The following is a 57,671-nucleotide window of genomic DNA, read 5'->3' as shown; positions in this document are numbered from 1 at the left end:
TTCGCCAGGCTCCAGAGATTCATCCAGCATGATGTCGCCAATACGTTCACGATGCAGGCCGACGACGTGATTACCCACCGCCGCGAACATGCGTTTCACCTGATGGTAGCGCCCTTCGCTTATCGTTAAGCGCACTTCCGTTGGCGTCAGCACTTCCAGACGCGCAGGTTTCGTCAGATCCTTTTCATTGTGCAGCTGAACGCCTTTCGCAAACTGTTCAGCCGTTTGCTCATCCACCGGGTTTTCCAGCGTCACCAGATAGGTTTTCTCACAGTGATGGCGCGGAGAAGTGATGCGGTGCGACCACTGCCCGTCATCGGTCATCAGCACCAGTCCGGTGGTGTCGATATCCAGTCGACCTGCGGCATGCAGCTTATGCGCGACCGGGACATCCAGGAAATAGAGAATCGTTGGATGATCCGGATCGTCCGTGGAGCAGACGTACCCCTGCGGCTTGTTGAGCATAAAGTAGCGCGGGCCGTTCTGCTGAGTCAGCGTATTGCCGTCATACTCCACGTCGTGCTCTGGCTGGAGCTTAAACGACGCATCTTTGACGATTTCGCCGTCTACGAGAACGCGGCTGCTGCGGATTTCACGCCCGGCAATAGCCCGACTGACGCCAAGTTGCTGAGCGATAAACTTATCAAGTCGCATGAGATTTTTTTAGCCTGTAATAATGCTGGAGCGGGCAAACGCCCGAAAAAGAAGAAGTTCGCTGGCTAGTATAACGGGCTCTTAACGCCACTCAAGGGAAAAGATTCGTGGCATACTATTTGCGAGTTAATTAACGCCAGTATAGCCATGACTTTTACATTACGTCCCTACCAAAAAGAGGCCGTCGACGCCACGCTCGCCTGGTTTCGTCGCCATCATGAACCGGCCGCCATCGTCCTGCCAACCGGCGCAGGTAAAAGCCTGGTCATCGCCGAACTGGCGCGTCTGGCGCGCGGCCGCGTTCTGGTGCTGGCGCACGTCAAGGAGCTGGTCGCGCAAAACCACGCCAAGTATTGTGCGCTTGGGCTGGAGGCGGATATTTTTGCTGCCGGCCTGAAACGCAAAGAGAGCCACGGCAAGGTGGTTTTCGGCAGCGTGCAATCGGTAGCCCGTAACCTTGAACAGTTTCAGGCCGAGTTTTCACTGCTGATCGTCGATGAATGCCACCGCATCAGCGACGATGATGACAGCCAGTACCAGCAAATTATCAGCCATTTGCAGCAGGTCAATCCGCAGCTGCGTCTGCTCGGGTTGACCGCCACGCCGTTCCGCCTCGGCAAGGGCTGGATCTACCAGTTTCATTATCATGGTATGGTTCGCGGTGATGAGAAGGCGTTGTTCCGCGACTGTATTTACGAGCTGCCGCTGCGCTATATGATCAAGCACGGGTATCTGACGCCTCCGGAGCGGCTGGATATGCCGGTCGTACAGTACGATTTCAGCCGCCTTCAGCCGCAGAGCAACGGGTTGTTTAGCGAAGCGGACCTGAACCTTGAGCTAAAAAAGCAGCAGCGCATTACGCCGCATATCGTCAGCCAGATCGTCGAATTTGCCCAGACGCGCAAGGGAGTGATGATTTTCGCCTCCACGGTAGAACACGCGCGGGAAATTACCGGCCTGCTGCCCGCCGGCGAGGCGGAGCTGATTACCGGTGACACGCCCGGTCCGCAGCGCGATCGCATCATCGAAGCATTTAAGGCGCAGCAGTATCGTTATCTGGTGAACGTGGCGGTGCTCACCACCGGGTTTGATGCCCCGCATGTCGATCTGATCGCCATCCTGCGCCCCACGGAGTCGGTCAGCCTGTATCAGCAAATTGTCGGCCGCGGCCTGCGTCTGGCGCCGGGGAAAACCGACTGCCTGATTCTCGACTATGCCGGAAATCCTCACGATCTCTATGCGCCAGAGGTGGGCTCGCCGAAGGGCAAGAGCGATAACGTCCCCGTACAGGTATTCTGTCCGGCCTGTGGCTTTGCCAATACCTTCTGGGGAAAGACCACCGCCGACGGTACGCTGATTGAACACTTTGGCCGCCGCTGCCAGGGCTGGTTTGAAGATGACGACGGTCATCGTGAACAGTGCGATTTTCGTTTTCGTTTTAAAAACTGTCCGCAGTGCAATGCGGAAAATGATATTGCCGCCCGCCGCTGCCGCGAGTGCGACACGATTCTGGTCGACCCCGACGATATGCTGAAGGCCGCGCTGAAGCTCAAAGACGCGCTGGTGCTGCGCTGCAGCGGTATGGACCTGCAGCACGGTGGCGACGATAAAGGCCCGTGGCTGAAAATCACCTATTACGATGAGGACGGCGCCGATGTCAGCGAGCGCTTCCGCCTGCAGACGCCGGCCCAGCGGACCGCGTTTGAGCAGCTGTTTATCCGCCCGCATACCCGCACGCCGGGCGTGCCGCTGCGCTGGATAACCCCTGCCGACATTGTTGCCCAGCAGCCTCTGTTGCGTCATCCGGACTTTGTCGTCGCGCGCATGAAAGGCCAGTACTGGCAGGTCAGGGAAAAAGTCTTCGACTATCAAGGCCGCTTCCGTCGGGCAAACGAACTGCGTTAATCAGCGCCGCGCCTGAGGTTTTCATTGCCGTCAACGCCATAGGTGGATATAATGCCGCCCGCTTTTGCATTCGCAAAGCAGATCATCTGCCTGCTGCTGGGTCGCCTGTAGCAGGATTTAAATATAGAGAGACATCAATGTTTACTATCAACGCAGAAGTACGTAAAGAGCAGGGTAAGGGTGCGAGCCGCCGCCTGCGTGCAGCTAACAAATTCCCGGCCATCATTTATGGCGGTGAAGCTACTCCGGTAGCAATCGAGCTGGACCAGGACAAACTGTGGAACATTCAGAGCAAAGCTGAGTTCTACGGTGAAGTTCTGACCATCGTTATCGATGGCAAAGAAGAAAAAGTAAAAGTTCAGGCTGTTCAGCGTCACGCGTTCAAGCCAAAACTGACTCACATCGACTTCGTTCGCGCTTAATCGCGATAGCAAGTTGAGTGGCAAACGCCCCGGCCCGCAAGGTCCGGGGCGTTTTGTTATGCGTCTTGTTTCCATAGCAAAGGCGCAAAATCAACCACCTCTCCCAGCGTCGGATGCTTGTTCATTCCCGGCTGCCACAGCATTACCATCGTGACATTCAGCCCCTGGGTACCGACTTCGGTGTCGATCTCCTCCACCCCTTGCCAGTCGACCGCCTGAAAATGGTCAGGTAAGAATCCCCACCCCTGCCCCTGCTGCAGCGCATGGCGCAATAACGCTTTCTCATTCATGTACAGCGTGTGTCCCGAGATTTGCACCCGGCGGGCAATTTGCTCGTCTGCACGGCGATGCATCACCAGCTGTGGCACCAGCGACAGATTGAGCAGAGTCAGCGGACGCGCGCAGTCAGCAAACAGGCGCTCCGTCGCATAAAAGCGCAGATCGACGGTTCCCAACGCTCGCCATTCCATTTCGCTACCGAGAGTCCGGTTATTGGCCTGGCAAATAGCCAGATCGGCCTGCCCGTCGGCCAGCGCCTGCTCCGCCTCGCGACGCGATGCGCTCCAGCAGCTCATTCGCAGCTGACGTCGGGCAAGGTGGTCTGCCAGCGCGCAGAGAAAGGGTCGCGGGACAAACGGATCGTACACCACCCGCAGCTCCTGCCCCGCCGTGCGCGGCAGCGTCTGCGCAAACGACTCAAAGGCCTGCGCCTGGCGCAGGAGTAGATGCGCCTGGCGAAACAGTTGTTCCCCTTCGGCGGTTAACGCCAGGCTCCGCCCTTCGCGCAGGAACAGCGCATATCCCAGCGCATCTTCCAGATAATCCAGCAGATCGCGCAGCGTGGTACGGTCCTTTCCGAGCCGAATCGCCGCCCGTGAGAGACTCCCGGTTTCCGCGATGGTGGCAAAGGCTTCAATCTGGGCAAATGAGTAATGCAGCGTTTTCATCCCGAGGTTTCCTTTGGGGGAAAATCCCCCATCGGCTGATTTTAGCCTGCCGAAGGCGATTTATATACTGCAGGCCTGGTTGTTATGGCTAATAAGGAATCTCTGATGACAAAGATAAAAAAAACCACACCGCTTGCCCTGGCGCTGATGTTCGCGCTTTGCCCTACCGTCAGCATGGCGCAAACCCCGTCACCGCAGTCCTGCGGCGGAGTGATGCTGGATGTCTGCCCGACGCCTTTTGATCCCGTGCTGCCCGCCACAAAAGATATGCTCAACTGGGATCAATCTGCCCGGGTTATCGGCTTTCGCAACGACTACCGTAACTATGCCGGCGATGTCTTCCGTCACGGTAGCGCCACGCCGCTGTCGCCATCAGATAAGCCGCTGACCGACGTCAGCTACACGGTAAACGGCCAGACATGGAACCTGCAGGATTACCTGAAGCGCCAGAACGTTACCGGTTTTCTGGTACTCAAAGAGGGTAAAATTGCCTACAAATATCTCGGCGCAGGCAACACCGACACCACGCTGTGGACCTCCCGCTCGGTAGGTAAAGCGGTGGTCTCCACCTTAGTCGGTATGGCGATTCAGCAAGGTAAAATCCATTCGCTTAATGACCGGGTCACCGATTACGAGCCCGACCTGAAAGGCACCGCCTGGGATGATGTCACCCTTAAGCAGCTGATTCAGCACACCTCCGGCGTCGAGTGGAATGAAGATTACACCAATCCACAATCCCATTTCGCCCGCCTGACCCAGTGTGAGGCCCATCCGGGCGCCTACGCATGCGTGCGCAAGATCGTGGCTTCCCTGAAGCGTACGCATCCCGCCGGCGAGCAGTGGTCCTACTCATCAGGGGGCGCATGGCTATTGGGGGATGTGGTGGAGCGGGCCACCGGAATGCCGCTTGCCGCATGGCTGGAGCAGGCCCTGTGGCAACCCGCCGGAATGGCGCATGACGGCGTCTGGCACGCTTATCAGCAGGGTAAACATGACGTCGGGGCGCATGGCTTTAACGCCACGCTGGAAGACTGGGGTCGTTTCGGCGAGTTTGTCGCCCGGGATGGACGCCTGGCCAACGGCCAACGACGGGTGCCTGAAGGCTGGTTTGACCAATCCTCCGCCTGGACTCAGGCGCAGAAATCAGTCTCCCCGGCACACCCGGAAGGCATTTACGGCTATCAATGGTGGAATAACGCGATTCCGGCCAACGCGCAGCACGTCGACCCTACCGCTCGCCAGGGGCTGAAAGGTTCGCTGTGGGCGCTGGGTATCTATGGCCAGGTGATTATGGTCAACCGCGCGGAACATCTGGTGATCGTGCAGTGGTCAACCTGGCCGCAGGCCGAACCTTCGTTTAACGCCCAACCGCTGGAAGCCGCGCTGATGTACAGCGCTATCGCTCGCAAGCTGCGTTAAGGGTTATCGCGCCTTGTTTCACCCGGAGCAAGGCGTGATGAAACCGTGAGGGCCAGGTGTTGCAGGAGCATAATGGTTTTGGCATCCACAATTTCCCCCTCGCGTATCGCTTGTAACGCCCGGGCCAGTGGCCACTCCAGCACTTCAATATCCTCCCCTTCCGCCGCCAGCCCGCCGCCTTCGCTGCGGCGATCGTCCGCCGAATATTCGGCAATGAAAAAGTAGAGCTTTTCGGTAACCGACCCCGGACTCATGTAGGCAGTAAAAACCGGTTCAATACCGGTGACGCGAAAGCCGGTCTCCTCTTCCGCCTCGGCGATAATGCGCTCTTCCGGCGACGCATTATCCAGCAGTCCGGCAGCCGCCTCGATCAAAAAACCATCATGACCGTTAATCCACACCGGAAAACGAAACTGGCGAATAAGCACGACGGTTTGCTTTACCCGGTTATAGAGCAGAATCACCGCGCCGTTGCCGCGATCGTAGGCCTCACGGCTCTGCTCCTGCCAACGGCCGTCCCGTCGCAGCAATTCAAAAGTGTATTTTTTTAACGTATACCAGTTGTCGGACAGCAGCGTTTCACGCACGTGGCGAACGCGGGATGTATCGCAGGACATATTTTTCTCCTGATAAGATGACAGCGGCCACGATAACATGCAAAATAACGCACAAACAAGATCAAACGTGAAGGAAAAAATATGTTTGCCAGCCAACGAAAACAGCAAATACTGCAGATTCTGGCCGTCGAAAAACAGGTAATGTCCGGAGAGCTTAGCCAGCGGTTTAACGTCTCTGAAGACTCTATCCGCCGGGATTTACGCGAGCTGGCGGGGGAAGGAAAGCTACAGCGGGTCCACGGCGGGGCGCTACCGGTTTCGGCAGCCATCGCGCCGATCGAAACAAGAAAAAACGTGCAAATCGCCTCAAAGCAGGCCATTGCCCGCCGGGCGGCGGCCCTGATCCAGCCGGGTCAGGTGGTGATTATCGATGGCGGGACCACCACAGAAGAAATGGTCCGCTGTCTGCCGGCTGATTTAGCCTGCACCATCGTGACCCATAGCCCCGGTATTGCCGTCGCGCTGGTGGAGCGGCCGTTGATTGAGGTCATTCTTATCGGCGGGCGGCTGTTTAAACATTCGGTGGTCACCGTCGGCGCCAGCGCGCTGGAAGGTATTGCGCGGATCAATGCCGATCTGTTTTTTATGGGCGTGACCGGGGTGCATGACCGCGCTGGTTTCACTACCGGCGATTATGAAGAGGCGGCTATCAAGCGGGCGCTCGCCGCGCGGGCAGCGGAAACCATTGTGATGGCGTCGCAAGAAAAACTGAACTCGGCATCGGCGTTTGCCATCGGCGAGTTAAGCCTTGCCAGTACCCTGATTATCGATGGTTTGCTGGATGAGGCCCTGCAGGCGAAGCTGACCCAGCACGGGATCGAGACGATCCGCGCCGATGCAGAGTAAGAACGCCGCGGGCCGACGATGGCCCGGGCAGCAGCCCCGGCCTTCACCGGGGCTGGCGGAGAATCAGCTACCGCCGGAAGTCCGACGCTGCAGCTGATCGCGCAGGTTAGGCGGCGTACCTTTGATGGTCAGCGTATCCGTTGCCGGATCCCAGAACACCCGCTCGCCCAGCAGCATGGCATCAAAGTTGATCGTTAACCCGCCGCCGCTGCCGGCAAACTTGGTCAACTGACGCAGCGTGCTGCGATCCGCCGGGAAGCTCTCTTCCAGCTCATACCCCTGTTCCGCGGTAAATTGCTGGAAGCTCTTCTCGCTGACGCCGGCCAGCTCTTTGGATAAAGATTCCAGCTCAATCTCTTCTCCCGCCTGCAGCTGCTCGTTGCAATAAGCATAGACCTGCTGACGAACGTTCTGCCGTTCGGACTTATCGAGCTGAGCATCGGAGGCGAAATCATCGACCGCCTGGAGCAGGCCACGGTTCTGCGCTTTCGCGTTCAGCCCTTCGCTGGCGCCGAGAAAGTCCATAAAGAAATCAGCCACTTTACGCCCGACCCGGCCTTTGAGGAAGGTCAGGTAGCGGGTCGACTCCGGATTGGTTTCCCATTCAGTTAAGTCAATGCGCGCCACAATATCGGCATGATTGATATCCAGATAGTGGGTCGAGCTGATATCCAGATCTTCATTAACGCGCATACTGCTCAGGTTGTTCAGCACCGCCACCAGCAGGTACTCTACCGCCAGATACCGATACTGACAGAACAGCACGATACCGCCTTCTGCGAAAGGATACTTCGCCAGTTCGTCACGCAGACGGCCGGTTGCCGCCCGGCTGAACGGGAGAAAGTCTTCCTCGCCCTGACGCTGCAGGCGAAGGGCCTGCGCCAGCTCGCTCTCCTGGTTAAACAGACCGTAGGCCTTGTTTTTAGCGCTGTAGACACGATGCAGCTCGGCCATCATTTCCACGACCGTCGCATTCGGCTCCAGTAAGGAATCGCGCAGCACCAGTTCGAGGTTTTGTTCATCACGTTTAATTAACTGATGCAGGGCAATCTGGTCGATATCCAGACTCATGTTAAACTCTCCTTTTAGACCGGCCGGTATTCAACCACCGCCGGGACGGCGACGCAACCGCCGCGTGACTCTTCGACGACCTGAGACTCGCGATCCTGCGCGCTTTTGCGCCGTGGCGAAAAAATGCGGAAAAAAAGCTGCTGCTACGGTAATATGTTGCCCTTTCACGAACAAACAGATTTTGAGTTTATGCCGCAATTATCCCGCTATAGTGATGAACACGTCGAACAGCTGCTTAGCGAGCTGAGCAACGTGCTGGAAACACACAAAGCCCCCGTTGACCTTTCACTGATGGTGCTAGGCAATATGGTGACTAACCTGATCAATAGTAGCGTCGCGCCGGCGCAGCGTCAGGCGATCGCCCGTTCTTTTGCCCAGGCTCTGCAGTCTTCAATCAACGACGACCCGGCGCACTAAGGATAACCAACAACTGTATATGGTGACTCTTCGTCAGCCCTACCGAGAAAAAATCTCCCAGATGGTCAGCTGGGGGCACTGGTTCGCCCTGTTCAACATGTTGTTGGCCATGGTGCTCGGCAGCCGCTATCTTTTTGTCGCCGACTGGCCCACGACTCTGGGCGGACGTATTTTCTCGTATGTCAGCCTCGTGGGTCACTTCAGTTTTCTGGTATTTACCAGCTATGTCCTGATTCTCTTTCCGCTGACCTTTATCGTCATATCGCAGCGATTGATGCGCTTCCTGTCGGTCATTCTGGCGACCGCGGGCATGACGCTTCTGCTGATCGATAGCGAAGTCTTTACCCGTTTCCACCTGCATCTTAACCCGATTGTCTGGGAACTGGTCATCAACCCTGACCAGAATGAGATGGCGCGCGACTGGCAGCTGATGTTTATCAGCGTGCCGATTATCTTCCTGCTGGAAATGCTGTTTGCGACCTGGAGCTGGCAGAAGCTGCGCAGCCTGACGCGTCGCCGCCACTACGCCCGGCCTGTCGCCTGGTTTTTCTTTCTCTCTTTTATCAGCAGCCACCTGATTTATATCTGGGCGGATGCGAATTTCTATCGCCCAATCACCATGCAACGGGCGAATCTGCCGCTCTCCTATCCGATGACGGCCCGCCGTTTCCTTGAGAAACATGGCCTGCTCGATGCCCAGGATTACCAGCGTCGGCTGGTAGAACAGGGGGCGCCGGAAGCCGTCTCCGTTGAGTATCCGCTGAGCAACCTGCGCTATCGCGATCTGGGGGCTGGCTACAACGTTCTGCTCATTACCGTCGATAACCTGAACTATTCACGGTTTGAGAAAAATATGCCGGAACTGGCCCGTTTCGCACAAGAGAATGTCAACTTTACCCAGCATATGAGCTCCGGCAACACTACCGATAGCGGTATGTTTGGCCTGTTCTACGGGATTTCGCCGGGCTATATGGATGGCGTGCTGTCGGCCCGCATTCCGGCCGCGTTGATTACGGCCTTTAACCAGCAGGGATATCAGCTGGGGCTGTTCTCCTCCGATGGCTTCAGCAGCCCGCTCTATCGCCAGGCGCTGCTGTCCGATTTCTCGCTGCCAAATGAGAAAACGCAAAGCGATGAGCAAACGGCGGACCAGTGGATTGGCTGGCTCAATCGCTATGCGCAGGATGAAAACCGCTGGTTCTCATGGATTTCGTTGAACGGCACCACGCTGGACAACAGTCAGCAGCAAAACTTCGCGCGTCGCTACAGTCGTGCGGCGGGAGATGTTGATAGCCAAATCAGCCGGGTACTGAGCGCCCTGAGCGATGCCGGAAAACTGGATAACACCGTGGTGATTATCACCGCCGCTCACGGTATGCCGTTGAATCCGCAGCGCGGTAAGTTTGACTGGTCCCGGGAGCAGCTGCAGGTGCCGCTGGTTATTCACTGGCCAGGAATTCCGGCGCAGAACATCGCGACGCTGACCAGCAACAAAGATGTGATGACCACGCTGATGCAGCGCCTGCTGCACGTCTCCACGCCTGCTAACGAATATTCACAGGGTGAAGACCTGTTCAGCCCCGCGCGTCGCCGGGCCTGGGTGACGGCAGCCAACGGCGATACGCTGGCGGTCACGTCGCCAGAGGTGACCGTGGTGCTGAACCACAACGGTACCTACAGCACCTGGAACAGCGATGGCAAAAAGATTGATAACCGCAAACCTCAGCTCAGCCTGCTGCTGCAGATCCTGACTGACGAAAAACGCTTTATCGCTAACTGATTGATTAATTATGAATCAATCAGCCGTTCCCCGGCTTGCATTCGGTCGGGGAACGGGTAATATTGTCCTCCATACGTCGGCACGTAGCGCAGCCTGGTAGCGCACCGTCATGGGGTGTCGGGGGTCGGAGGTTCAAATCCTCTCGTGCCGACCAAATCATTCACCGGTAGGTTATCTTAACCACCGGTAACCCCTTAAGAACCCGCATCCTCTCTGAGCCTGCGGGTTTTTTAATGCCCGAATCCGCCCCACCGACACGGTCGCGGTCCGCGCTCGAATCCATCCCCGTTTCCGTGCTGCCGATGAACAAACTCCGACCTTACTGATTGTAAAACGAAGAATAGCTTCTATTATTCGTCGTACTTGCCTGACACCGGAACAATTAATATGAGAGTTAATGGACTTACGAAGGGATTTTTTATCCTGATTTTGCTGATGGTCAGCCTCGCCTTTTTTAATGTTCTTTCGCCTTATTATTCAGCCATACTGTGGGCCGCGATTCTGTCGGTCATCTTCAACCCGGTAAAGAACAAATTGCGGGCTCGCCTCGGTGAGCGCAATGACCTGGCATCGTTGTTGACCGTGGTGATTATCTGCCTGATTGTTTTCACGCCGCTGGCGATCATCATTTCATCGCTGGCGTTCGAGCTAAACCTGGTTTACACCCGGCTTCAGCATAATGACACCCAGTTTCCGGTGGTGGTGGCAAACCTGTTTGCCCATCTGCCCGAGTGGGCCAGAAGCTTTCTCTCCGAACATAACCTTGACAGCGCAGAGCAGATTCAGAAACAGCTCTCTGACGCCGCCCTGAAAGGCGGGCAATATCTGGCCGGTAGCGCGTTCCTGATTGGTAAAGGGACATTCGGCTTTACCGTGAGCTTCGGCATCATGCTGTATCTGCTGTTTTTCCTGCTCAAAGATGGCCCCTATCTGGTCATGCTCATCCTTGAGTCCCTGCCGCTGTCTAACTACGTTAAGCAGCATCTGTTTGCCAAATTTGCCGCCGTATCACGGGCAACCGTAAAAGGTACCGTCGCCGTCGCCCTCGCCCAGGGGATACTTGGCGGTATCGCATTTTCTATCGCCGGCCTCGACGGCAGCATTTTGTGGGGCGCCATCATGGCGTTTCTGTCGCTGATTCCGGCGATCGGTTCCGCCATAGTCTGGGTACCGGCGGCTATCTTCCTGTTTGCCACCGATCAGCTATGGCAAGGGGCGTTTATCGTGGGCTTCTTCGTGATTGTGATAGGCCTGGTGGATAATATTCTGCGCCCGCTGCTGGTGGGCAAAGACACCAAAATGCCAGACTATCTGATTTTGATTGCCACCCTCGGCGGCATGGAGATTTACGGTATTAATGGCTTTGTCATCGGGCCGCTGATCGCCGCCCTGTTTATCGCCTGCTGGAATCTGTTATCGGGGCGCGAACACGCGGGCAACACCGACGAAATAGATGAAGAGTTCATCGAGGAAGGGAAAGTCAGTCGCGATGAGTAAGCATCGGGGGGAGCATTTCGCTTCCCCCTTCTGTTTCCATTCATGTCCCTGATAACGCCTCCTCATTCGTGGATATGGGCCGGTCAGAGTGGAATCATTGCACCTGAAAGCGTCTTCGCTTGCTGATGATTATTAACGCCGGATTATCGGCCGCAGTTGGCGGCAATATCCCGTCAAGGATACCGCAAGAACCTTTCGCTCAGAGCGTGGAAATGGGTAGTGAATACTTGCACACCACCAAGAAAAGCCAGTCAATAAGACCAGAATATATGAAAATAATGGTAAATTATTCTTACCATTACGCAAAAGAGTGCTAGTCTTTTGCCGTTAAAGATCGATAACAAAGGATGATGAATCGTGAATAAAATCTCTACGCTTGCTGTTTCTCTGCTGGCCGTTGCCTGTGTTTCCACCAGCGCGCTGGCCGCTGAACAGCCTCTGGAAAAGGTCGCCCCCTATCCGAAGGCGGAAAAAGGCATGAAGCGTCAGGTGATTCAGCTGCCGCAGCAGCAGGACGAATCCGCATTTAAAGTCGAACTGATGATCGGCCAGACCCTTGAGGTTGACTGCAACCGCCATCGCCTCGGCGGCCAACTGGAAAGCAAAACGCTGGAAGGCTGGGGCTACGATTACTACGTTTTTGATAAAGTAACCGGACCGGTTTCAACCATGATGGCCTGCCCGGACGGCAAAAAAGAGCGTAAATTTGTGCTGGCAGGGTTAGGTGATGATGCGATGCTGCGCTACAACAGCAAGCTGCCAATCGTGGTCTACACGCCAGATAACGTCGAAGTGAAATACCGAATCTGGAAAGCAGACGAAACCATCGGTAATGCCGTTGTACGCTAACGCGAAGCGATAAACAGTCACTCTCCGGCGGTATCAGCCGCCGGATGTCGTTCTATAGCGCAATATCCGCCATAGGTTTGTCACCGGACAGCGGCTTCAGCTCCGCAAGCGGGACCTGATCAACCACCGCGACTGGCTCGTAATGCAGCTGCAGCACTTCACTGGTCCACGCCAGCGCCTGTTCAATCGCCGCCGGATTACCGTCCAGACGCAGACCGTAGGACGGAACGATCTCTTTCAGTTTCGCCTGCCAGGCGGCCGACTGCACCTTCTCTTTAAAGACCTTCTCCATCAGCTGTAGCATGATAGGCGCCGCCGTCGATGCTCCCGGAGAGGCTCCCAGCAGCGCTGCAACGGTACCTTCGTCATCGCTGACCACTTCCGTGCCCAGACGGAGTACACCCTTCTTGCCGTTGCGTTTGATAATCTGTACGCGCTGGCCAGCCTGCCACAAGCGCCAGTCCTCTTTATTCGCTTCCGGATAGTATTCGCGCAGCGCCTCGTGACGATCGTTATCTTTCTGCATCACCTGGCTAATCAGGTATTTCACCAGATCGAAGTTATCCAGACCAACATTGAGCATCGGCAGAATATTCGAGGTGTTGGTTGATGCCAGCAGATCCCACAGCGAGCCGTTTTTCAGGAAGCGGGTCGAGAAAGTCGCGAACGGTCCGAACAGCACCACGCGCTTACCATCGATAATCCGCGTATCGATATGCGGGACCGACATCGGCGGCGCGCCCACTTCGGCCTGGCCATACACTTTCGCCAGATGATGGTTCACCACCTCCGGGTTTTCGCACACCAGGAACTGACCGCCCACCGGGAAGCCCGCGTACTCTTTCGCCTGAGGAATGCCGGTTTCCTGAAGCAGCGTCAGCGCGGCGCCGCCGGCGCCAATAAAGATAAATTTGGCTTTAATAACGCGCTTCTGGCGACGATTATCGGCATCGGCCAGGGTCACCGTCCAGTTCTTGTCCGCGTTGCGCTTAAAGCGACGCACAACGGTGCCAAGCTGCAAAGAGAAGTTATCATGGGTCTGCAGTCCGGCAATCAGCTGGCGGGTGATTTCCCCGTAGTTGACGTCGGTTCCGACTTCGGTGCGGGTCGCGGCCACTTTTTGCTGCGGATCGCGCCCTTCCATCACCAGCGGCGCCCACTCTTTGATCTGCTGATGATCTTCAGAATAGCGAATCCCGCGGAACAACTCACTCTGCTGCAGCGCCGCGTAACGTGCGCGCAGGAAATTCACATTGTCTTCGCCCCACACAAAGCTCATGTGCGGCACGCTGTTAATAAATGATTTCGGCTTACTGAGTATGCCGCGTGTCACCTGGTGAGCCCAAAATTGCCGGGAGATATGGAAGGATTCATTGATATCGACCGCTTTGTCGATATTAATCCCGCTGGCGGTTTGTGGCGTGTAGTTCAGCTCCATCAAAGCCGCATGGCCGGTACCCGCATTGTTCCAGCCGTTCGAGCTCTCTTCAGCCACGCTGGACATCTGCTCGACCATGGTAATAGACCAGTCCGGCTCAAGTTCCTGAAGCCAGGTTCCCAACGTGGCGCTCATGATGCCGCCGCCAATCAACAATACATCCGTCTCTTGCTCATGGCGGGTGTTGGTCCGAGGTGTATTTGAACCAACAGCCGGTGAGCTGGGTACGGCCATCTTTTTCTTCATCGGATTTGAGCCTTACTTTACTCGCTTTTGGATTTAGCGCAGGTGAAACGATTATCGGGAATCAAGGTAACACCGAAGATCAAAAAATTAAATATTGTTTAAAATTTAAGTTGAGTTTTGAGATCTGTTATAAAAATGTTTAATAAATGTGTACGCTAAATCATATTTTGTACTGGTATATGTCACGTCCACGCGCTATCATCCCCTGTTTTGTGACAGACCGCACACAAGCTCAGGCTCGTGGCTCCGGTTTATCTACCAGCGAAACGCTTATGCATCAGGCCACCAACCACGTACCACCCTCTTCGAACGGCGCTCTTCGCCATGTATTACGCTCGCCCTCGCTGCTGACCCGCGAAGCGCTGGCTGGCGTACTCACCGCGCTGGCCCTGATTCCAGAGGTTATCTCCTTCTCCGTGATTGCCGGGGTTGACCCGAAAGTCAGCCTGATTGCGTCCGTTGTGCTCTGCCTGGCGATGTCGGTTCTTGGCGGCAGACCGGCTATGGTCACCGCTGCGGCGGGGTCGGTGGCGCTGGTGATTGGCCCTATGGTGCATCAGCACGGCGTCGGCTATATCCTGCCTGCTGTCATTTTGGCTGGTATTATTCAAATTTTGTTTGGGTTGTGCGGCATGGCCCGGCTGATGCGGTTTATTCCGCAATCGGTGATGACCGGTTTTGTGAATGCGCTGGGAATACTGATCTTCTTTGCCCAGCTGCCGCATTTCTGGAGCACACGGCCACTGATCATCGGCCTGTTCGTGCTGACGCTGCTGATTGTGCTGTGGGCGCCGCGCTATATCAAAGCCATCCCTTCGCCGCTAATCGCTATCATCCTGCTGACCTTGTTTACCGTCACCACCGGCCAGCTGCTGCCCACCGTCGGTGATGAAGGCAGCATGAGCGGCGGACTGCCCGGATTTACCGCTCTGCGGGTACCGCTCGATCTGCACACGCTGAACATTATCTGGCCCTGCGCATTGAGTATCGCCTTCGTTGGGCTGCTGGAGTCGCTGCTGACGGCTAAACTCGTGGATGATCTGACCCACACGCCATCCAGCAAAGCGCGCGAGAGTACCGGGCTGGGCATCGCCAATATTCTCGCCGGACTCTACGGCGGTATCGCCGGCTGCGCCATGATCGGGCAGACCATCGTTAACGTCGAAATGGGCAAGGGCCGAAGCCGCGTCTCAACCGTTGCGGCAGGCCTTGTACTGCTGCTGCTGGTGACCGCGCTGAGTGAAGTGATGGCTAAAATTCCGATGGTGGTGTTGGCCGGAGTGATGGTGATTGTGGCGGCAAAAACCTTCAGCTGGCATAGCATTCGTCCGGCGGAAGTGGCGCGTCATCCGTGGCCGGAGACGCTGGTCATGCTGGCGACCGTCGGCGCGACGGTCGGAACCAGCAATCTGGCCATTGGCGTTCTGGCCGGACTGGCAGTGATGGCGCTGATTCCCCGTCGCCTGCGCAGCAGGCCGGCGCTTACATCAGAAATATCGTCGCCAGACCGAGAAAAATAAAGAAGCCGCCGGTGTCGGTAATCGCGGTGATCATCACGCTGGAGCCGACCGCCGGATCGCGCCCCAGCTTGACCATCACCATCGGGATAATCACCCCCATCATCGCGGCCATCAGCAGATTCAGCATCATCGCCAGCGTCATCACGCCGCCCAGCTGCGGGTCCTGATACAGCCACCAAGTGATCGCTCCCATGATCCCGCCCCACACCAGGCCGTTAATCAGCGCGACGCCCATCTCGCGCATGATCAGAAACGAAAAGCTGCCGGGCTGGATGTGCTGTAACGCCATAGCGCGCACGATCATGGTGATCGTCTGATTACCGGTATTGCCGCCGATCCCGGCGACGATCGGCATCAGCGAGGCAAGCGCCACCAGCTGTGAAATAGTGTGTTCAAACCCGTCAATCACCCGCGAGGCGATAAAGGCGGTGCACAGATTAACCGCCAGCCACGCCCAGCGGGTCTTCACCGCTTTACTGACCGGCGCAAAGACATCCTCTTCGCTGCTCAGGCCGCCCATGCCGCGCAGATCGCTGTCCGTCTCTTCATAGACGACGTCAACGATCTCATCGATGGTCAGACGCCCCATCAGCTTCCCTTCCGCATCAATCACCGCGGCGCTGATCAAGTCGTCACGTTCAAAAGTACGCGCCACCTTTTCAGCCTCTTCATGCGGCTGGAAGGTAACCGGGTCCCCTTCCATGACGTCGCCGACCCGTTTTTGCGCATCATTGAGCAGAATCGTTTGCAGCTGAAGCTCACCCAGCAGAAGCTTATTGCGGGTGGTCACAAACAGCTTATCGGTGTTCTCCGGCATTTTGCCCAGCCGCCGCAGGTAGCGCTGTACCGCCGCCAGCGTCATTTCCGGACGCACGACAATCACTTCGAACTCCATGATTGCCCCGACGGTATTGTCGGCGTAGCGCATAATCTGGCGGACACGCGCGCGCTTTTCCGGCGGCATCGTCGCCAGTAAGCGGCCGGTCAGGTTACGCGGCAGGTGCTGAACCAGATAGACCTGTTCGTCGATATCCAGGGTTTGCAGCGCGTCGAGCAGCTCGTGGTCGCTCATCTTATCGATGAGATCGCCCCAGACGTTTTCCGATGCCTCGAGCAGCACCTCGCCGCGTTTGTCGTTGCTGACCAGCTGCCAGAGCGCATTACGCCCGTCGTACGGCAGCGCTTCGAGGGCATCGGCAAGGTCCGGCGGCGGCAGGTGAGAAACCAGCACCTCGACCTCCGCCAGATCGTCTGCCAGCGTACCGTCGTCATAGCGTTCAGCGAGAGTGAGTTTTCCCAGCAGCGCCGAGGTCACGGCTTTATCGGTGGTCAGCAGCCAGATAAGACGGGCACGCTCTTCATCACGTAATCTGGCACTTTTTTTATGCGAAACGGACATCGGTCAGGCAATCCTTTTGAGAACATGTGGCAGGCCAGGAGCCATAAGCATAGCGCGGGGAGGGAGAAAAAATAACCGTCGCCCCGTTCAGGCGGCGGAAAAATCAACAACCGCGCCGCCGGCGAGCCGGGCGACGCGGTCAGTCAGGCGGTGCGAGCCACCGCATCCCGGGTAGCCAGCTCGCGCTCTTCTCCCGTCAGCTCTGTCAGCTGGCCGCCTCGCATCTCCAGCAGGCGGTCGGCATGCTGGAAGTAGTGATCGTCGTGGCTAATGGCGAAAACGGTTTTCCCCATCTGCTGCATCAACGGCAGCAGCAGCTGGTAAAACTCGCGACGGAAATGCGGGTCCTGATCCGCCGCCCACTCATCAAGCAGGATGATATCCCGCTCCTCCGCCAGCGCCAGCAACAGCGCCACGCGTTTTTTCTGCCCTTTCGACAGCTTCAAATCGACAATCCTGCCGTTATCCAGCTGCAGTTTGTGCGTCATTTTCAGGTACTCCATCCACTGGCCGACCAGCGCAGGGTTCGCCGCTTTCCCGCCAGGCCCCAGCAGCCGATCGAACAGCCAGACATCGGTAAAGACCGCCGAAAAAAGCTTGCGGTAATCTTCGGGCTTGTCCGCCGCAAGGGGCTGGCCATCCAGCAGAATCTGCCCGGAAGCCGGTTGATACAACCCGGTCAGCAGCATCGCCAGCGTGGATTTCCCGCTACCGTTGCCGCCAATTAAAAACACCAGCTCGCCACGCTGCAGGGTCAGGTTAATCGGCCCGACGGCAAAGCTGTTATCCGGATAGTGGAAGCAGACGTCGCGCAGCTCCAGAGTCTGCCAGTGCGGGTGCGGTTCCGGCTGCGGGAAGTCGGCGCGATACGGTGTCAGCGAGAAGGTATTCAGCTTGTTGAACGCGACCTGGGCGCTGAGCAACGTCGGCAGCGCTCCGACCGCCGAGAGCAGCGGCGTGCGCAGGAACAGCAGCGTCAGCGAGTAGGTCGCCGCCACCGCGGTATTCGCCCAGCCGAGGCTGTTTGCCATCCAGAACACCAGTCCGATGGCCCCCAGCATCATAATATTCGACCAGTTCACCGCGCTGAGATGGAACGTATCGGCGCGGATAATATGGTGACGATATTCGCGGGCATCCGGCAGATACAGTTGATTAAACACGTATTCCGCGCGTTCCCGGTTGAGGGTTAGCTCTTTGCGCCCTTCCAGCACCGTCTGGTAGTCGTGGTACAGCTTGTCTTCGGTTTCCCGCAGCGTCGCCATATGCCGGTAGACGCGAGCCACCAGCACAAACCCGCCCCAGATGGTCAGCGCCATCCACAGCGCGGTGACCATCATCATTTTGCCCGACAGCCACGCCAGGTAGGCGGCGGAACCAACGGTCAGGATAATCCCCTGCACCAGCTCCGGCAGGCGAACAAAAGCGATGGTGATATTACGAATGTCGCTGGTTAAACCGGCGAGCAGCGAAGCGCTACCGATCTTCTCGACCTTTTCGATTTGGCTATCAAGGATGCGCTTGATAAATTCGCCGCGCAGGCGGAAGACAAAATGGTGTCCCAGGGTGGTCAGAGCCAGCTGGGAACCCAGCGTCACGACCATCAGCAACAGCAATAAACCGAGAAATTCCGGCAGCACCGCCAGCGAGGTATCGACCACGGTCATCAGGCGCAGATTAATAAAGGCAATAAGCCCGAGTCCCAGCGCCGCGCTGAGCAGACTCAGGGCAATGACGGAGATAAACGGCCAGCGATACTGGCGCCAGACAAGCAGCAGAAGTTCCATAACTCACAATCCGGGCAAGCAAAACAGCCAGCAGTTTAAACTGCTCGCCAATGACATCAAGAATAATTCTTATTTTTGTTCTTTCGCGCCGGCCAGACGGAAGGTGAGATTATAACGGCAGACGCCGGTCTGCGGATGGTTGCCCTCTTTCAGCGGCTGGATACCGTGGTAAAACAGGCGCGATTCTCCGCCCCAGACCACCACATCGCCATGCTCCAGCAGCACGCGCTGCAGCGGATCGCTGCGCCGCAGACCGCCAAACTGAAACACGGCGGGCAACCCCAGTGACACCGACACAATAGGCGCCCGCAGATCGCGTTCATCTTTATCCTGATGCAGAGACAGCTTTGCCCCGGGCTGATAGCGGTTAATCAGACAGGCATCAGGAGCAAAACGGAGATAGCCGCAGGCAAGCGCCGCCTCCGCAGCCAGTTCGCGAAAGATCGTCGGCATCGACGGCCAGCGCTGACCGGTTAACGGATCGTCGGGGGCATAGAGGTAGCCGTGCATATCGGTGGTCCAGCCAACTCTGCCACAGTTGGTCATCGCCACCGACATGGTATAGCCTCCCGGCGTCACCATTTGACGAAACGGCGACCGGCTGGCGACCTGCATTATCGCCTGGAGCAACGCCGCCGCACGCGGGTGGGCGAAGCGCCGCAGAATGGCGGCCCCCGGCGCCAGCGGCTCCTGCCAGGGAGGCGTATCGGCGAATAAATCGAGCATCACTTCTCCTCGGTTTGTGCTTCCCGGGCCAACAATTGCGCTTTGCGGGCCGTTCCCCAGCGGTAGCCTGAGAGCGCCCCGCCCTCACGGACCACCCGATGACACGGGATAACAATGGCCAGTTTATTGGCCGCGCAGGCGCCTGCTACGGCTCTCACCGCACGGGGTTGGCCAATGCTCTGCGCGACCTGACGATAGCTGCGGGTCTCTCCTGCCGGGATCTGGCGCAGCGCCTGCCAGACGCGCTGCTGAAACGCGGTGCCGCGCAGATCCAGCGGTAGATTAACCGCCTGGTGAGGATCGTCCAGATGGGCGAAAACCTGGGCTACCCGCTGGCAAAAATGCGCATCTCCCGGCAGAAGCCGGGCGTGAGGAAAGAGGCAGGATAACGCATCAAGCAGCGCCGCGTCCTCTTCCCCCGGTAAAACGGCGCACACGCCCCGGTCACTTTCTGCGACCAGGCAGCGACCGACCGCACAGTCGCCGACAGTATAGACAATGTCGGTATCCTCACCGCCGCGGCGAAACTGACGGGCGGTCATACCTAGCGCGGCATCCGCCTGACGATAATAGCTGCTGCCTCCGGGAAAGCCTGCCGCTAACACGGCGGGCGTCACTTTTTCACCCTGCCCCAGCGCTTCGCGCAAACGTCGTGCACGCCATGCCTGCTGCCAGGCTTTCGGCGTCATTCCGGTGACGGATTTGAATAAACGATGAAAATGAAAGGGGCTGACCGCCAGCTCCTGTGCCAGTGTCTCAAGGGTCACCGGCGCTTCCTGTTCCAGCAGGCGACAGGCCCGGGTAACTTTGTCCACCTTCTGTTGCTGCGGATCGCTTCTATCCGGCTGGCAGCGCTTACAGGGACGAAAGCCATCGGCGATAGCCGCCTCAACACCGGGGTAAAAGCGCACATTCTCCCGCAGCGCTCGCCGCGAACGGCAGGACGGGCGGCAACAGATACCGGTGGTCAGTACGGCAAAGACAAACTGACCATCGGCTCGCACATCACGATCGCACACCGCCTGCCAGCGGCGATCGTCGGTATCAGCAATTATCGGTTTCATAACGGACTCCTGCTTTAAGTGTATCGTCAGTCTGAATCAGCGCCCGATGAAAAAAACCCGAAATCTTGCTGTTTAATTCTTTTCGCCAACCAGGAAAGTGCGGAACTGCGGCGACATCCAGGTTTTAAACCCGTCGCCCTCTTTGATGATCATGTAGACCGCCAGCCCCTGCTGGCGCACCACTTCCTGCGCCCTTTCCGGCCCCAGCACCATCAGGCCGGTATCCCAGCCGTCCGCTTCCAGCGCCGTCGGAGCGATAACCGTGACCGAGACCAGTTTATGATCGATCGGCCGGCCGGTTTGCGGATCGATAACGTGGGAAATACGTTTACCGTCCAGCTCATAGTAGTTGCGGTAGCTGCCGGAGGTGCTGATCCCATGTCCGTTGATATCAACAATCGCCTGTACGGCATTCTCGCGATCGGTGGGTTTCTGGATGGCCACCCGCCACGGCTGCCCGTCGCCGTTCATCCCCCGGCTGACCAACGCCCCGCCGACCGAAACCAGGTACCGGGAAATGCCCTCCTGCTCCATCAGGCGAGCCAGATGATCGGCGGCATAGCCTTCGCCAACGGTGGAGAGATCGACAAACAGATCCGGGATGTCTTTTTGCAGATATTGCCGATCCGCGTGGTTAATGACCGTCAGATGCTGGAGCCCCGTGCGCGCTTTCGCGGCGGCGATCTGCTGAGGATCCGGCGTTTTAACCGGTTGCTTGTCGGGGCCAAACCCCCAGAGGTTCACCAGCGGCCCCACCGTAATATCCATGGCGCCCGCGGTTTTTGCGCCGATGCGCAGCGAGAGGGTAACAATATCAGCCATCGCTTCGCTGACCGGCCACGGATCGGTCGTGGTGGCATGGTTAAAGCGCATCAGCGCAGAATCGTTTTTCCAGGTGGAGAGCAGGCGATCGTCGGCATCGAGCTGCGCCTGGACCTTCTGTCGCAGCGCCTCGGCTTTGGCTTCATCAACGCCAATGACGCTGACCCGCCAGAATGTGCCCATCGTCTTACCATCCAGCACGGTCGCGGCACTTTTTGGCGCAGTGGGGGTGGTGGCTGAATCGCAGCCGGAAAGCAGTACGCAGACGCTGAACAGTGCGCTACGGAAAAAAGTGATATCCATAAAATCAGGTTCCTCTTGCTAAGGCAGCAAGATTACACCAGCGAGGTTAAACCGGGCATAAAAAAAGGCGCCAGAGGCGCCTTTTTTCGTCACTTCAACGTGCTTAGAACTGGTAAACCAGGCCCAGAGCAACCACGTCGTCGGTAGAGATACCGGCGTTACGGGTGAAGCTGTTGTCGTCCAGCAAGTTGATTTTGTAGTCAACGTAGGTGGACATGTTTTTGTTGAAGTAGTAGGTCGCGCCTACGTCAACATATTTCAGGATATCCTGGTCGCCGTAGCCTTCCAGATCCTTACCTTTAGACTGCAGGTAAGCAACGGACGGACGCAGACCGAAGTCGAACTGGTACTGAGCAACCACTTCGAAGTTCTGTGCTTTGTTAGCAAAGCCCAGGGAACCAGCGCGAGTTGCGTTGTAGGTCTGGGTGTACTGAGTTGCCAGGTAGATGTTGTTCGCGTCGTATTTCAGGCCGCCGGTGTAGGTTTCAGCGTGGTCGCCTTCACCCAGAACCAGTGCGTTCTGATCGTCGGTACGCTTGGAGTTAGCGTAAGCGAAACCAGCGCTGATGCCGTCCCAGATGTCATAAGTTACGGAAGTACCGAAACCGTCGCCGTTCTGTTTCAGAGCGCCACGACCGTTGTTGGTTGCGCCTTCGCCGCTAACGCTGCCGTTTTTACCCTGGTACTGCAGAGCAAAGTTCAGGCCGTCAACCAGACCGAAGAAGTCAGAGTTACGGTAGGTTGCAACGCCGTTAGCACGGGACTGCAGGAAGTTGTCAGAACCGTAGGTGTCGCCGCCGAATTCCGGCAGAACGTCGGTCCAGGAAGTTACGTCGTAAACAACGCCGTAGTTACGACCGTAGTCGAAAGAGCCCGCGTCGCCAAATTTCAGACCAGCAAACGCCAGACGAGTCCATGCCTGATCGCTGGAGCTTTCAGTGTTGTTCGCCTGAACGTTGTATTCCCACTGGCCGTAACCGGTCAGCTGGTCATTGATCTGAGTTTCGCCTTTAACGCCTACACGCATGTAGGTCTGGTCGCCGTCAACGCTCTTGTCGTCAGAGAAATAGTGCAGACCGTCGATTTTACCGTACAGGTCTAATTTGTTGCCGTCTTTGTTATAAATTTCAGCCGCATTCGCTGCGCCTGCTACCAGCAGAGCCGGTACCAGGAGGGACAGTACTTTAACTTTCATGTTATTAACCCTCTGTTTGTTATATGCCTTTTATTATTGCCACTGCTTACTGATTACCCTTCTAATCAGTCGGCTATATTCATTGTGCTGTAAAATGCAGAATAATCCAACAAGAATATGATACGAAAACTTCTAAGGTGTTTCAAAATGCGCACAAGATGTTTCAAATTGTAAACGCAGGGGAACTTTTCTTCATCGCTAAAAAGCACTAAAATAAGCACCAATAATCAAGAAAATAAATTTTCTCAATGAAGTTCATGCAGTTACACGTTGTTTCATGTATAGCACTGAATGACAAAACAAAATCCACCCCGGCGACTAGAATAACTCTCGCTATCATCATTAACTTTATTTATTACCGTCATTCAGTTCTGAATGTCTGTTTACCCCTATTTCAACCGGATGCCTCGCATTCGGTTTTTTTTTACCCTTCTTTACATAACTTTAATTACCCTGCGATATCCATGGAAAAAAATAACGGTTATTAATCAATCACCTCGCAAGTGAGTAAAGTCTTATCGAGATAATTTCTTGTTATTTAGTGCTATTTATTGCGTAAAACAGGTAAATAATTGTACAAGGTTCGCCTTGTTGTACATCTCATTGCGCCCGCTCTTTTTAAGATAATTCTCAGGATTAAAAAAAATTGCAGAACCGCAATCTGTAGTATGGATTTGATAAATTAGCCTTTATACTGCTTAGCGTATTCACTCTGCTAGCAGCTACCTGGGGCGATGCCCTGCTTACAAACCTTGATGAGTCGCTCCGTCACACGATGACCCAGAAAAAATTTTCCCTGATGCCAGGCAGCATCACCCGCTTCTTCGTTTTAATGGTCATCGTCCTGCTGGCGACGATGGGTGTTATGATCCAAAGCGCGGTCAATACCTGGCTGAAAGATAAAAGTTATCAGGTCATTGATGTCAGCCACGCGCTGCATAAACGCATCGATACCTGGCGCTACGCAACCTGGCAGATTTACGACAATATCGCCGCCACTCCGTCCAGCACCGTCAGCGATGGCCTGCAAGAAACGCGGTTGAAGCAGGATGTTTACTACCTGGAAAAACCGCGGCGCAAAACCGAAGCGCTGATCTTCGGATCCCACGACAGCTCCACCCTGGAGATGACGCAGAAAATGTCCAGCTACCTCGACATCCTGTGGGGAGCGGAAACCATCCCCTGGTCGATGTACTATCTGAATGGTCTGGATAACAGTCTGATCCTCGTATCGACGCTGCCGCTGAAAGACCTGTCATCCAGCTTTAAAGAGTCAACGATTACCAGCGTGGTTGAATCCCGTCGCGCAGAAATGTTGCTGCAGGCGAACACCCTGGACGAGAGGGAGACCTTTTCCTCCCTGCGCCGCCTCTCCTGGCAAAATGGCCACTATTTCACCCTGCGCACCACCTTTAACCAGCCGGGCCACCTGGCGACGGTTGTCGCCTTTGACCTGCCGATTAACGACCTGATTCCGCCCGGCATGTCGCTGGATAATTTCCGTATTGAACCCGACCCGGCGCAAAGCGCGGTCAGCAACCCGGAAAAAGAGACCGCCGATAGCGTCAATATCGACTTTAACGGTGCGCGGATTGAGATCATCACCAGCATTAGCACCACCGGTATGCGCCTGATCTGGGTGGTTCCCTTCGGTTCACTGCTGCTGGAGTCCCTGCAGAATATTCTCCTGCCGCTGCTGCTGATTATCGGCCTGCTGGCGTTAACGCTGTTCGGTTTCACGACGTTTCGTCATTTCAACGGCCGCGGCCGTCAGACCGGTACCGCCGTCTCTTCCGCGGCCAATAGCGAATTGCGCACCCTGCGCGCCATTAACGAAGAGATCGTCTCGCTGCTGCCGCTGGGGCTGCTGGTCCACGATCAGGAAGCCAACCGCACAATTATCAGTAACCCGATAGCCGATCATCTCCTGCCGCACCTCAATCTGCAAAACATCACCAACATGGCCGATCAGCATCAGGGGGTTATTCAGGCGACGATCAATAACGAGCTGTATGAAATACGCCAGTATCGCAGCCAGGTTGCGCCGCGGACGCAGATCTTCATTATTCGCGATCAGGACCGGGAGGTTCTGGTCAATAAGAAACTGAAACAGGCCCAGCGTCTGTATGAGAAAAATCAGCAGGGGCGCGTTGCATTTATGCAGCATATCGGCAGCGCCTTAAAACAGCCGGCGCAAAGCCTGGCCGAAGAAGCGGCAGCCATTGGCATTGCCCAAAGCCTGCAGCTTGCGCAGCATGCGGATCAGCTGGTACAGCTGGTTGATGAAATTCAGCTGGCAAATCTTCTGGAGAGCGACAGCTGGAAAAGTAATCCTGGACTGTTCTCCATTCAGGAGCTGATCGATGAAGTGGTGCCTGAGGTGCTGCCGGCCATTAAACGTAAAGGTCTGCAGCTGTTGATTAACAATGCGCTGCCGGCCAACGAACAACGCTATGGCGATCGCGATGCGCTACGCCGCACGCTGCTGTTGCTCATTCAATACTCGGTGACCACGACGCAAATTGGCAAAATCACGCTCGAAGTGAGTAAAGATGAATCCGCAGACGACCGGCTGACCTTCCGTATTCTGGATACCGGCAACGGCGTTTCCGGCAACGAAATCGACAATATGCACTTCCCGTTCCTGAACGAGACCCAGTCCGACCTGTATGGTAAAGCCAACGCCCTCACCTTCTGGCTCTGCGATCGTCTGACGCGCAGGCTTGGCGGTCAGATGAATATCAAGGCGCGTGAGTCGCTGGGAACGCGTTATTCTCTCCATCTCAAAATGGCGGCCAGCGAAGAAGAGAGCGACTCCGGCGAGCATCTGCTGGATGATGTCGTGGTGATGCTGGATATTACCGCCAATGAGGTTCGCCGGATTGTGGTGCGCCAGCTCGAAAGCTGGGGAGCCACCTGCATCACGCCGGATGAAAGGCTGACAAGTCAAGAATACGATCTCTTTTTAACGGATAATCCGTCTAATCTTACTGCTTCGGGCTTGCTTTTAAGCGATGATGAGGTCGGGATACGCAAAATTGGCCCAGGCCAGCTGCGTGTCAATTTTAATATCAGCACGGCAATGCAGGAAGCGATTCTGCAACTGATTGAACAGCAGCTGGCGCAGGAAGAGGGACAATCCACCTCTGCGGGAAGCGAGAGTAACGCCGAACTCCATGCCAGCGGCTATTACGCACTGTTTGCCGACACAGTTCCGGATGATGTTAAGAGGCTGTATACTGAACTGGCAACGAGCGACTTAGCTGCGCTGGCGCAGACAGCGCACCGCCTCAAAGGGGCGTTTGCTATGCTTAATCTGATACCCGGCAAACAGTTATGTGAAACGCTTGAGCATCTGATTCGCGAGAAAGATGCGCAAGGCATAGAAAAATATATCAGCGACATTGACGTTTACGTCAAGAGCTTGCTGTAGCAAGGTAGCCTAATACATGAACACTATGAACGTAATTATTGCCGATGACCACCCGATCGTACTGTTCGGTATTCGTAAATCCCTTGAGCAAATCGAATGGGTCAACGTAGTCGGCGAATTTGAAGATTCAACGGCACTTATCAATAATCTTCCTAAGTTAGACGCACACGTTTTGATTACCGACCTGTCGATGCCTGGCGATAAATACGGCGACGGGATCACGTTGATCAAATACATCAAACGCCATTTCCCGGATCTGTCTATCATCGTTCTGACGATGAATAACAACCCGGCGATCCTTAGCGCTGTGCTGGATCTGGATATCGAAGGGATCGTGCTGAAACAAGGCGCCCCGACCGATCTGCCTAAAGCGCTGGCGGCGCTGCAGAAAGGCAAAAAATTCACTCCGGAAAGCGTTTCGCGCCTGCTGGAAAAAATCAGCGCCAGCGGTTACGGCGACAAGCGCCTGTCGCCGAAAGAGAGCGAAGTGCTGCGCCTGTTCGCCGAAGGGTTTCTCGTGACCGAGATTGCCAAAAAGCTGAACCGCAGCATTAAAACCATCAGCAGCCAGAAGAAATCGGCGATGATGAAGCTGGGCGTGGAAAACGATATCGCGCTGCTGAACTATCTGTCTTCCGTTTCTCTGAGCGCCACCGACAAAGAGTAACGCTGCCTGCCCGGATAACGGCGTCGCGCTTTATCCGGGCAAGTACACAATCGGTTCCCTGCCCTACTCCCTTTCCTGACGTTCTTTACGCACCCGCGCGGCGTAGACCGCCAGCGTCTGCTTGATAATATCGAGCGTCACCGGTTTAGACAGACAGTTATCCATACCAGACTCCAGACAGCGCTGTTTCTCCTCAGCCAGTGCGTTGGCGGTCACCCCGATTACCGGCAGGGTCATTCCCAGCTCGCGGATACGTTGCGTCAGGCGATAGCCATCCATATTCGGCATGTTGACATCGCTCAGCACGATATCGATATGCTGTTTGCTCAGCACGCCCAGCGCATCGACCCCATCGTTTGCCGTCACGCACTGATATCCCAGCGAGCCAAGCTGGTCGGCCAACAGCCGACGGTTAATCGGATGATCGTCCACCACCAGGATCATCATATCGTCATTGCTGGCGACCTGCGTTTCCGGAGCAGCGAGCGCCGGACCGTGTTCGGTGGTCGTCACCGCAATCCGGAAGATACGTCCCAGTAGCGGCAGCAGCTCGTGCGGTGTCGTCACGCTGTGTATCCACTCGCCGGGCGCGCGTTCCAGCGGAATACCGATATGGCGGCGACAGAAAATCACCGCCGCACTCCCCTGCCAGCGAGCATCCGGCTCATCATCCGTCAGCAAAATATCATCTGCACCGGGCTGCTGCCCGTCATAGATTTGGGCGTGAAGACCGTGATGGGTAAGCAGCGACTCGACAAACAGCGCCAGGGAGGTATTGCGGATAGCCAGCCAGCAGCATTTACCCACCAGACCATCAATCACCAGCGGCGAGCGGTTTTGCACGCCGTACAGCGGAATACGAATGGTAAAGCGGCTGCCCATTCCCGGTTCGGTTTCGACGGCAATATCGCCGTCCATCATGCTGATGAGCTTTTCACATATCGCCAGCCCCAGACCGGTCCCCTGGAAGTTGCGCTGCACGCCGGTCCCCACCTGGAAGAACGGGTCAAACAGGCGCACCACCTCTTTTGCCGGGATCCCTTCGCCCGTATCGCGCACGCTAATTTGCAGGTAATCCCCGGCACACTGCACGTGCAGGACGATGCAGCCGGTGTCGGTAAACTTAATGGCGTTGCTCAGCAGGTTAGAAATGACCTGCTGCAAACGCATCGGATCGCCGGACATCAGCTGCGGAACGTCAGGCTCGATAAAGCAGTAGAGCCCCAGCTGTTTACGTACCACCAGCGGTAAATAGTTGGCCGAGATATGGTTCATCACCTCACGCGGCGAAAATTCGCCGGGTTCGATTTTCAGCTGCTCGGATTCAATTTTCGAGAAGTCGAGGATATCGCTGATGATTTTCAGCAGCAGGCTCGAGGAGTTATTCATCGCCGTGACCAGCCTGTCGACGCCCTTCGGCAGCTCTTTGGTTTGCAACAGGTCAAGGTTACCGATAATTCCATATAGCGGCGTACGCAGCTCATGGCTGACGGTGGCGAGGAACATCGATTTCGACTGGCTGGCCTGCTCCGCGGCCTGCGCCATCTCCTGCAACGACTCTTCCATCTTGACGCGGGCGCTGACGTCCACCAGCACGCAAATCGCGACGTTTTCATTGCGATAGCGCGAATGCACGAAGCTAATCTGCAGGTTGGTGTTGTTACTGGTCAACACATCCACGAAGTTGACCTGCTGGCCGCAAATAATCTGCGTTAACCGCTGCCGATCCTCATGGGTTAACATATTGAGGTAGTTGTGCGCCAGTTCGTTGCTCAGAATATTGGTGCCATCGAGGGTGCGCAGGATACAAATTCCCACCGGCGCCGACGCGACAATTTTACGGTTGAACTGCTCATGCTCTTCCAGCCGCTGGGCATCATTCTCCGCCGGGATAAAGATCCGCCGCTCATACATCCGCGCCAGGGCAAACAGAATCACCCCGGTCAGAATATTCAGGACAATCGCGTTGATAATCAGCATCCGGATACGTTCAAGCACCTGATCGACCGACACGGAATAGACAATGCTTAACGACGATGGCGGCAGGCTCTTCTTCAGCGCCAGTTCGCGGAAACCCGCGGTGTAGCCAAACCAGATCCGCTCCTGCATCCAGCGGGCTTCGCTCTTGATTTTGTTATCCTGCCCGGCAAGAGAAATAAGCGGCTGCCCGTTGTCGTCGAGAATCGTGACGCTCATTGGCAGACTGCCCGGCGTAAAGAAGCTCTCCATACGAATGGTCTGCTCAATACCCAGCAACGCCTGCAGGCGGTTTGCCATATAAACCGGCGTCAGGGCGTAAAAATAGCCCACGCCCGGACGCACGCCCTGGCTTATCCAGAACAGGTTGTTGCCGCGCTCGTTTTGCGGCGCATCGCGGTACTGCTCAATACGCTGGTGCAGCACTTTCAGCGCCTGATCGCGCTCCAGCGGCATTTCCCGCAGGCCAAAGTTGGCCATACACAAATTATCGCTGCCAATGAGAAAGATGCGGTTGAGGTCATAGGCCGCGGAAAAGTTATCGCGCCAGTAGCGCATAAACCACGCCAGCGACTGCAGAGAGTTGCGCCAGGTGGCGCCCATGGTCCCGCAATCAGAATCAGGGTACAGCGGCTCGAAATCAGGGATGGCGATGTTGCCGCCCGGAGCGGGAGTCGCCCCCCCCTCGCCGCCGCTGGTCGGACGGTTTCCCGCCACGTATTTCAGCTCTTTAATCACATCCGCGGTTCGCTGGATATAGCGCTGTGCCTGATCGGCATTGAGGTTAAATTCCTGGCGGATTTCCGACTCTCTGTCATGCAGGGCATTGACGATATAGAACACGGAAACGAAAGCGATCAGCATCCAGAGCAGTACCGCCAGCGCTCTGAACAGGTAGCGTGAAACCTTTAGCGTGGTATGAAAAGAGGCAAGATATTTCAATGGGGCGATACTCGGCCGTCAGGGACTCAACAGAATGGGGTTAAGGTAGCGGTAAACACGTTTCGTCGCAACGTTATACTCTCTGGATTTCGCGTCGGATAAAGGGCGGCGTACAAATAAAAAGGGCCGGAGTCTCTCCCGGCCCTTTTCGCACCACTAGCGCAGATTATTCTTCATCTTCGACAGTGTCATCATCGGCGTCAGCGTCAGTTTCCGGCGCGATCTCGTCGTCACCTTCCGCCACGCTGCCGTCGATGGCATCCAGCTCTTCGTCATCAACCGGCTCGGCTACGCGCTGCAGACCCACAACGTTTTCATCTTCCGCGGTACGGATCAGAATAACGCCCTGCGTGTTACGACCGACGATGCTGACTTCCGACACGCGCGTACGCACCAGCGTGCCCGCATCGGTGATCATCATGATCTGATCGCAATCATCGACCTGCACGGCACCGACCACGGAACCGTTACGCTCGGTGACCTTAATGGAGATCACGCCCTGCGTTGCACGGGACTTAGTCGGATACTCTGCCGCCGCCGTACGTTTACCGTAACCATTCTGCGTGACGGTCAGGATAGCGCCTTCGCCGCGTGGAATGATCAGCGAGACCACTTTATCGTCACCCGCCAGCTTGATGCCGCGAACGCCGGTTGCGGTACGGCCCATGGCACGGACCGCGCTCTCTTTAAAGCGCACCACTTTACCGGCGGCTGAGAACAGCATCGCTTCATCGTTACCGTTCGTCAGGTCAACGCCAATCAGCTCGTCGCCTTCGTTCAGGTTCACCGCGATGATCCCGGCAGAACGCGGACGGCTGAACTCGGTCAGCGCGGTTTTCTTCACGGTACCGCTGGCGGTCGCCATAAAGACGTTCACGCCTTCTTCGTATTCGCGTACCGGCAGAATAGCGGTAATGCGTTCGTTAGCTTCCAGCGGCAGCAGGTTGACGATTGGACGCCCGCGCGCACCACGGCTGGCTTCCGGCAGCTGATAAACCTTCATCCAGTACAGGCGACCACGGCTGGAGAAGCAGAGGATCGTGTCATGGGTATTGGCCACCAGCAGGCGGTCGATAAAGTCTTCTTCTTTAATACGTGCGGCCGATTTACCTTTGCCACCGCGACGCTGCGCCTCATAGTCGGTCAGCGGCTGATACTTCACATAGCCCTGGTGAGACAGGGTGACCACCACATCTTCCTGGTTGATCAGATCTTCGATGTTGATATCCGCGGTGTTGGCGGTGATTTCGGTACGACGCGCGTCGCCGAACTGTTCGCGCATGGCTTCCAGCTCTTCCCGAATCACTTCCATCAGACGATCGGCGCTGCCGAGGATATGCAGCAGTTCAGCGATCTGTTCCAGCAGCTCTTTATATTCATCGAGCAGTTTTTCATGCTCAAGGCCGGTCAGTTTCTGCAGACGCAGATCCAGGATCGCCTGGGCCTGCTGTTCGGTCAGATAGTATTGACCGTCGCGCACGCCGAACTCTGGCTCGAGCCACTCCGGACGCGCGGCATCATCACCGGCACGTTCCAGCATCGCCGCCACGTTGCCCAGATCCCATGGACGCGCGATCAGGCCAGCTTTAGCTTCCGCAGGCGTTGGCGCACGGCGGATAAGCTCGATGATCGGGTCGATGTTAGCCAGCGCAATCGCCAGCGCTTCGAGGATATGCGCACGATCGCGGGCTTTACGCAGTTCGAAAATGGTACGACGCGTCACCACTTCACGGCGGTGGCGCACGAACGCAGAAAGAATATCTTTCAGGTTCATGATCTTCGGCTGGCCATGGTGCAGCGCAACCATGTTAATACCGAAGGAGACCTGCAGCTGCGTCTGGGAGTAGAGGTTGTTGAGAACCACTTCGCCCACCGCATCGCGTTTCACTTCAATCACGATGCGCATCCCGTCTTTATCAGACTCGTCACGCAGCGCGCTGATGCCTTCAACGCGTTTGTCTTTCACCAGCTCGGCAATTTTCTCGATCAGGCGCGCTTTGTTCACCTGATACGGAATTTCGTGCACGATGATGGTTTCACGACCCGTCTTCGCATCGGTTTCCACCTCAGCGCGGGCGCGAATATAAATTTTGCCACGACCGGTGCGGTAAGCTTCCTCAATCCCACGACGACCATTAATAATGGCGGCAGTCGGGAAGTCCGGACCCGGGATGTGCTCCATCAGCCCTTCGACGGAGATATTTTCATCGTCGATATAGGCCAGGCAGCCGTTGATCACTTCCGTCAGGTTGTGCGGCGGAATGTTGGTTGCCATCCCGACGGCGATACCGGACGAACCGTTCACCAGCAGGTTAGGGATTTTCGTCGGCATGACGTCAGGAATACGTTCCGTACCGTCATAGTTATCAACGAAATCAACCGTCTCTTTTTCCAGGTCGGCCATCAGCTCGTGGGCGATTTTCGACATACGGATTTCCGTATAACGCATCGCTGCGGCGGAGTCGCCATCGACAGAACCGAAGTTACCCTGGCCATCGACCAGCATATAACGCAAGGAGAATGGCTGTGCCATACGTACAATGGTGTCATAAACGGCGGTATCACCATGAGGGTGGTATTTACCGATTACGTCACCAACGACACGGGCGGATTTTTTATAGGCTTTGTTCCAGTCATTGCCCAATACGTTCATGGCGTAAAGTACGCGACGGTGTACCGGTTTCAGGCCATCTCGGACATCCGGCAGCGCACGGCCAACAATGACCGACATCGCATAATCCAGATACGAGCTCTTAAGCTCTTCCTCAATGTTGACCGGTGTAATTTCTCTCGCAAGGTCGCTCATCTAACCGCTATCCCTCTACTGTATCCCGGATTCAAAGGTCGCAAATTATAACACAGCCACGGTGATACGGGTAAACCTATACCCAATGAATTTCGCGCCGCATCGTGGCGGCAAATGCAGGCGCTCCGATTCGCGCTATCGGGTCCCGGCAAAAGGCGATGGGGATAGACGGTTTATTCATGTCGGTCACCTGATATACTCGCCGGTCTGAACAGAAAAGGAGTCGAAGCGCCCATGAATGCCGAAAAACAGCCGGTGGCCCACAACGTTGATCATCATGAAATTGCTAAATTTGAAGCCGTCGCCTCGCGCTGGTGGGACTTAGAGGGCGAGTTCAAGCCCTTACATCGTATCAACCCGCTGCGTCTTGGCTATATTGCGGAGCGTTCTGGCGGCCTGTTTGGCAAAAAGGTACTCGATGTTGGCTGCGGCGGCGGCATCCTTGCCGAGAGCATGGCGCGTGAAGGCGCAACGGTAACCGGGCTCGACATGGGCTTTGAACCGCTGCAGGTAGCGAAGCTGCACGCGCTGGAAAGCGGCGTTCAGGTCGAGTATGTCCAGGAGACGGTAGAAGAGCACGCGGCGAAGCACGCCGGTCAGTACGATGTGGTGACCTGCATGGAAATGCTGGAGCACGTTCCGGACCCACAATCGGTGGTGCACGCCTGCGCACGGCTGGTGAAGCCCGGCGGTCAGGTCTTCTTCTCGACCATTAACCGCAATGGTAAAGCGTGGCTGATGGCGGTAGTCGGCGCTGAGTACGTGATGAAAATGGTGCCCAAAGGGACGCATGACGTGAAGAAATTCATTAAGCCGGCGGAGCTGATTGGCTGGGTTGATCAGACTACTCTGAAAGAGCAGCATATCATCGGCCTGCATTACAATCCGCTGACCAATACCTTCAAGCTGGCGCCGGGCGTAGATGTTAACTATATGTTGCATACAACCGCGAAAAGCGCATAACGTCAGCAGTTTTTCATATGATGATTATTTGATGATTGCGCGGCATCAAGCCGCGTAATTTTTACATCCGTCGAAGAAATCAGCATTCGATCAAATTTTCATATTTATTTTCCAGTTTATTGACATCTCCGCCAGGCCTTATGCGGCGTGGACTTAGCGATCATTACGCTTCCGCAACCTCAAATTAACGTCAAAATCAACCCTTGTACTCAAAAGAATCCTTACTAAAATACTCACCATATAGCGTTTCTTTTATCTACAACCCCCTACATATAGTATTTATCCACAGAGTTAGTCACAACGGCGTTCTGTGGATAAGCGGGGGATATTTTCTCTCACGGACAGGTATAATCCACATGAATCAGAGTCTGCTGGTGACAAAGCGTGACGGTAGCACCGAGCGCATTAATCTCGATAAAATCCACCGTGTACTGGATTGGGCGGCAGAAGGACTGAATAACGTTTCGATTTCTCAGGTAGAACTGCGCTCTCACATTCAGTTTTACGACGGCATCAAAACCGCCGATATCCACGAAACCATCATTAAGGCAGCCGCGGACCTGATCTCCCGCGAAGCGCCGGATTACCAGTATCTCGCCGCGCGCCTGGCCATCTTCCATCTGCGTAAAAAAGCCTACGGCCAGTTTGAACCGCCTGCGCTGTACGACCACGTCACCAGGATGGTGAAAAAAGGTAAATACGATACTCATCTGCTGGAAGACTACACGGAAGAAGAGTTCAAGCAGATGGATTCGTTCATTGTTCACGATCGCGATATGAGTTTCTCCTACGCTGCCGTTAAGCAGCTGGAAGGCAAATATCTGGTCCAGAACCGCGTCACCGGCGAAATTTACGAGAGCGCCCAGTTCCTCTATATTCTGGTTGCCGCCTGCCTGTTCTCCAACTACCCGCGCGAGACGCGTCTGGACTACATCAAGCGTTTCTATGATGCCGTCTCCACCTTTAAAATCTCGCTGCCGACGCCGATTATGTCCGGCGTGCGTACCCCAACGCGTCAGTTCAGCTCCTGCGTGCTGATCGAGTGCGGCGATAGCCTCGATTCCATCAACGCCACCTCCAGCGCCATCGTGAAATATGTTTCTCAGCGCGCCGGTATCGGCATTAACGCCGGCCGCATCCGTGCGCTCGGCAGCCCGATCCGCGGCGGCGAAGCGTTCCACACCGGCTGTATTCCGTTCTATAAGCACTTCCAGACCGCGGTGAAGTCCTGCTCGCAGGGCGGCGTACGCGGCGGTGCGGCGACGCTGTTCTACCCGATGTGGCATCTGGAAGTCGAAAGTCTGCTGGTGCTGAAAAACAACCGTGGTACCGACGCCAACCGCGTTCGCCACATGGACTACGGCGTACAGATCAACAAACTGATGTACACCCGCCTGCTGAAAGGTGAAGACATTACCCTGTTCAGCCCGTCCGACGTCCCGGGTCTGTATGACGCCTTCTTCGCCGATCAGGACGAATTCGAACGTCTGTACACCCTGTACGAAAAAGACGACAGCATTCGTAAGCAGCGCATCAAAGCGGTTGAGCTGTTCTCCCTGATGATGCAGGAACGCGCCTCCACCGGCCGTATCTACATTCAGAACGTTGACCACTGCAACACCCACAGCCCGTTTGACCCGGTGGTGGCGCCGGTTCGCCAGTCCAACCTGTGCCTGGAAATCGCGCTGCCGACCAAACCGCTGGATGACGTCAACGACGAAAACGGTGAAATCGCGCTGTGTACGCTGTCTGCCTTTAACCTTGGCGCCATTGAAAGCCTCGACGAGCTGGAAGAGCTGGCGGTACTGGCGGTGCGTGCGCTGGATGCCCTGCTGGATTACCAGGACTACCCGATTCTGGCGGCTAAACGCGGCGCGATGGGCCGTCGTACGCTGGGCATTGGCGTAATCAACTTCGCCTACTACCTGGCGAAGCACGGTAAACGCTACTCTGACGGCAGCGCCAACAACCTGACGCATAAAACCTTTGAAGCGATTCAGTACTACCTGCTGAAAGCGTCAAACGAGCTGGCCATTGAACAGGGCGCGTGCCCGTGGTTCAACGAGACCACCTATGCTCAGGGCGTGCTGCCGATCGATACCTATAAAAAAGATCTCGATGCCATCGTCAACGAGCCGCTGCACTACAACTGGGAAGCGCTGCGCGAGTCCATTAAAGAGCACGGCCTGCGTAACTCCACGCTCTCCGCGCTGATGCCGTCAGAGACCTCTTCGCAGATTTCCAACGCTACCAACGGTATTGAGCCGCCGCGCGGACATGTCAGCATTAAAGCCTCGAAAGACGGCATTCTGCGTCAGGTGGTACCGGACTACGAAAAACTGCAGGGCAACTACGAGCTGCTGTGGGAAATGCCGAACAATGACGGCTACCTGCAGCTGGTGGGTATCATGCAGAAGTTTATCGACCAGTCGATTTCGGCCAACACCAACTATGACCCGACGCGTTTCCAGTCGGGTAAAGTGCCAATGCAGCAGTTGCTGAAAGACTTGCTCAATGCCTATAAATTCGGCGTAAAAACTCTGTACTATCACAACACCCGTGATGGCGCGGAAGATGCCCAGGACGATCTGGCGCCGTCCATCCAGGACGACGGCTGCGAAAGCGGCGCATGTAAGATTTGATAATATTGCCCGGCGGCGCGTTGCTTGCCGGGCCTACGGTCTATTGTAGGCCGGGTTAGCGAAGCGCCACCCGGCGTATAATTCCAGGACAGGATCCCCACTCATGGCATACACCACTTTTTCACAGACGAAAAACGATCAGCTGCTTGAGCCGATGTTTTTTGGCCAACCGGTTAACGTCGCCCGTTACGATCAGCAAAAATATGACATCTTCGAAAAGCTGATCGAAAAACAGCTCTCCTTCTTCTGGCGTCCGGAAGAAGTTGACGTCTCCCGCGACCGTATCGACTATCAGGCGCTGCCGGAACACGAAAAACATATCTTCATCAGCAATCTGAAGTATCAGACGCTGCTGGACTCTATCCAGGGCCGTAGCCCGAACGTCGCCCTGCTGCCGCTGATTTCGATTCCGGAACTGGAAACCTGGGTAGAAACCTGGGCATTCTCAGAGACGATTCACTCGCGCTCCTACACCCATATCATCCGTAATATCGTCAACGACCCGGCGATGGTCTTCGACGATATCGTCACCAACGAGCAAATCCAGAAACGCGCGGAAGGTATCTCCCACTACTACGATACGCTGATCGAGCTGACCAGCTACTGGCATCTGCTGGGTGAAGGCACGCACACCGTCAACGGGAAAACCATCACCGTTAACCTGCGCGAGCTGAAAAAGAAACTCTACCTGTGCCTGATGAGCGTCAACGCGCTGGAAGCGATTCGCTTCTACGTCAGCTTCGCCTGCTCCTTTGCATTCGCCGAGCGTAAGCTGATGGAAGGCAACGCCAAAATCATCCGGCTGATCGCCCGTGACGAAGCGCTGCACCTGACCGGCACCCAGCACATGCTGAATCTGCTGCGCTCCGGCGTCGACGACCCGGAAATGGCGGAAATTGCCGAAGAGTGTAAGCAGGAGTGCTACGATCTGTTCGTGCTGGCGGCACAGCAGGAGAAAGAGTGGGCGGATTATCTGTTCCGTGACGGTTCAATGATCGGTCTGAACAAAGATATTCTCTGCCAGTACGTGGAATACATCACCAATATCCGCATGCAGGCGGTGGGTCTCGATCTGCCCTTCCAGACCCGCTCCAACCCGATCCCGTGGATCAACACCTGGCTGGTGTCCGATAACGTGCAGGTTGCGCCGCAGGAAGTGGAAGTCAGCTCCTACCTGGTTGGCCAGATCGATTCCGAAGTCGATGCCGACGATTTGAGCAACTTCCAGCTCTGATGAAACGCATTTTTCTGAAAATCTCTGACACTCGCCTTGAGTGTCAGGATGAACACCCTTCCCTGTTGGCCGCCCTGGAATCACATAATATCGACGTGGAGTATCAGTGTCGCGCCGGCTATTGCGGATCCTGTCGCACGCGGCTGGTTTCCGGTCAGGTTGACTGGCTGACCGAGCCGCTGGCGTTTATCCAACCGGGAGAGATTTTGCCCTGCTGCTGCCGGGCGAAGGGTGATATAGAAATCGAGATGTGATTGTGTCGGGCGGCGCTTCGCTAACCCGACCTGTAAAACCGCAGTTCACAGGCCGGGTAAGGCGCAGCCGCCACCCGGCAATTTCAGCGTTTATCCTTCAAAAAGCTCACCGCCTTATCCGGGAAATCCGTAAACAGCCCGTCCACGCCCGCCTGGTTATACAGCAGGTCATAAAGCTGATTCACGTCCGTGGTATATTCCGGCAGTTGGTCTGCCCGGACGGTGTACGGATGCACCTGCATTTTGCTCTCATGCGCCTCTTTCACCATCTCGTTTAGCACAACCTGACCCGGTCTGGAATTCGCCGCCACCAGCATATGGTAGTCCGGGCCAATTCCGTCGGCATATTGCGCAATCTGCTGCATCGCGCCGGGCTTAAACATCCAGTCATAGCTGTAGTTAACCCATTTGCCGTCCGCCTGGCGTTGCCGGGTTTCGTTCCAGTCGGTGTAAGCGATCAGCTGCACCAGCTTCAGGTCCATCCCCATCTTCGGCTCCAGCTCATGCTTAATACGCTTGAGCTCGTTAGCATCAAAGCACTGCAGATAGATCTTATCCTGCTTGCGAGTATACCCGTATGTCTTCAGCACCTGCAGGACGCTGGCGGCGATATCCTTGCCTTCCTGATGGTGGAACCACGGCGCCTTAATTTCCGGGTAGATACCGATATTTTTCCCCGTTGAATGGTTCAGCCCCTGAACAAACTCGATCTCCTCTTCAAAAGTATGAATGCGGAAGTCCGATTTCCCCATCGGGAAGCGGCCAGGGAAGGTCTGTACATGCTTGCCGTCCTTCGGCTCAAACCCTTCGCTGAACCGCAGCGATTTTATCTCCGCCAGGGTAAAGTCGATGGCGTAGAAGCGGCCATCCTGCCGCGCGCGCTGCGGGAAACGCTCCGCGACGTCGGTCACCCGATCGAGATAGTGGTCATGGAGCACCACCAGCCGATCGTCTTTGGTCATCACCAGGTCCTGCTCAAGATAATCGGCGCCCTGAGCGTAGGCCATCGCTTTTGCCGGCAGCGTATGCTCCGGCAGATAGCCGCTGGCGCCCCGGTGGGCGATGACAAGCTTATCCGCCGCAGCGGCGGAAAAGCTCAGAGTCGAACCGGCCAGTAAAATCCCCGTCATTAACGTTGTGGCTAGCGTTTTCATGCGCATTCCTTAAGCCTGTTTCAGTTGTTGGTGATGGCGTTTTTCGCCAATCATCACCACCACCAGCAGCAGAACCGCCAGTACGCTGCCGCCAATCATCACCATGAAACCGCCGTCCCAGCCGAAGAAGTCAACGGTATAGCCGACGATCGCGCTGGCGGCAACGGAACCGCCCAGGTAGCCAAATAAACCGGTAAAACCTGCGGCAGTGCCAGCCGCTTTTTTCGGCGCCAGCTCAAGGGCATGCAGGCCAATCAGCATCACCGGGCCATAGATCAGGAAGCCAATCACAATCATACAGGTCATATCGATACCCGGGTTACCCGGCGGGTTGAGCCAGTAGACGACGGTCGCAATCGTCACCAGCGTCATAAAGAAGACGCCGGTGGCTCCGCGATTGCCCTTAAACACCTTGTCGGACATCCAGCCGCAAATCAGCGTGCCTGGAATCCCCGCATACTCATATAAGAAGTAGGCCCAGGAGGATTTATCCAGCGCAAAGTGCTTCACTTCTTTCAGGTAGGTCGGCGACCAGTCGAGGATGCCGTAGCGCAGCAGATAGACAAAGACGTTCGCCACGGCGATATACCACAGCAGCTTGTTCGGCAGGATATACTGCTTAAAGATCTGGCTGGCGGTCAGCTCCTGTTCATGCTTTTCGCTGTAATCATCAGGATAGTCATTTTTATACTCTTCAATCGGCGGCAGGCCGCAGGACTGCGGCGTATCGCGCATCATCGCGAAGGCAAACACCGCCAGCAGAATCGCGCCGAATGCCGGCATATACAGCGCCGCGTGCCAGTCGTTAAACCAGGCCATCCCCAGCAGGAACAACAGCGGTGGGATCCCGCCCCCCACGTTATGCGCGCAGTTCCACACCGAGACAATGCCGCCGCGTTCTTTCTGCGACCACCAGTGCACCATCGTCCGCCCGCACGGCGGCCAGCCCATCCCCTGGAACCAGCCGCAGAGGAACAGCAGCACGAACATCACCATAATGCTGGAGGTCGCCCAGGGTACAAACCCCATCACCAGCATCACCAGCGCGGCCAGGATCAGCCCCGCGGGCAGAAAAATGCGCGGATTCGAGCGATCCGATACCGACCCCATGATGAATTTCGAAAATCCATAGGCGATCGAAATACCGGAGAGGGCGAAACCGAGATCGCCGCGGGAAAAACCTTGCTCCACCAGATAGGGCATAGCCAGAGCAAAGTTCTTACGCACCAGATAGTAAGCAGCGTATCCAAAGAAAATACCGATGAAAATTTGCCAGCGCAGTCGGCGGTACAGCGGATCGATTTCCGCCGCGGGCAAACGCGCTTTGTGCGGCGCAGGTTTAAAAATAGTTAACATAGCAGCCTCCGTGGCCATCTCTTCTCTACTGACAGCGATAAGAAAAATCTAATCTAATCACCCACTTCTGATGAGCCGGGATGGTAGGCAAAGCTGGCCCTGGATACTGTGAAACATCGCACGCTTTGTTACAAAAATATGACAAAACATTCCATTATGAGCATGAAATCACATAACCCGCTCGAATAACGCGCGAATATGCTCGAAATCAAACAATACCCACTATTTGTATGGCTAAATGGCGTAAAACGAACATAGAGGGACTTGAAGATGGCCGATAGCGGTGAATGTGATGTCATCATCATTGGCGGCGGCGCCACCGGCGCAGGGATCGCGCGCGACTGTGCGCTTCGTGGGCTGCGCGTGACGTTAGTGGAACGCCACGATATCGCCACCGGGGCGACCGGGCGCAATCATGGGCTGTTGCACAGCGGCGCGCGCTATGCCGTAACCGATGGCGAATCGGCCCGGGAATGCATCAGTGAAAACCGCATCCTGCGCCGCATCGCCCGCCACTGTATTGAGCCCACTAACGGACTGTTTATCACCCTTCCCGAGGACGACCTGGCCTGGCAGCAGACCTTTATCAGCGCCTGTCAGCAGGCCGGTATCGAGACCCGCCAGCTGTCGCCAGCGGAAGCGCTGCGTATTGAGCCGACCGTGAATCCGACTCTGCTCGGCGCCGTTCAGGTCCCCGATGGCACCATCGACCCGTTTCGCCTTACGGCAGCCAACATGCTCGACGCCCGGGAACATGGCGCGACCATTCTGACCGGTTGTGAAATTACCGGGCTCATCCGCCGTGGAGAACGCGTTTGCGGGGTCGAGTTTTATGATCATCAACAGCGTGAGAGACGCACGCTGTACGCCGGTGTCGTGGTCAATGCCGCCGGGATCTGGGGACAGCGGATCGCGGAATATGCCGATCTGCGCATCGCCATGTTCCCGGCCAAAGGATCGCTGCTGATCCTCGACCACCGTATCAACCGGCAGGTCATCAACCGCTGCCGCAAACCCGCCGATGCCGATATTCTGGTGCCCGGAGATACCATTTCGCTGATTGGCACGACGTCGGAACATATCCCTTACGACGAAATTGATGACAACCGGGTCACGACGGCCGAAGTCGACACCCTGCTGCGGGAAGGGGAAAAACTGGCTCCGGTACTTGGGCGTACTCGCGTGCTGCGCGCCTATTCCGGCGTGCGTCCACTGGTGGCCAGCGATGATGACCCCAGCGGACGCAGCGTCAGCCGCGGTATCGTTCTGCTCGACCACGCCGGACGCGACGGCATGGAGGGCTTTATCACTATTACCGGCGGCAAGCTGATGACCTACCGTCTGATGGCGGAGTGGGCCACGGATGCCGTGTGTCGTAAGCTGGGCAACAGCGTCCCCTGCTCTACCGCCGACACTCCGCTTCCGGGCTCAACGGAGCCCCCCGAAGTCACGGTAAAAAAAATCATCTCGCTACCCGCGCCGCTGCGCGGTTCCGCCCTCTACCGCCACGGCGACCGCACGCCTGCCTGGCTGGGCGATACCCGCCAGCATCGCAGCTTAATCTGTGAATGCGAGATGGTGACCGCCGGAGAAGTACAGTACGCGGTGGAAAACTTAGCGGTTAACAGCCTGCTCGATCTACGTCGCCGTACGCGCATCGGCATGGGCACCTGCCAGGGAGAGCTGTGCGCCTGCCGGGCGGCCGGGCTTCTGCAACGGTTTAACATCACCACTCCCGCCCAGTCGCTGACCCAGCTTTCCGATTTTTTAAACGAGCGCTGGAAAGGTGTGCAGCCCATTGCCTGGGGCGATGCGCTCAGGGAAAGTGAATTCACCCGCTGGGTCTATCTCGGACTGTGCGGGCTGCCAAAGGAGTCTCAGGATGAAATTTGATAGCGTGATTATCGGCGGTGGCCTCGCGGGCCTGCTCTGCGGGCTCACGCTTAATCAGTTCGGCCTGCGCTGCGTCATCGTCAGTCGGGGTCAAAGCGCGCTGCACTTTTCCTCCGCTTCGCTGGATCTGCTCTGCGCCCTTCCCGATGGGGAACGCGTCAGCGAGGTGGCTCACGGGATCGCCCGCCTGGCAGAACAGCTTCCCGAACATCCCTATGCCATGCTGGGCGCCGATCGGGTGATGGCATACGCCGCGCAAACCGAGGCGCTGCTGGCCGCCAGCGGGATCGCGATGCGCGGCGAGGCCAGCCAACCGCATGAGCGCGTGACGCCGCTGGGCACCCTGCGCCCGACGTGGCTTTCGCCGCAGGAAGTTCCCGTGGCGCCACTCTCCGCAGGAAGCGTTGGCGTCGTGGGTATCGGCGGATTCGCCGACTTCCAGCCGCATCTGGCCGCCGCCTCGCTCACCCGGCAGGGGGTAAAAGCGACGGCGACCGAGATAGACTTACCGATACTGGATGTTCTGCGGGATAACCCGAGCGAATTTCGCGCGGTGAATATCGCCAGAATGCTCGATGAACCGTGTCATTGGCCCGCGCTCCTCGCCGCGTTACGTCCGCTGGCGCAGGCGCACGACCTGCTGATCATGCCCGCCTGTTTCGGTCTGAACGACGCCGGGCTGTATAGCTGGCTACAGGAACAGCTGCCCTGCCCGCTGCGCCTGCTGCCGACGCTGCCGCCTTCGGTTCCCGGCATGCGCCTGCATAACCAGCTTCAGCGGCGTTTTATTCGGACCGGAGGCACCTGGCTGGCTGGCGATGAAGTCACGCGGATCGGCCATCAGGAGGGGAACGTCAGCGAAGTCTGGACCCGGCAGCACGGCGATGTTCCGCTGCGTCCCCGTTTTGCAGTTCTGGCCAGCGGCAGTTTCTTCAGCAATGGCTTGATCGCCGATAAAGAGCGCGTTCGGGAGCCGATTCTCGGCCTCGACCTTCAGCAGACTACCCCGCGCGAGAACTGGTATCAGCGCGATTTCTTTGCTTCGCAACCCTGGCAACGCTTCGGCCTGAAAACGGATACGATGCTGCGCCCGCTGCTCGACGGCCAGCCGCTGGGCAACCTGTTCGCCATCGGTTCGCTACTGGGCGGTTTTGACGCCATCCAGCTGGGATGCGGCGGCGGCGTTTGCGCGGTCACCGCGCTCCACGTCGCGAAACAGATTCATGACCTTGCCGGAGGCACGCGATGAACGATACCCGCTTTGAGAGCTGCATTAAATGTACCGTTTGTACGACCAGCTGTCCGGTCAGCCGGGTTAATCCCCGCTATCCGGGCCCGAAACAGGCGGGTCCGGACGGTGAGCGCCTGCGGCTGAAGGACGGGGCACTGTACGACGAAGCCTTAAAATATTGTATTAACTGCAAGCGCTGTGAAGTCGCCTGTCCCTCTGATGTAAAAATTGGCGATATTATCCAGCGGGCACGGGCGCAGTACAGCCAGCAAAAACCGACGCTGCGCGATGCTATCCTCAGCCATACCGACCTGATGGGCACTCTCTCCACGCCGTTTGCCCCGCTGGTCAACGTCGCAACGGGCCTCAAGCCGGTGCGCCGGCTGCTCGATGCGACGTTAAAGATTGACCACCGGCGAACGCTGCCGAAATACGGTTTCGGCACTTTTCGCCGGGCTTACCGCCAGCAGGCGGACCGCCAGGCGCAGTTCAGTGAGCAAGTGGCGTTTTTTCACGGCTGTTACGTCAACTACAACCATCCGCAGCTTGGCCACGATCTCATCCGCGTGCTGAACGCGATGGGCACCGGCGTACAGCTGTTAAGCAAAGAAAAATGCTGCGGCGTGCCGCTTATCGCCAACGGCTTTTTTGCCAAAGCCCGCCGCCAGGCGCAGAGCAACGTCGCCGCCATGCGAGAGACTGCGCTGCCGGTCATTGCCACCTCATCAACCTGCGCTTTTACCCTGCGCGACGAATACCCGCATCTGCTGGATGTCGATAATCAGGACCTTCGCGACCGGGTTGAACTGGCCACCCGCTGGATCTGGCGCCAGCTTGATGCCGGGCGAACCCTGCCGCTTCGGCCGCTGCCGCTGAAGGTGGTTTATCACACGCCGTGTCATATGGAGAAGATGGGCTGGTCGCTGTATACCCTCGAACTGCTGCGGCTGATCCCGGGTTTACAGCTGGAAGTGCTGGATTCGCAGTGCTGCGGTATCGCCGGCACCTACGGGTTTAAATCGGAAAACTACCCCTCTTCTCAGGCCATCGGCGCACCGCTGTTCCGGCAAATTGAGGAGAGCGGTGCCGACCTGGTGATCACCGATTGCGAAACCTGCAAATGGCAAATCGAGATGTCCACCAGCAAACGCTGTGAACATCCCATCACTTTGCTGGCGCAGGCGCTGACCTGATATCGGCGCCAGAACCGAGTGAAATCAATGGGCGATGACAAATCCGCTGTGAATACTGTCGCCGTGTTTTTGCCGGGTGGCGGCTAACGCCTGACCCGGCCTACGGGTGCTTGCGAATTGGGTATTAGCATCGCCCTGACTGACGACCTGCCTGGCGCCATATGCGGATCTCGTAGGCCCGGTAAGGTGCAGCCGCCGGGACTTTACTTGATTCCAGCATCCTGGACTCCAATCCTGAGTACTGGAATCAGTGTTGCGGTTGTCCGGGGGGTAAATTGTCAGCGACCTCAAATGGCGACGCTATTCCAGCAGAGTGGACGTTCGGCGGGAGGAAAAGGCGAGATGGCGCACGGAATATTTAAAAGCAAGTACAACCGGCTGGACCGATCGCGCGTCGGGAGGAGTTCCCGACGCAGAGGTTTGTTTAAACCGAGAGAGATTCGACGACGTTAATCCAACCGTGTTCGCCGGCGACCGGCTGACCGTTCAACCAACGGCGCAGCATATTCAGCGCCATCATGGCACAGACTTCCTGACGAACCGCCAGGCTGTAGCGCGTGGCGCTGAATTTGACCCGTAGCGCATGGGTGCCTTCCGGCGTCGAGAGGACGAAATTCAGGTGATCGGCTTCCTGGCCGCTCACCGCCAGTGCCAGACCGGCGAAATGATTGACCCGCCGTTCTGCGGCCCAGCGAGCAGACTGCGCCAGCGACTCCTCCTGGCAAGGGACGACTTCGCTTGCCAGCAGCGGCGCATTTGCCCGCGAAAGCTGAAGCGCCAGCAAACCGCCGGTAAACTGTTCACTCAGCGTCAGACTCAGCTGGCGCTCCTGTAAACAACGCGCGATCTGCGCGGGCAGCCCTTCGGTGCCCTCGAAAATCATGCTCTCTCCCGCCACTTTTTTCACTTCCGGCCATATCGCCAGCATCGCTTCGCGCTGCTCCGCCGGCCCGGTGAGCTTCAGCTCAATAATCGGCATTGAAGAACGGTAGCCCATGACGACGCCCGGCGGCAGCTCCAGCGGATCGAGGCTTTGCGCCAGATCGCTTTCCGAACGGCCAAAAGTCGTCAGACGCAGACACAGCGGCGGTGCAGAGAGCGGGAAACGCTCACGCAGGCGGGGTAAAATTTCCTGCTCGACCATGACTTTGAATTCCGACGGGACGCCGGGGGTGAAAAACATCAGACAGCGGTTAAGCTGAACGGCAAAACCGCAGGCCGTCCCCACCGGATTATTGATCATCTCCGCGCTGGCGGGGATCTCCGCCTGCTTGCGGTTGCTTGCGGCCATCGGGCGACCGCGCTCGGCAAAGAAACGGGTCATCGTTTCCAGCCACGCTTCGTGCAGAATCAGTCCTTCGCCCTTGGCGGTCGCTGCGGCCAGCGCGCTCAGATCGTCACTGGTTGGCCCCAGGCCGCCGTTGACGATCAGCACATCCGCCTGTTCACTGCGTTCACGTAACACCGTGACCAGGGAATCAAGGTCATCGCCCACGGTGTTGCGGCGCGTTAACGGTAATCCCTGATTGAAAAAGAAATCGGCCAGCCACGCGGCATTGGTATCGACGATTTGCCCGTGCAACACTTCATCGCCGGTGGACAGCATTTCCACATTTATCATTATTCACTTCACTCCTTGCCTGCCAGGTGGCAATACTATAGCGCAAGGCGCAGGCGGAGTAGACAGGAATACGGCGCGGGAAAGGTTCGCGCCGTTGCGGGATTAGAAGCTGGCGCTGACGCCGAGGTACGGGCCGTCTGCAATCGTGCTGTCTTTGTTGCCGTCTTTCCCTTCGAGGTTCAGATAACGATAACCGGCTTCGATGCTCAGAGGACGCATAATCGTCCAGCTCGCACCGGCGTTGGCTTCCTGATAGCTCTGAATACCGCTGGAGAGTGAATCCGGGGAATAATAGTATTCGCCGAACAGACGGAAGCTGTCGCCAATTTTCCACTGCAGGCCGCCGCCGACGGCCGCCGCATACCCTTCATCGCCGCTCTTCGGGTTGGTGTAAACGCCCTTGCCGCCAACCGTCGCGAGGAATGGCCCCAGCGGAATATTCAGACCAAGACCTAAACCCGCCGCGTCGCCGTCATTGTCGCTGTGCATCCAGTTGCCGGTCACTGCCAGACCAGATGACTCAGTCCCGAAACCGACGCCAAGGTTGGTGTAGTGCTCACCAGCCTGCCCGGTTACGCTGATGGCATTTGCCGCCGTAGAGACGAACATCATGCCGGCAAGACCTAATAAAATGCTCTTTTTCATTTTTACTCTATCCAGAAAACAAGAATCAAAAAAGTCCCAAAAACCGCAGAATTGTACTGCCGAACGCTGAGGAATCAATGCACTAAAATGACCTTTACTCTCGTGATTGTAACCAGTTGCTACGGATAGCGGCGGCTAAATACGGACAATGCAGCTTGCGGTTTAGCGAGACGGCTCGCAAACTGGTGCTCCAACACCTTTTTCCTACCGTTTAGTCAAGGAGATCACCATGCGCCAAAGGACCATCGTCTGCCCGCTGATTCAGAATGAGGGCCACTATCTGCTCTGCAAAATGGCTGACGATCGCGGCGTTTTTCCCGGGCAGTGGGCACTTTCCGGCGGCGGCGTTGAACCGGGCGAACGTATTGAAGAGGCGCTACGTCGGGAAGTTAGTGAGGAGCTTGGCGAGGCGTTGCAGCTGACGCAGATTACGCCGTGGACCTTCAGCGATGATATTCGGGTCAAAACCTATGCCGACGGCCGTCAGGAAGAGATATATATGATTTACCTGATTTTTGACTGCCTCAGCGCCAATCGCGAAATCACCCTCAACGACGAGTTTCAGGCGTATGCCTGGGTGAAACCGCAAGATTTGCACCGCTACGATCTGAACGTCGCGACCCGCAAAACATTAACCCTGAAAGGCCTGCTCTGAGCGACCCGGCGCCGCGGCCAGAAAACGCAGTCTGACTTTCAGGCCGCCCAGCGTTTCGCTACGCAGCAGCTGCGGGTGACTGCGATGCAGTCGGGCAATATCCGTCACCAGCGCCAGCCCGAGACCCGCACCGGGGTTATCCCCGACATTTTCCAGGCGCTGAAATGGCAGCAGCGCCTGCTGAATCTGGTCATCCTCAATACCCGGGCCACTGTCTTCGACCTCCATGACGACGCCTTCTCCATCGCGACGCAGGCTCAGCGTCACCGTTCCGTTTGCCGGCGTGTAGCGAATTGCGTTATCCAACAGATTGGCGCACAGCTCAGCCAGCAGGACGCCGTCGCCGGCGATCATGACCGCGGACCGTTCGCCCTCATAACCGAGGTCGATATTTTTACTGCGCGCCTGGGTAATCCGCGAAAAGCAGCTGTTTTGCACGATGTCCTGAAGATCGACGGCCAGGAAGGCCCGATCCCCCTGCTCTTTACCTTTAACGCTCGCCAGCTGCAGCAGACGTTCGGTCAACATAATCGTCCCATCGAGCGTGGTACGCATGGCCTGCAGACTTTCACGCCACAGCTGCGGGTCATCGCTGGCCAGCGCGACGGAGGCCTGGGTCTTTAAAACCGCCAGCGGCGTCTTGAGCTGATGGGAGGCGTCGGCGCTAAAGCGCTCCTGCCGTGAAATCATCACTCGCAGCCGGTCAATATAGCGGTTAAATGCCACTATCAGCAGCCGGGTTTCTGACCACGGCAGCAGTTCCGGCAGCGGCGTCAGCAGGCCGGGTTCGCGCCGGACCATCAGCGCCGAGAGCTGGCGCATCGGGCGCAGCACGCGCCGCAGCAGCCAGCCGGTCAGCACCAGCGTCAGCAGCACCAGCAGCCCCTGTGATACCCAGGAAGAGAACAGCAGCTGCCCGGCAAGCCAGCGCCGCGACTGCAGGGTCTCAGCGATATAGATTTCCGCCATCCCGAGAATGCCCCCTTCGTTGATCGGCTGCAGCAGCCGCGCCACGCGAATGGCCTGGCCACGATATTCGGTGTGGTAAAACCATGCCAGCGCCGGATAGAGCGTCGTGCGCGAGGTTGCCGGCGGCATGGCGGGCAAATCATCAAAACCTGAAATCACCTTCCCGTCCGGGTCCACCACCTTGTAATACAGGCGGTCGTTCATGTTGAGCTCAAAACTATCCAGCACGACCCAGGGCACGTTGACCTCCAGCCGCCCCTCGCGCACCACCAGCCGTTCCGCCACGGTGCGGGCCGAGGAGAGCAGCGTCCGGTCATAGGCCTGCGTCGCCGCCTGGAGCGCGCTCACATAGCTGTTGAATGCCGACAGTCCCCACAGCAGCACCAGCGGCAGCCCGAGAAACAGCATCAGTTGGGCAAACAGCGACTGCGGCTTACCCCACTTCATGACCGCTCTCCAGCACATAGCCGAGCCCACGCAGCGTGGTAATCCGCACGTCGCTGTCCTGTAGCTTTTTCCGCAGCCGATGGACATAGAGTTCGATACTCTCCGGACTCACTTCGTCATTCAGACTGAAGACCTGCTCAAACAGCTGCTGGCGTGAGACGGGTCGGGAACGACGAAACATCAGCACCGTCAATAGCGCCTGCTCGCGCGGGGTTAGCGACAACCGCTGTCCTCGCAACAAAAAATAGCCCTCATCGCGATACTCCAGCTCGCCCAGCTGCTGTACTTCATGCACCTGACCTTCGCTGCGCCGTAGCAATGCCCGCAGCCGCGCGTCCAGTTCCTCAAGCTCAAAGGGCTTTGGCAGATAATCATCGGCGCCGACGTTCAACCCTTTAACCCGATCCGCCACCGCGCTGCGTGCCGTCAGCAGCAGTACCGGTAGCGTCTGCCCGCGTTTGCGCAGCCGCTGAACCACTTCCAGTCCGTCGAAACCGGGCATCCCTATATCCAGCACCGCCAGCGCGTATTTTTCACTTTGCAGCAGATGGTCAGCCGCCCGACCATCGAAGACGCAGTCGACGGCAAACCCGCCCTGTACCAGCGCTTTTTCCAGCCAGTGGGCCAGTTCACGATTATCTTCAGCTAATAAAAGGCGCATTGTGGTGATATCTCCATGTTTATCGGCACGGCAATCGGCAGGACTGACTTTGGTTCCGTGGTCACCCATTGGCGCAAGCATCCATCACAGCGCGACGAGCAACAAAAAGATGAGAATGACAAAATGAAACAAATATGCAACATCGACGCAGCTGATTTGTAAGCGGTTTAACACTCTGAACAAAGAGGGCGATCGCTCTCCCCACCGTCTGCCGCTATTCAGCCCGCAGATAGCCGTCAACGCGCTTGCTGGAAACCCAATTCGCCATCTGTTTATTCTCATGCATATTCTGACGAAATTAACTTTAAATCATCATTAAATACGCTGACTTTATTATTCATTCAGCGCAAAATAACATTATAAGAACGCCCAATATTATAGAGATCATAAGAATGTACTAATTACGTTCATTACTGTATGAATGGGAATAACATTTGATGAAGATCATACTTTCACCGGATAAATATCCCGATACTGAAAATGAAAAAAACACCACACTATCAATGGACTAATAGCATGGTTAATATTTTATTTTTAATTCTCGCCGTCGTACTGCTGGCCGTATCCGTATTTTCCCTGTACTCATATCTGAAAGATATCCGCAGAACAAAACGTGTATTTATAAAAAATCGCAGATAAGTGCTCAGCCTCATTCATAATACATTCGGCTGAATCTGGTACTTTCCTGCGCCTGCTCAGCTGATCCCACCGGCGATTTATGCGGCTCAATCCCTGGGCCAGTTCTGGCCCGTTTTATCGTGCTTCGCATTTCCCATCGCCGGAAATAACCCCGCCGCTGATACCTCCCTGTCGCTGAGGGAAATAAGAGAGATCTATCACATCCTGTAAAGTTATCCCGCGACTGAAAGGGAAATGAAAGGTTGTTGATTTAACAATTGCGCAACCAAACAGTCCGACATTGTTCCACATAACCAGAATAAACCACCCCTGTACCCGACTGAGGAAGCCCATGAACACACCATTCCTTCGCCATCTTAGCGCACTCGCGCTATGCCTCTGCAGCGTCTCAGCGTATGCCGCCGAAGCCCCTTCCCGTACCGAATGTATTGCGCCGGCTAAGCCCGGCGGCGGCTTCGATCTGACCTGCAAACTGATTCAGGTCAGCCTGATGGAAACAGGGGCGATCGCTAAACCGATGCGGGTCACCTACATGCCCGGCGGTGTCGGCGCGGTCGCCTACAACGCCATCGTCGCACAGCGTCCGGGCGAGCCGGGCACCGTTGTCGCCTTCTCCGGCGGTTCGTTACTCAATTTATCGCAAGGTAAATTTGGCCGCTACGGCGTCGATGATGTCCGCTGGCTCGCCAGCGTAGGTACCGATTACGGGATGATTGCCGTGCGCGCCGACTCTCCGTGGCAGGACCTCCCTTCGTTTATGGCCGCAATGGAAAAAGATCCCGCCAACATCGTCATCGGCGCCGGCGCCTCCATCGGCAGCCAGGACTGGATGAAGGCCGCGCTGATGGCGCAAAAAGCCCATGTTGACCCGCATAAAATGCGCTACGTCGCTTTTGAGGGCGGCGGCGAACCGGTGACCGCGCTATTGGGAAACCATGTTCAGGCGGTCTCTGGCGATCTGAGCGAAATGGTGCCCTATCTGCAAGGCAACAAAATTCGCGTGCTGGCGGTCTTCTCCAGTGAACGGCTACCCGGCGCGCTGGCCAATGTCCCGACCGCTAAAGAGCAGGGTTACGATCTGGTCTGGCCGATTATTCGCGGCTTTTACGTCGGTCCGAAGGTCAGCGATGCTGACTACCAGTGGTGGGTCGAGGAGTTCAACAAGCTTCAGCAGACCGAGGAGTTCAAAAAACAGCGCGAGCTGCGCGGCCTGTTTGAGTTCAACCTGAGCGGCGAAGCGCTCGATGCCTACGTGAAGAAACAGGTCAACGACTATCGCGAACAGGCCAAAGCCTTTGGTCTGGCGAAATAATCTGCGGAGGTTGCCATGAGCGATCGTATTTTTGCCAGTATCTGGCTGCTGCTCTGCGCGGGGGGGATGTTCGTTGCCTGGCAGATTCACAGCGAGTACGCCTATGAACCCGTTGGTCCCCGCCCGTTCCCGCTGGGGATTATCGGCCTGATGCTGCTGTGCTCGGTCCTGCTGCTATTACGCCGCCCCGACGCGGTGACGTGGCCCGGGAAGCGAGTTTTACAACGCTTGTTAACCATGGTGGTGGTTCTGGTGGTCTATGCATGGGGATTTGAATGGCTTGGTTTCCCGCTGGCCACCGCCTTGCTGACCGCCGTCATTGGCCTGCTGTTTGGCGCCACGCTGCCTGCCACCGCCGCGGCCGGGGTGGTGATGGGCGCGGCCCTGTGGTACGCCTTTGACACCCTGCTCGATGTCACGTTGCCGCTCGGCATCTGGTTAAGTTAACGGAGAAGTCTATGGATACCTGGATTTATCTTTCGCAGGGCTTCGCCGTGGCGATGACGCCGACGAACCTGATGATTGCGCTGATTGGCTGCTTCGTCGGCACCATCGTCGGCCTGTTGCCCGGCCTCGGGCCAATTAACGGCGTGGCGATTCTGCTGCCGCTGGCGTTCGCACTGCATCTGCCTGCTGAATCTGCCCTGATTCTGCTGGCGACGGTCTATATCGGCTGCGAGTACGGCGGGCGCATCTCGTCCATTTTACTGAATGTGCCCGGCGATGCCGCCGCCATTATGACCGCTCTCGACGGTTATCCGATGGCCCAGCAGGGACGCGGCGGGGTGGCCTTATCGATTTCGGCGGTCAGCTCTTTTGTCGGATCGCTTATCGCGATTGGCGGCATTATTTTGTTCGCACCGGTGCTGGCACAGTGGTCGCTGGCATTCGGTCCCGCAGAGTATTTCGCCCTGATGGTGTTTGCCATTGCCTGCCTGGGCAGCATGATGGCGCAGAACCCGCTGAAGTCGTTTCTCTCCGCCTTAATTGGTTTAGGTCTGGCGACGGTGGGTGTCGATGCCAATACCGGAGTCTACCGCTTTACCTTCGACAGCATCCACCTCTCGGATGGCGTGCAGTTTATCGTCGTCGTCATAGGGCTGTTTAGCGTCTCTGAAATTCTGCTGATGCTGGAAAGCACCAGCAGCGGGCAAACGCTGGTGCGGAAAACCGGGCGTATGTTGTTTAACGCCAAAGAGGCCGGTCAGTGCGTGGGCGCCACGCTGCGCTCGTCGGTGGTAGGTTTCTTCGTCGGTATTCTGCCCGGCGCCGGGGCTACCATTGCCAGCGCCATCACCTATATGACCGAGAAAAAAGCTCAGCGGCAGCAGCGACAGCTTCGGCAAAGGGGATATCCGCGGCGTCGCCGCCCCGGAAGCGGCCAATAACGCCTCCGCCTGCGGCTCGTTCATCCCGATGCTGACCCTCGGGGTGCCCGGTTCCGGCACCACGGCGGTGATGATGGGAGCCCTGACGCTGTACAACATCACGCCAGGCCCCGCCATGTTTACCGAACAACCGGACATCGTCTGGGGATTGATCGCCGCCCTGCTGATCGCCAACGTGATGCTCCTGATTATGAACATCCCGCTGATCGGCCTGTTTACCCGGATGCTGACGATCCCACTGTGGTTCCTGGTGCCGGCGATTGCCGCCGTTTCTGCCGTCGGCGTCTACGCGGTCCACAGTACGACCTTCGATTTGCTGCTAATGGTCGGACTCGGAGTGCTCGGGTACATTCTGCGTAAAATGCACTTCCCGATGTCGCCGCTGATCTTAGGTTTCGTGCTCGGGGAGATGCTGGAGCAAAACCTGCGCCGGGCGCTGTCTATCAGCAACGGCAATCTGTCGATTTTGTGGGGAAGCGGCGTGACCAAAACATTATTGTTCCTCGCCATCGCCGCGATCGTTATTCCCCCGCTGCTACGCTATCTGCGTAAGCAACGCCGGCGCCGTGCCGAGGCCAACCCCGGTTAACGGGTCTGGCTGCCTGGCAACGCATTAACCCAGTCACGTAATGCCCGGCGGGAAATTTTTATCCCGCCGGTTTTCAACGAATCAGGTAACATCAACCAGCGTACCGGCTGCTGAAAACGTGCCAGCTTATCCTGTGCCCAGACCGCCAGCGCGGCGACATCGCACTGCGCAGCGCACTCCACCACCGCCACCGGACGCTGACCAAACTCCGCATCGTCTAACGGCACGATAAACGCCTGCTGAATCTGCGGATGAGCCAGAAGTACTCTCTCCACCTCTTCAGGCTGAATACCTTCCCCTCCGCTGAAAAAGAGGTTATCCATCCGCCCAAGCAGAGTCAGTTTGCCCTCCCTGATCTCGCCGCGATCGCGAGTGGCAAACCAGCCCTGTTCGTTGACCAGCGGCTGCACCCCGCCATCGCGCCAGTAGCCAGCCGCCATGCTGTCGGCACGCAGCCAGACTTCGCCTTCAACGATTTTCAGCGCGCGCCCCGGCAGCGGCTGGCCAACGTCCGGTGCGCCATCCGCCTCTTTGCCGCATACCGTCGAGGCGAACTCCGTCAGACCATAGCCACACCAGCAGCGAATCCCCCGGCCGCGCGCCTGTTCGGTCAACGCGACGGGAATCGCCGCCCCGCCCAACAGCACCGCCTTCAACGACACATCAGCCTCACTATTGAGCAACCGCCAGAGCTGAGTGGGCACCAGCGAGGCATGCGTACAGCCTCGCAACGCCTGTTCCAGCGGTTGTCTTTCTCTTACCGTCAGGCGGGCGCCCGCCAGCAGCCAGCGCCAGAGAATACCCTGGCCGGAAACATGAAACAGCGGCAACGACAGCAGCCAGTCATCATCCGACGCCAGCGGAATCATCGCCAGCACGCCTTCAGCGCTGGCAAGATGCGCCCGACAGCTGTGCACGGCAGCCTTCGGCAGCCCCGTAGAGCCGGAGGTGAGCGTCATTGACGCCAGGCGTTCTTCGCACCAGGGTAGCGTCAAGCCACCCGCCTCGCGTTGCAGCGCCAGCGGCGCAAAGTCGAGGGCGAGCGGATCGCCGTTCAGCGCCAGCGCATAACGCAAATCGAGGGAGGGTAACACTGCCGCCAGCAGCGAAGGCGGGAGCTGAGGATTCAGAGGAAGCACCCGGGCGCCGCACTGAAGCAGCGCCAGCCATGCCAGCAATGCCGACGGCTGGTTATAGGCCCGCAGCAGCACGCCCTCCCCTTCATTGACCCCTTGAGCGCGGAAGCCCGCGGCCAGCGCGTCAACTTCAGCGCACAGCTGCCGCCAGTTCAGGACAACGTCGTTCAGACGCACCGCCGGCGCATCGCCGCGCAGCCGGCGCCAGTGCCGCCATGGCCAGTCGCTAAAGGTCACAGCAGCGGCTCCAGCTCATCACTGTTCAGGCAGGGTAACGGGCTGTCAGGCCAGGGGCGAATCAGCTGCGCGCGCATCAATGCCAGGGTATCCAGACCGGGAAGGGTCTGCGGCGTCAGCCAGGCGGCAATCCGCGCCAGCTGCGTCAGTCCAAGGCTTGATTCGATCGATGAGCTGATCACCGCCGTCAGCCCCAGCGCGTGTGCCGCGGCGACCTGTTCCCGTACTTTGTCCAGGCTACCGGTGAGCGTCGGCTTGATCACCAGCGCACGCAAACCCGGCTCCGCCTGAAAACGAAAATCCGCCTCACGCAGACTTTCATCCCAGGCAATCGCAATGCCGGTTTCCCGGGCAAAAGCCCGGGAGTCGTCGCGGGTTTTACACGGTTCCTCAAGGAAGGCGATACGGTCGCGGTACTGCGGATGGACATATTTCGCAAACTGCTGCGCTTTGAGCGGGGTCCAGGCGCGGTTGGCGTCCAGACGCAGCTGCAGATCGGGAATCGCTTCCAGCAGCAGGTTAACCACCATGCCGTCACGCACCGCTTCATACAGCCCGATCTTGACCTTCGCTACCTTTTCACCGGGCAGCGCCGCCAGCCTGGCAAACAGTTCGTCCGGGTCGCCGGTGCACAGCGGCACCGCGCGATACTCCGCCTCCAGCGGCAGTTCATCGTACAGCTCCGCCAGCGCGCAGCTGACGCCGAAGGCCACGGAAGGGTGAGACGGCCCGGACAGGTTCTCGCCCTGCCGCCAGGCTTTCGCCCATGCCACCAGCGCGCACTGCGCCTCCTCCAGCGTTTCCGCGCTAAAGCCCGGCAGAGGCGCAATTTCGCCCCATCCCTGACGTTCACCGTCCTGCAGGTGGATGAACAGCCCATCGCGAGTTTTTAACCGCCGTTCGCGCAGTACCACGCCCGCGTCCATCGGTACCTGCCAGCGGTAAACCTGCGCCTGACGCATTATGGATTCCGTTTAAATTTGCTGAAGTCCGGCTGACGTTTCTGGTTGAAAGCGTTACGCCCTTCCTGCCCCTCTTCGGTCATGTAGAACAGCATGGTGGCATTCCCCGCCAGCTCCTGCAGCCCCGCCTGGCCATCGCAATCGGCATTCAGCGCCGCCTTCAGGCAGCGCAGCGCCATCGGGCTGTTTTGCAGCATTTCTCGACACCAGCGCACGGTCTCTTTTTCCAGATCTGCCAGCGGGACGACGGTGTTGACCAGCCCCATATCCAGCGCCTGCTGCGCATCGTACTGACGGCACAGGAACCAGATTTCGCGCGCTTTTTTCTGTCCGACGATCCGCGCCATGTAGGATGCGCCCCAGCCACCGTCAAATGAGCCGACTTTCGGGCCGGTCTGGCCGAAGATGGCATTTTCTGCGGCAATCGTCAGATCGCACATCATATGCAGAACGTGACCGCCGCCGATGGAATACCCCGCCACCATCGCCACGATCGGTTTCGGGCAGGTGCGGATTTGGCGCTGAAAATCGAGCACGTTCAGGTGGTGAACGCCGGAATCATCCTGGTAGCCGCCGTAATCGCCGCGTACCTTCTGGTCGCCGCCGGCGCAGAATGCTTTATCGCCTTCGCCGGTGAGGATAATGACGCCGATATTGTCGTCATATCGGGCATCGGACAGCGCCTGAATCATCTCTTTCACGGTCAGCGGGCGGAACGCATTGCGCACCTGCGGCCGGTTAATGGTGATTTTAGCAATCCCGTCCGTCGACTTCTGGTAACGAATGTCGGTATAGCCTTCGGAGCAATCGTGCCATTCCACGGGGGCGTAGAGCATTGCTTCATCAAGAGAGATCATAGAATGTCCTTTGGTTAACTCGCTAAAAACTGGGCCAGACATGACACCACCGCCGCGGGATTTTCCCGATGCGCGTTATGCCCGGCATGATGAATAATATGTGTCGTTGCGGCGACGTCGCGCGCAAGGGCGCGAAACTTCGCATCGCGCTCACCGCAAAGATAGTGAAAAGGGTAGCGCCGGGCGCGGAGTTGCGCACGCAGGTCGGGCTGTACGGCGAGGGAAGTCGCCTCCAGCATCGCGGCCAGACTGGCACCGCTGTTGTGGCTGCGCAGCGCAACAAGCGCTTCCCGCTGCTGCGTACTTAAACCGGCGAAAACCGGCTGCAGGTACCAGTCGGCAAAAACCTGAACCAGCGGCTCGCGGCGAAAGCGCTCCGCCCAGGCAGCATCGCTACAAGCGCGATGCTGGCGTTGGTGCGCATCCTGGAGACCGGGATGGCCGCCCTCTACGACCAGCCCGCACAGCCCGCACCGCGGCTGGCTGGCAAAAAACATCGCAATACGCCCGCCCAGCGAATAGCCGATCAGCCAGTAGTCCCGAATATGATAGTGCGCCAGCGTTTTCTCCAGCCGCAGGCTAACCTCGGCAAAACCGCTGACCCTGACATCGCGCGAACCACCGTGGCCCGGCAGATCAATATACAGCTGCGGATAAGCGCTGAACGCGGCGCCCACCGTTTGCCACTCCCGGCTGTCGCCGGAAAAACCGTGTAAAAAGACCAGCCAGGGATAGCCCGACTGCCCCTTTTCGCACCGGGCGTGCAGACTCATAGCCGGCTGACCTGCGCCAGCAGCTGTTGCAGAGTATGAGTGCCTTCCGTCTCGTTCACCACCAGCTCAATCAGCGTGGCGCCAGGAAGACGCCAGGCGCCGGCCAGCGCC

General features: G+C 57.1%; 47 protein-coding genes, 1 tRNA gene and 1 pseudogene (2 of these 49 running past the window's edge). 25 read left to right on the top strand and 24 right to left on the bottom strand.

Annotated features, from left to right (window positions below; all coding sequences use genetic code 11):
• Window positions 1-654, bottom strand: the 5' portion of a protein-coding gene (rsuA, locus tag GRPL_RS13870; protein ID WP_004864842.1) for a 16S rRNA pseudouridine(516) synthase RsuA. 66 nt of this gene lie to the left of the window's left edge; only the first 654 of its 720 coding nucleotides appear in the window; the start codon lies at window positions 652-654; its stop codon lies beyond the left edge, outside the window.
• A 147-nt stretch (window positions 655-801) separates the two neighbouring features.
• On the opposite strand from rsuA, the gene radD reads away from it, so the two are divergent.
• Complete coding sequence (radD, locus tag GRPL_RS13875) at window positions 802-2,559, top strand: DNA repair helicase RadD (protein ID WP_032686683.1); 1,758 nt, start codon at window positions 802-804, stop codon at window positions 2,557-2,559.
• A gap of 137 nt (window positions 2,560-2,696) precedes the next feature.
• Window positions 2,697-2,981 (top strand): 50S ribosomal protein L25, encoded by a 285-nt coding sequence (gene rplY, locus GRPL_RS13880; RefSeq protein ID WP_004864846.1) that lies wholly within the window; start codon window positions 2,697-2,699, stop codon window positions 2,979-2,981.
• Window positions 2,982-3,037: 56 nt separating this feature from the next.
• Here rplY and GRPL_RS13885 read toward each other — a convergent pair whose 3' ends face one another.
• Entirely contained in the window at window positions 3,038-3,928 is an 891-nt protein-coding gene (locus GRPL_RS13885; protein ID WP_032699099.1) for a LysR family transcriptional regulator, read from the bottom strand.
• Between the two features lie 105 nt (window positions 3,929-4,033).
• On the opposite strand from GRPL_RS13885, the gene GRPL_RS13890 reads away from it, so the two are divergent.
• Window positions 4,034-5,347, top strand: coding sequence for a serine hydrolase domain-containing protein (locus tag GRPL_RS13890; RefSeq protein WP_032686681.1), 1,314 nt, complete (start codon window positions 4,034-4,036; stop codon window positions 5,345-5,347).
• On the opposite strand, the gene GRPL_RS13895 is transcribed toward GRPL_RS13890, so the two are convergent.
• A complete protein-coding gene (locus GRPL_RS13895) occupies window positions 5,344-5,964 on the bottom strand; it encodes an NUDIX hydrolase (protein ID WP_032686680.1) in 621 nt (206 codons plus the stop codon). The two genes, GRPL_RS13890 and GRPL_RS13895, sit on opposite strands and share 4 nt — an antisense overlap.
• A gap of 81 nt (window positions 5,965-6,045) precedes the next feature.
• On the opposite strand from GRPL_RS13895, the gene GRPL_RS13900 reads away from it, so the two are divergent.
• Entirely contained in the window at window positions 6,046-6,810 is a 765-nt protein-coding gene (locus tag GRPL_RS13900; protein WP_032686679.1) for a DeoR/GlpR family DNA-binding transcription regulator, read from the top strand.
• A gap of 63 nt (window positions 6,811-6,873) precedes the next feature.
• On the opposite strand, the gene yejK is transcribed toward GRPL_RS13900, so the two are convergent.
• Window positions 6,874-7,881: a nucleoid-associated protein YejK gene (gene yejK, locus GRPL_RS13905; RefSeq protein WP_032686678.1), complete on the bottom strand. Its 1,008-nt coding sequence runs from the start codon at window positions 7,879-7,881 to the stop codon at window positions 6,874-6,876.
• 189 nt (window positions 7,882-8,070) lie between these two features.
• On the opposite strand from yejK, the gene GRPL_RS0125650 reads away from it, so the two are divergent.
• From GRPL_RS0125650 to eco, 5 genes are all read left to right on the top strand, one after another.
• A complete protein-coding gene (locus GRPL_RS0125650; RefSeq protein ID WP_032686767.1) occupies window positions 8,071-8,298 on the top strand; it encodes a YejL family protein in 228 nt (75 codons plus the stop codon).
• Window positions 8,299-8,317: 19 nt separating this feature from the next.
• Window positions 8,318-10,078, top strand: coding sequence for an LPS biosynthesis-modulating metalloenzyme YejM (gene yejM, locus GRPL_RS13910; protein WP_032686677.1), 1,761 nt, complete (start codon window positions 8,318-8,320; stop codon window positions 10,076-10,078).
• 77 nt (window positions 10,079-10,155) lie between these two features.
• Window positions 10,156-10,232, top strand: a tRNA-Pro gene (locus tag GRPL_RS13915).
• A 233-nt stretch (window positions 10,233-10,465) separates the two neighbouring features.
• On the top strand, window positions 10,466-11,575 hold the full coding sequence (locus tag GRPL_RS13920) for an AI-2E family transporter (protein ID WP_032686676.1): 1,110 nt from the start codon (window positions 10,466-10,468) through the stop codon (window positions 11,573-11,575).
• 357 nt (window positions 11,576-11,932) lie between these two features.
• Window positions 11,933-12,424, top strand: a complete 492-nt coding sequence (eco, locus tag GRPL_RS13925) for a serine protease inhibitor ecotin (RefSeq protein ID WP_032686675.1) — start codon at window positions 11,933-11,935, stop codon at window positions 12,422-12,424.
• Window positions 12,425-12,476: 52 nt separating this feature from the next.
• On the opposite strand, the gene mqo is transcribed toward eco, so the two are convergent.
• Window positions 12,477-14,108, bottom strand: a complete 1,632-nt coding sequence (mqo, locus tag GRPL_RS13930) for a malate dehydrogenase (quinone) (protein WP_032699098.1) — start codon at window positions 14,106-14,108, stop codon at window positions 12,477-12,479.
• Between the two features lie 272 nt (window positions 14,109-14,380).
• Here mqo and GRPL_RS13935 point away from each other — a divergent pair, with 272 nt between their 5' ends.
• Entirely contained in the window at window positions 14,381-15,628 is a 1,248-nt protein-coding gene (locus GRPL_RS13935; RefSeq protein WP_032686674.1) for a SulP family inorganic anion transporter, read from the top strand.
• On the opposite strand, the gene mgtE is transcribed toward GRPL_RS13935, so the two are convergent.
• From mgtE to ompK36, 6 genes are all read right to left on the bottom strand, one after another.
• Window positions 15,591-17,027, bottom strand: a complete 1,437-nt coding sequence (mgtE, locus tag GRPL_RS13940) for a magnesium transporter (RefSeq protein ID WP_032686673.1) — start codon at window positions 17,025-17,027, stop codon at window positions 15,591-15,593. The two genes, GRPL_RS13935 and mgtE, sit on opposite strands and share 38 nt — an antisense overlap.
• Window positions 17,028-17,170: 143 nt before the next feature.
• The gene (locus tag GRPL_RS13945) at window positions 17,171-18,814 is read right to left on the bottom strand and encodes a multidrug ABC transporter permease/ATP-binding protein (protein WP_032686672.1); all 1,644 of its coding nucleotides are present in this window, start codon (window positions 18,812-18,814) and stop codon (window positions 17,171-17,173) included.
• 69 nt (window positions 18,815-18,883) lie between these two features.
• On the bottom strand, window positions 18,884-19,540 hold the full coding sequence (alkB, locus tag GRPL_RS13950; RefSeq protein WP_032699097.1) for a DNA oxidative demethylase AlkB: 657 nt from the start codon (window positions 19,538-19,540) through the stop codon (window positions 18,884-18,886).
• A complete protein-coding gene (gene ada, locus GRPL_RS13955) occupies window positions 19,540-20,604 on the bottom strand; it encodes a bifunctional DNA-binding transcriptional regulator/O6-methylguanine-DNA methyltransferase Ada (RefSeq protein ID WP_032699096.1) in 1,065 nt (354 codons plus the stop codon). The genes alkB and ada overlap by 1 nt, the downstream gene beginning before the upstream one ends.
• 72 nt (window positions 20,605-20,676) lie before the next feature.
• Window positions 20,677-21,729, bottom strand: a complete 1,053-nt coding sequence (apbE, locus tag GRPL_RS13960) for an FAD:protein FMN transferase ApbE (protein ID WP_032699095.1) — start codon at window positions 21,727-21,729, stop codon at window positions 20,677-20,679.
• Window positions 21,730-21,832: 103 nt separating this feature from the next.
• Window positions 21,833-22,924, bottom strand: a complete 1,092-nt coding sequence (gene ompK36, locus GRPL_RS13965; protein ID WP_032699093.1) for a porin OmpK36 — start codon at window positions 22,922-22,924, stop codon at window positions 21,833-21,835.
• 775 nt (window positions 22,925-23,699) lie between these two features.
• Here ompK36 and rcsD point away from each other — a divergent pair.
• Together rcsD and rcsB are read left to right on the top strand one after the other, a co-directional pair.
• A complete protein-coding gene (gene rcsD, locus GRPL_RS13970) occupies window positions 23,700-26,357 on the top strand; it encodes a phosphotransferase RcsD (RefSeq protein ID WP_032699091.1) in 2,658 nt (885 codons plus the stop codon).
• A 16-nt stretch (window positions 26,358-26,373) separates the two neighbouring features.
• Window positions 26,374-27,024 (top strand): response regulator transcription factor RcsB, encoded by a 651-nt coding sequence (gene rcsB, locus GRPL_RS13975; protein WP_002913007.1) that lies wholly within the window; start codon window positions 26,374-26,376, stop codon window positions 27,022-27,024.
• 63 nt (window positions 27,025-27,087) lie between these two features.
• On the opposite strand, the gene rcsC is transcribed toward rcsB, so the two are convergent.
• Both rcsC and gyrA read right to left on the bottom strand, forming a co-directional pair.
• Window positions 27,088-29,943 carry a two-component system sensor histidine kinase RcsC gene (gene rcsC / locus GRPL_RS13980; protein WP_032699090.1) on the bottom strand — a complete coding sequence of 952 codons (2,856 nt, stop codon included), beginning with the start codon at window positions 29,941-29,943 and terminating at the stop codon, window positions 27,088-27,090.
• A 166-nt stretch (window positions 29,944-30,109) separates the two neighbouring features.
• A complete protein-coding gene (gene gyrA, locus GRPL_RS13985; protein ID WP_032686665.1) occupies window positions 30,110-32,749 on the bottom strand; it encodes a DNA topoisomerase (ATP-hydrolyzing) subunit A in 2,640 nt (879 codons plus the stop codon).
• Window positions 32,750-32,983: 234 nt separating this feature from the next.
• Here gyrA and ubiG point away from each other — a divergent pair, with 234 nt between their 5' ends.
• The 4 genes from ubiG (at window position 32,984) to yfaE (ending at window position 37,842) form a co-directional block, all read left to right on the top strand.
• On the top strand, window positions 32,984-33,712 hold the full coding sequence (gene ubiG, locus GRPL_RS13990; protein ID WP_032686664.1) for a bifunctional 2-polyprenyl-6-hydroxyphenol methylase/3-demethylubiquinol 3-O-methyltransferase UbiG: 729 nt from the start codon (window positions 32,984-32,986) through the stop codon (window positions 33,710-33,712).
• A gap of 356 nt (window positions 33,713-34,068) precedes the next feature.
• Window positions 34,069-36,354, top strand: a complete 2,286-nt coding sequence (gene nrdA / locus GRPL_RS13995; protein WP_032699089.1) for a class 1a ribonucleoside-diphosphate reductase subunit alpha — start codon at window positions 34,069-34,071, stop codon at window positions 36,352-36,354.
• A 103-nt stretch (window positions 36,355-36,457) separates the two neighbouring features.
• Window positions 36,458-37,588: a class Ia ribonucleoside-diphosphate reductase subunit beta gene (gene nrdB / locus GRPL_RS14000; protein ID WP_032686662.1), complete on the top strand. Its 1,131-nt coding sequence runs from the start codon at window positions 36,458-36,460 to the stop codon at window positions 37,586-37,588.
• On the top strand, window positions 37,588-37,842 hold the full coding sequence (yfaE, locus tag GRPL_RS14005; RefSeq protein WP_004201692.1) for a class I ribonucleotide reductase maintenance protein YfaE: 255 nt from the start codon (window positions 37,588-37,590) through the stop codon (window positions 37,840-37,842). The genes nrdB and yfaE overlap by 1 nt, the downstream gene beginning before the upstream one ends.
• Before the next feature lie 83 nt (window positions 37,843-37,925).
• Here the strand turns inward: yfaE and glpQ are convergent, their stop codons facing one another.
• Together glpQ and glpT are read right to left on the bottom strand one after the other, a co-directional pair.
• On the bottom strand, window positions 37,926-38,996 hold the full coding sequence (gene glpQ / locus GRPL_RS14010) for a glycerophosphodiester phosphodiesterase (protein ID WP_032695462.1): 1,071 nt from the start codon (window positions 38,994-38,996) through the stop codon (window positions 37,926-37,928).
• A 9-nt stretch (window positions 38,997-39,005) separates the two neighbouring features.
• Window positions 39,006-40,352, bottom strand: coding sequence for a glycerol-3-phosphate transporter (gene glpT / locus GRPL_RS14015; RefSeq protein ID WP_032686660.1), 1,347 nt, complete (start codon window positions 40,350-40,352; stop codon window positions 39,006-39,008).
• A gap of 270 nt (window positions 40,353-40,622) precedes the next feature.
• Here glpT and glpA point away from each other — a divergent pair, with 270 nt between their 5' ends.
• Genes glpA through glpC form a run of 3 tightly spaced genes read left to right on the top strand, consistent with a single transcriptional unit; the run spans window position 40,623 to window position 44,669 of the window.
• Window positions 40,623-42,245 carry an anaerobic glycerol-3-phosphate dehydrogenase subunit A gene (glpA, locus tag GRPL_RS14020; RefSeq protein ID WP_032699088.1) on the top strand — a complete coding sequence of 541 codons (1,623 nt, stop codon included), beginning with the start codon at window positions 40,623-40,625 and terminating at the stop codon, window positions 42,243-42,245.
• On the top strand, window positions 42,235-43,494 hold the full coding sequence (gene glpB, locus GRPL_RS14025) for a glycerol-3-phosphate dehydrogenase subunit GlpB (protein WP_032699087.1): 1,260 nt from the start codon (window positions 42,235-42,237) through the stop codon (window positions 43,492-43,494). The genes glpA and glpB overlap by 11 nt, the downstream gene beginning before the upstream one ends.
• Window positions 43,491-44,669, top strand: coding sequence for an anaerobic glycerol-3-phosphate dehydrogenase subunit GlpC (gene glpC / locus GRPL_RS14030; RefSeq protein ID WP_032699086.1), 1,179 nt, complete (start codon window positions 43,491-43,493; stop codon window positions 44,667-44,669). The genes glpB and glpC overlap by 4 nt, the downstream gene beginning before the upstream one ends.
• Window positions 44,670-45,093: 424 nt before the next feature.
• On the opposite strand, the gene GRPL_RS14035 is transcribed toward glpC, so the two are convergent.
• Both GRPL_RS14035 and GRPL_RS14040 read right to left on the bottom strand, forming a co-directional pair.
• A complete protein-coding gene (locus tag GRPL_RS14035; protein ID WP_004864909.1) occupies window positions 45,094-46,290 on the bottom strand; it encodes a nicotinamide mononucleotide deamidase-related protein YfaY in 1,197 nt (398 codons plus the stop codon).
• Between the two features lie 102 nt (window positions 46,291-46,392).
• A complete protein-coding gene (locus tag GRPL_RS14040) occupies window positions 46,393-46,935 on the bottom strand; it encodes a YfaZ family outer membrane protein (protein WP_004864911.1) in 543 nt (180 codons plus the stop codon).
• Between the two features lie 229 nt (window positions 46,936-47,164).
• Between GRPL_RS14040 and nudI the strand changes: the two genes are divergently transcribed.
• The gene (gene nudI / locus GRPL_RS14045; RefSeq protein ID WP_004864913.1) at window positions 47,165-47,590 is read left to right on the top strand and encodes a nucleoside triphosphatase NudI; all 426 of its coding nucleotides are present in this window, start codon (window positions 47,165-47,167) and stop codon (window positions 47,588-47,590) included.
• Here the strand turns inward: nudI and GRPL_RS14050 are convergent.
• Together GRPL_RS14050 and tctD are read right to left on the bottom strand one after the other, a co-directional pair.
• Window positions 47,567-49,006: a sensor histidine kinase gene (locus tag GRPL_RS14050; RefSeq protein ID WP_004864915.1), complete on the bottom strand. Its 1,440-nt coding sequence runs from the start codon at window positions 49,004-49,006 to the stop codon at window positions 47,567-47,569. The genes nudI and GRPL_RS14050 overlap by 24 nt on opposite strands.
• Window positions 48,993-49,667 (bottom strand): transcriptional regulator TctD, encoded by a 675-nt coding sequence (gene tctD / locus GRPL_RS14055; protein WP_032699084.1) that lies wholly within the window; start codon window positions 49,665-49,667, stop codon window positions 48,993-48,995. The genes GRPL_RS14050 and tctD overlap by 14 nt, the downstream gene beginning before the upstream one ends.
• 15 nt (window positions 49,668-49,682) lie before the next feature.
• On the opposite strand from tctD, the gene GRPL_RS27735 reads away from it, so the two are divergent.
• The 5 genes and pseudogenes from GRPL_RS27735 (at window position 49,683) to GRPL_RS0125645 (ending at window position 53,595) form a co-directional block, all read left to right on the top strand.
• Window positions 49,683-49,829 carry a hypothetical protein gene (locus GRPL_RS27735; protein WP_155117247.1) on the top strand — a complete coding sequence of 49 codons (147 nt, stop codon included), beginning with the start codon at window positions 49,683-49,685 and terminating at the stop codon, window positions 49,827-49,829.
• 318 nt (window positions 49,830-50,147) lie between these two features.
• Window positions 50,148-50,306 (top strand): small membrane protein, encoded by a 159-nt coding sequence (locus tag GRPL_RS27730; RefSeq protein WP_375339038.1) that lies wholly within the window; start codon window positions 50,148-50,150, stop codon window positions 50,304-50,306.
• A 331-nt stretch (window positions 50,307-50,637) separates the two neighbouring features.
• A complete protein-coding gene (locus GRPL_RS14065; protein ID WP_004865070.1) occupies window positions 50,638-51,618 on the top strand; it encodes a Bug family tripartite tricarboxylate transporter substrate binding protein in 981 nt (326 codons plus the stop codon).
• Between the two features lie 15 nt (window positions 51,619-51,633).
• Window positions 51,634-52,065 carry a tripartite tricarboxylate transporter TctB family protein gene (locus GRPL_RS14070; protein WP_004865072.1) on the top strand — a complete coding sequence of 144 codons (432 nt, stop codon included), beginning with the start codon at window positions 51,634-51,636 and terminating at the stop codon, window positions 52,063-52,065.
• Window positions 52,066-52,076: 11 nt separating this feature from the next.
• Window positions 52,077-53,595 (top strand): annotated as a pseudogene (locus GRPL_RS0125645) (tripartite tricarboxylate transporter permease).
• Here GRPL_RS0125645 and menE read toward each other — a convergent pair.
• The 5 genes in view from menE to menD are tightly spaced (at most 14 nt apart) and all read right to left on the bottom strand, a layout consistent with a single transcriptional unit that may run on beyond the window.
• Window positions 53,592-54,968 carry an o-succinylbenzoate--CoA ligase gene (gene menE, locus GRPL_RS14075; RefSeq protein WP_032699083.1) on the bottom strand — a complete coding sequence of 459 codons (1,377 nt, stop codon included), beginning with the start codon at window positions 54,966-54,968 and terminating at the stop codon, window positions 53,592-53,594. The pseudogene GRPL_RS0125645 and the gene menE overlap by 4 nt on opposite strands.
• Entirely contained in the window at window positions 54,965-55,930 is a 966-nt protein-coding gene (menC, locus tag GRPL_RS14080) for an o-succinylbenzoate synthase (RefSeq protein ID WP_032699081.1), read from the bottom strand. The genes menE and menC overlap by 4 nt, the downstream gene beginning before the upstream one ends.
• Window positions 55,930-56,787: a 1,4-dihydroxy-2-naphthoyl-CoA synthase gene (menB, locus tag GRPL_RS14085; protein WP_032686654.1), complete on the bottom strand. Its 858-nt coding sequence runs from the start codon at window positions 56,785-56,787 to the stop codon at window positions 55,930-55,932. Before menB ends, menC begins: the two co-directional genes overlap by 1 nt.
• A gap of 14 nt (window positions 56,788-56,801) precedes the next feature.
• Window positions 56,802-57,560, bottom strand: coding sequence for a 2-succinyl-6-hydroxy-2,4-cyclohexadiene-1-carboxylate synthase (gene menH, locus GRPL_RS14090; protein ID WP_032699080.1), 759 nt, complete (start codon window positions 57,558-57,560; stop codon window positions 56,802-56,804).
• Window positions 57,557-57,671, bottom strand: partial view of a 2-succinyl-5-enolpyruvyl-6-hydroxy-3-cyclohexene-1-carboxylic-acid synthase gene (gene menD, locus GRPL_RS14095; RefSeq protein WP_004865079.1) — the 3' portion only. The gene runs 1,556 nt beyond the window's last position; 115 of the gene's 1,671 nt are visible here — the last part of the coding sequence; the start codon falls outside the window, past its right edge; the stop codon is at window positions 57,557-57,559. Before menD ends, menH begins: the two co-directional genes overlap by 4 nt.

The sequence above is a fragment of the Klebsiella planticola ATCC 33531 genome, from assembly GCF_000735435.1.
Taxonomy (GTDB): domain Bacteria; phylum Pseudomonadota; class Gammaproteobacteria; order Enterobacterales; family Enterobacteriaceae; genus Klebsiella; species Klebsiella planticola.
Note: the sequence above shows the minus strand (reverse complement) of the source record. Positions and strands in the feature narration are given on the sequence as shown.

Coding starts and splice junctions, on each gene's coding strand:
- radD (WP_032686683.1), top strand. CDS start 802: ATGACTTTTACATTACGTCCCTACCAAAAAGAGGCCGTCGACGCCACG.
- rplY (WP_004864846.1), top strand. CDS start 2,697: ATGTTTACTATCAACGCAGAAGTACGTAAAGAGCAGGGTAAGGGTGCG.
- GRPL_RS13885 (WP_032699099.1), bottom strand. CDS start 3,928: ATGAAAACGCTGCATTACTCATTTGCCCAGATTGAAGCCTTTGCCACC.
- GRPL_RS13890 (WP_032686681.1), top strand. CDS start 4,034: ATGACAAAGATAAAAAAAACCACACCGCTTGCCCTGGCGCTGATGTTC.
- GRPL_RS13895 (WP_032686680.1), bottom strand. CDS start 5,964: ATGTCCTGCGATACATCCCGCGTTCGCCACGTGCGTGAAACGCTGCTG.
- GRPL_RS13900 (WP_032686679.1), top strand. CDS start 6,046: ATGTTTGCCAGCCAACGAAAACAGCAAATACTGCAGATTCTGGCCGTC.
- yejK (WP_032686678.1), bottom strand. CDS start 7,881: ATGAGTCTGGATATCGACCAGATTGCCCTGCATCAGTTAATTAAACGT.
- GRPL_RS0125650 (WP_032686767.1), top strand. CDS start 8,071: ATGCCGCAATTATCCCGCTATAGTGATGAACACGTCGAACAGCTGCTT.
- yejM (WP_032686677.1), top strand. CDS start 8,318: ATGGTGACTCTTCGTCAGCCCTACCGAGAAAAAATCTCCCAGATGGTC.
- GRPL_RS13920 (WP_032686676.1), top strand. CDS start 10,466: ATGAGAGTTAATGGACTTACGAAGGGATTTTTTATCCTGATTTTGCTG.
- mqo (WP_032699098.1), bottom strand. CDS start 14,108: ATGAAGAAAAAGATGGCCGTACCCAGCTCACCGGCTGTTGGTTCAAAT.
- GRPL_RS13935 (WP_032686674.1), top strand. CDS start 14,381: ATGCATCAGGCCACCAACCACGTACCACCCTCTTCGAACGGCGCTCTT.
- mgtE (WP_032686673.1), bottom strand. CDS start 17,027: ATGTCCGTTTCGCATAAAAAAAGTGCCAGATTACGTGATGAAGAGCGT.
- GRPL_RS13945 (WP_032686672.1), bottom strand. CDS start 18,814: ATGGAACTTCTGCTGCTTGTCTGGCGCCAGTATCGCTGGCCGTTTATC.
- alkB (WP_032699097.1), bottom strand. CDS start 19,540: ATGCTCGATTTATTCGCCGATACGCCTCCCTGGCAGGAGCCGCTGGCG.
- ada (WP_032699096.1), bottom strand. CDS start 20,604: ATGAAACCGATAATTGCTGATACCGACGATCGCCGCTGGCAGGCGGTG.
- apbE (WP_032699095.1), bottom strand. CDS start 21,729: ATGGATATCACTTTTTTCCGTAGCGCACTGTTCAGCGTCTGCGTACTG.
- ompK36 (WP_032699093.1), bottom strand. CDS start 22,924: ATGAAAGTTAAAGTACTGTCCCTCCTGGTACCGGCTCTGCTGGTAGCA.
- rcsD (WP_032699091.1), top strand. CDS start 23,700: ATGACCCAGAAAAAATTTTCCCTGATGCCAGGCAGCATCACCCGCTTC.
- rcsB (WP_002913007.1), top strand. CDS start 26,374: ATGAACACTATGAACGTAATTATTGCCGATGACCACCCGATCGTACTG.
- gyrA (WP_032686665.1), bottom strand. CDS start 32,749: ATGAGCGACCTTGCGAGAGAAATTACACCGGTCAACATTGAGGAAGAG.
- ubiG (WP_032686664.1), top strand. CDS start 32,984: ATGAATGCCGAAAAACAGCCGGTGGCCCACAACGTTGATCATCATGAA.
- nrdA (WP_032699089.1), top strand. CDS start 34,069: ATGAATCAGAGTCTGCTGGTGACAAAGCGTGACGGTAGCACCGAGCGC.
- nrdB (WP_032686662.1), top strand. CDS start 36,458: ATGGCATACACCACTTTTTCACAGACGAAAAACGATCAGCTGCTTGAG.
- yfaE (WP_004201692.1), top strand. CDS start 37,588: ATGAAACGCATTTTTCTGAAAATCTCTGACACTCGCCTTGAGTGTCAG.
- glpQ (WP_032695462.1), bottom strand. CDS start 38,996: ATGAAAACGCTAGCCACAACGTTAATGACGGGGATTTTACTGGCCGGT.
- glpT (WP_032686660.1), bottom strand. CDS start 40,352: ATGTTAACTATTTTTAAACCTGCGCCGCACAAAGCGCGTTTGCCCGCG.
- glpA (WP_032699088.1), top strand. CDS start 40,623: ATGGCCGATAGCGGTGAATGTGATGTCATCATCATTGGCGGCGGCGCC.
- glpB (WP_032699087.1), top strand. CDS start 42,235: ATGAAATTTGATAGCGTGATTATCGGCGGTGGCCTCGCGGGCCTGCTC.
- glpC (WP_032699086.1), top strand. CDS start 43,491: ATGAACGATACCCGCTTTGAGAGCTGCATTAAATGTACCGTTTGTACG.
- GRPL_RS14035 (WP_004864909.1), bottom strand. CDS start 46,290: ATGATAAATGTGGAAATGCTGTCCACCGGCGATGAAGTGTTGCACGGG.
- GRPL_RS14040 (WP_004864911.1), bottom strand. CDS start 46,935: ATGAAAAAGAGCATTTTATTAGGTCTTGCCGGCATGATGTTCGTCTCT.
- nudI (WP_004864913.1), top strand. CDS start 47,165: ATGCGCCAAAGGACCATCGTCTGCCCGCTGATTCAGAATGAGGGCCAC.
- GRPL_RS14050 (WP_004864915.1), bottom strand. CDS start 49,006: ATGAAGTGGGGTAAGCCGCAGTCGCTGTTTGCCCAACTGATGCTGTTT.
- tctD (WP_032699084.1), bottom strand. CDS start 49,667: ATGCGCCTTTTATTAGCTGAAGATAATCGTGAACTGGCCCACTGGCTG.
- GRPL_RS27735 (WP_155117247.1), top strand. CDS start 49,683: ATGTTTATCGGCACGGCAATCGGCAGGACTGACTTTGGTTCCGTGGTC.
- GRPL_RS27730 (WP_375339038.1), top strand. CDS start 50,148: ATGAAAAAAACACCACACTATCAATGGACTAATAGCATGGTTAATATT.
- GRPL_RS14065 (WP_004865070.1), top strand. CDS start 50,638: ATGAACACACCATTCCTTCGCCATCTTAGCGCACTCGCGCTATGCCTC.
- GRPL_RS14070 (WP_004865072.1), top strand. CDS start 51,634: ATGAGCGATCGTATTTTTGCCAGTATCTGGCTGCTGCTCTGCGCGGGG.
- menC (WP_032699081.1), bottom strand. CDS start 55,930: ATGCGTCAGGCGCAGGTTTACCGCTGGCAGGTACCGATGGACGCGGGC.
- menB (WP_032686654.1), bottom strand. CDS start 56,787: ATGATCTCTCTTGATGAAGCAATGCTCTACGCCCCCGTGGAATGGCAC.
- menH (WP_032699080.1), bottom strand. CDS start 57,560: ATGAGTCTGCACGCCCGGTGCGAAAAGGGGCAGTCGGGCTATCCCTGG.